At 72.0% G+C, this 56,713-nt stretch carries 49 protein-coding genes (2 of these 49 cut by a window edge); 27 read left to right on the forward strand and 22 right to left on the reverse strand.

Annotated elements, in window-relative coordinates; translation table 11 throughout:
* From ACFQVC_RS22030 to ACFQVC_RS22055, 6 genes are all read right to left on the reverse strand, one after another.
* Window positions 1-744: the 5' portion of a CitMHS family transporter gene (locus ACFQVC_RS22030; RefSeq protein WP_381832810.1), read on the reverse strand. The gene continues 726 nt to the left of window position 1, outside the view; the window shows 744 of its 1,470 coding nt (coding positions 1-744); the start codon lies at window positions 742-744; the stop codon falls past the left edge of the window.
* 120 nt (window positions 745-864) lie between these two features.
* Complete coding sequence (locus tag ACFQVC_RS22035; RefSeq protein WP_381832813.1) at window positions 865-3,150, reverse strand: molybdopterin oxidoreductase family protein; 2,286 nt, start codon at window positions 3,148-3,150, stop codon at window positions 865-867.
* A gap of 145 nt (window positions 3,151-3,295) precedes the next feature.
* Window positions 3,296-3,919, reverse strand: coding sequence for a TetR/AcrR family transcriptional regulator (locus ACFQVC_RS22040; protein ID WP_381833160.1), 624 nt, complete (start codon window positions 3,917-3,919; stop codon window positions 3,296-3,298).
* A 179-nt stretch (window positions 3,920-4,098) separates the two neighbouring features.
* Window positions 4,099-5,403 (reverse strand): hypothetical protein, encoded by a 1,305-nt coding sequence (locus tag ACFQVC_RS22045; RefSeq protein WP_381832816.1) that lies wholly within the window; start codon window positions 5,401-5,403, stop codon window positions 4,099-4,101.
* The gene (locus tag ACFQVC_RS22050; protein WP_381832819.1) at window positions 5,400-6,293 is read right to left on the reverse strand and encodes a cupredoxin domain-containing protein; all 894 of its coding nucleotides are present in this window, start codon (window positions 6,291-6,293) and stop codon (window positions 5,400-5,402) included. The genes ACFQVC_RS22045 and ACFQVC_RS22050 overlap by 4 nt, the downstream gene beginning before the upstream one ends.
* On the reverse strand, window positions 6,290-8,359 hold the full coding sequence (locus tag ACFQVC_RS22055; protein WP_381832822.1) for a right-handed parallel beta-helix repeat-containing protein: 2,070 nt from the start codon (window positions 8,357-8,359) through the stop codon (window positions 6,290-6,292). The genes ACFQVC_RS22050 and ACFQVC_RS22055 overlap by 4 nt, the downstream gene beginning before the upstream one ends.
* Window positions 8,360-8,843: 484 nt before the next feature.
* Here ACFQVC_RS22055 and hmgA point away from each other — a divergent pair, with 484 nt between their 5' ends.
* The 3 genes from hmgA to ACFQVC_RS22070 all read left to right on the forward strand — a co-directional run bounded on the left by hmgA (window position 8,844) and on the right by ACFQVC_RS22070 (window position 12,273).
* Window positions 8,844-10,172 (forward strand): homogentisate 1,2-dioxygenase, encoded by a 1,329-nt coding sequence (gene hmgA, locus ACFQVC_RS22060; protein WP_381832825.1) that lies wholly within the window; start codon window positions 8,844-8,846, stop codon window positions 10,170-10,172.
* A 139-nt stretch (window positions 10,173-10,311) separates the two neighbouring features.
* Window positions 10,312-11,061 (forward strand): GntR family transcriptional regulator, encoded by a 750-nt coding sequence (locus tag ACFQVC_RS22065; RefSeq protein WP_381832828.1) that lies wholly within the window; start codon window positions 10,312-10,314, stop codon window positions 11,059-11,061.
* Window positions 11,062-11,073: 12 nt separating this feature from the next.
* The gene (locus tag ACFQVC_RS22070; protein ID WP_381833163.1) at window positions 11,074-12,273 is read left to right on the forward strand and encodes a type ISP restriction/modification enzyme; all 1,200 of its coding nucleotides are present in this window, start codon (window positions 11,074-11,076) and stop codon (window positions 12,271-12,273) included.
* 4 nt (window positions 12,274-12,277) lie between these two features.
* On the opposite strand, the gene ACFQVC_RS22075 is transcribed toward ACFQVC_RS22070, so the two are convergent.
* Together ACFQVC_RS22075 and ACFQVC_RS22080 are read right to left on the reverse strand one after the other, a co-directional pair.
* Window positions 12,278-13,105: an ABC transporter permease gene (locus ACFQVC_RS22075; protein WP_381832831.1), complete on the reverse strand. Its 828-nt coding sequence runs from the start codon at window positions 13,103-13,105 to the stop codon at window positions 12,278-12,280.
* A 37-nt stretch (window positions 13,106-13,142) separates the two neighbouring features.
* Window positions 13,143-13,850, reverse strand: coding sequence for a TetR/AcrR family transcriptional regulator (locus tag ACFQVC_RS22080; protein ID WP_381832835.1), 708 nt, complete (start codon window positions 13,848-13,850; stop codon window positions 13,143-13,145).
* A gap of 64 nt (window positions 13,851-13,914) precedes the next feature.
* On the opposite strand from ACFQVC_RS22080, the gene ACFQVC_RS22085 reads away from it, so the two are divergent.
* Complete coding sequence (locus tag ACFQVC_RS22085; protein ID WP_381832838.1) at window positions 13,915-14,856, forward strand: ATP-binding cassette domain-containing protein; 942 nt, start codon at window positions 13,915-13,917, stop codon at window positions 14,854-14,856.
* Complete coding sequence (locus ACFQVC_RS22090; RefSeq protein ID WP_381832840.1) at window positions 14,853-15,635, forward strand: ABC transporter permease; 783 nt, start codon at window positions 14,853-14,855, stop codon at window positions 15,633-15,635. Before ACFQVC_RS22085 ends, ACFQVC_RS22090 begins: the two co-directional genes overlap by 4 nt.
* Before the next feature lie 37 nt (window positions 15,636-15,672).
* Here ACFQVC_RS22090 and ACFQVC_RS22095 read toward each other — a convergent pair whose 3' ends face one another.
* The gene (locus tag ACFQVC_RS22095; protein WP_381832843.1) at window positions 15,673-17,421 is read right to left on the reverse strand and encodes an amidohydrolase; all 1,749 of its coding nucleotides are present in this window, start codon (window positions 17,419-17,421) and stop codon (window positions 15,673-15,675) included.
* Window positions 17,422-17,568: 147 nt separating this feature from the next.
* On the opposite strand from ACFQVC_RS22095, the gene ACFQVC_RS22100 reads away from it, so the two are divergent.
* On the forward strand, window positions 17,569-18,792 hold the full coding sequence (locus tag ACFQVC_RS22100) for a CaiB/BaiF CoA transferase family protein (protein WP_381832846.1): 1,224 nt from the start codon (window positions 17,569-17,571) through the stop codon (window positions 18,790-18,792).
* An 87-nt stretch (window positions 18,793-18,879) separates the two neighbouring features.
* Here ACFQVC_RS22100 and ACFQVC_RS22105 read toward each other — a convergent pair whose 3' ends face one another.
* The 3 genes from ACFQVC_RS22105 to ACFQVC_RS22115 all read right to left on the reverse strand — a co-directional run bounded on the left by ACFQVC_RS22105 (window position 18,880) and on the right by ACFQVC_RS22115 (window position 20,721).
* The gene (locus ACFQVC_RS22105; RefSeq protein WP_381832849.1) at window positions 18,880-19,149 is read right to left on the reverse strand and encodes a hypothetical protein; all 270 of its coding nucleotides are present in this window, start codon (window positions 19,147-19,149) and stop codon (window positions 18,880-18,882) included.
* Window positions 19,150-19,264: 115 nt separating this feature from the next.
* Window positions 19,265-20,179, reverse strand: a complete 915-nt coding sequence (locus ACFQVC_RS22110; protein WP_381832852.1) for an anti-sigma factor — start codon at window positions 20,177-20,179, stop codon at window positions 19,265-19,267.
* Window positions 20,176-20,721, reverse strand: coding sequence for a sigma-70 family RNA polymerase sigma factor (locus ACFQVC_RS22115; protein ID WP_381832855.1), 546 nt, complete (start codon window positions 20,719-20,721; stop codon window positions 20,176-20,178). The genes ACFQVC_RS22110 and ACFQVC_RS22115 overlap by 4 nt, the downstream gene beginning before the upstream one ends.
* Window positions 20,722-20,947: 226 nt before the next feature.
* On the opposite strand from ACFQVC_RS22115, the gene ACFQVC_RS22120 reads away from it, so the two are divergent.
* The 5 genes from ACFQVC_RS22120 to ACFQVC_RS22140 all read left to right on the forward strand — a co-directional run bounded on the left by ACFQVC_RS22120 (window position 20,948) and on the right by ACFQVC_RS22140 (window position 27,424).
* The gene (locus ACFQVC_RS22120) at window positions 20,948-22,474 is read left to right on the forward strand and encodes a DUF4331 domain-containing protein (RefSeq protein ID WP_381832858.1); all 1,527 of its coding nucleotides are present in this window, start codon (window positions 20,948-20,950) and stop codon (window positions 22,472-22,474) included.
* 34 nt (window positions 22,475-22,508) lie between these two features.
* Entirely contained in the window at window positions 22,509-22,694 is a 186-nt protein-coding gene (locus ACFQVC_RS22125; RefSeq protein ID WP_381832861.1) for a hypothetical protein, read from the forward strand.
* Window positions 22,691-24,031, forward strand: coding sequence for a tetratricopeptide repeat protein (locus tag ACFQVC_RS22130; RefSeq protein WP_381832864.1), 1,341 nt, complete (start codon window positions 22,691-22,693; stop codon window positions 24,029-24,031). The genes ACFQVC_RS22125 and ACFQVC_RS22130 overlap by 4 nt, the downstream gene beginning before the upstream one ends.
* An 80-nt stretch (window positions 24,032-24,111) precedes the next feature.
* Complete coding sequence (locus ACFQVC_RS22135; protein WP_381832867.1) at window positions 24,112-25,596, forward strand: nickel transporter; 1,485 nt, start codon at window positions 24,112-24,114, stop codon at window positions 25,594-25,596.
* A gap of 31 nt (window positions 25,597-25,627) precedes the next feature.
* Window positions 25,628-27,424, forward strand: a complete 1,797-nt coding sequence (locus ACFQVC_RS22140) for a serine/threonine-protein kinase (protein WP_381832870.1) — start codon at window positions 25,628-25,630, stop codon at window positions 27,422-27,424.
* On the opposite strand, the gene ACFQVC_RS22145 is transcribed toward ACFQVC_RS22140, so the two are convergent.
* Complete coding sequence (locus ACFQVC_RS22145) at window positions 27,408-28,217, reverse strand: SGNH/GDSL hydrolase family protein (RefSeq protein ID WP_381832873.1); 810 nt, start codon at window positions 28,215-28,217, stop codon at window positions 27,408-27,410. The two genes, ACFQVC_RS22140 and ACFQVC_RS22145, sit on opposite strands and share 17 nt — an antisense overlap.
* A 387-nt stretch (window positions 28,218-28,604) precedes the next feature.
* Here ACFQVC_RS22145 and ACFQVC_RS22150 point away from each other — a divergent pair, with 387 nt between their 5' ends.
* The 6 genes from ACFQVC_RS22150 (at window position 28,605) to ACFQVC_RS22175 (ending at window position 37,108) form a co-directional block, all read left to right on the forward strand.
* Window positions 28,605-28,967, forward strand: a complete 363-nt coding sequence (locus tag ACFQVC_RS22150; RefSeq protein WP_381832876.1) for a hypothetical protein — start codon at window positions 28,605-28,607, stop codon at window positions 28,965-28,967.
* Window position 28,968: 1 nt separating this feature from the next.
* Window positions 28,969-30,063 carry a GNAT family N-acetyltransferase gene (locus ACFQVC_RS22155; protein WP_381832879.1) on the forward strand — a complete coding sequence of 365 codons (1,095 nt, stop codon included), beginning with the start codon at window positions 28,969-28,971 and terminating at the stop codon, window positions 30,061-30,063.
* 428 nt (window positions 30,064-30,491) lie between these two features.
* A complete protein-coding gene (locus ACFQVC_RS22160; RefSeq protein WP_381832882.1) occupies window positions 30,492-31,319 on the forward strand; it encodes a glycosyltransferase family 2 protein in 828 nt (275 codons plus the stop codon).
* Window positions 31,316-32,395, forward strand: coding sequence for a glycosyltransferase family 2 protein (locus tag ACFQVC_RS22165; protein ID WP_381832885.1), 1,080 nt, complete (start codon window positions 31,316-31,318; stop codon window positions 32,393-32,395). Before ACFQVC_RS22160 ends, ACFQVC_RS22165 begins: the two co-directional genes overlap by 4 nt.
* A gap of 20 nt (window positions 32,396-32,415) precedes the next feature.
* On the forward strand, window positions 32,416-33,189 hold the full coding sequence (locus ACFQVC_RS22170; RefSeq protein ID WP_381833167.1) for a polysaccharide deacetylase family protein: 774 nt from the start codon (window positions 32,416-32,418) through the stop codon (window positions 33,187-33,189).
* Complete coding sequence (locus ACFQVC_RS22175; protein ID WP_381832888.1) at window positions 33,182-37,108, forward strand: lipopolysaccharide biosynthesis protein; 3,927 nt, start codon at window positions 33,182-33,184, stop codon at window positions 37,106-37,108. The genes ACFQVC_RS22170 and ACFQVC_RS22175 overlap by 8 nt, the downstream gene beginning before the upstream one ends.
* A 24-nt stretch (window positions 37,109-37,132) precedes the next feature.
* Here the strand turns inward: ACFQVC_RS22175 and ACFQVC_RS22180 are convergent, their stop codons facing one another.
* Window positions 37,133-38,548 carry a GH39 family glycosyl hydrolase gene (locus tag ACFQVC_RS22180; protein WP_381832891.1) on the reverse strand — a complete coding sequence of 472 codons (1,416 nt, stop codon included), beginning with the start codon at window positions 38,546-38,548 and terminating at the stop codon, window positions 37,133-37,135.
* A gap of 231 nt (window positions 38,549-38,779) precedes the next feature.
* Between ACFQVC_RS22180 and ACFQVC_RS22185 the strand changes: the two genes are divergently transcribed.
* Window positions 38,780-39,889 (forward strand): DUF5925 domain-containing protein, encoded by a 1,110-nt coding sequence (locus ACFQVC_RS22185; RefSeq protein ID WP_381832894.1) that lies wholly within the window; start codon window positions 38,780-38,782, stop codon window positions 39,887-39,889.
* 79 nt (window positions 39,890-39,968) lie between these two features.
* Here the strand turns inward: ACFQVC_RS22185 and ACFQVC_RS22190 are convergent, their stop codons facing one another.
* Window positions 39,969-40,343 carry a GntR family transcriptional regulator gene (locus ACFQVC_RS22190; RefSeq protein WP_381832897.1) on the reverse strand — a complete coding sequence of 125 codons (375 nt, stop codon included), beginning with the start codon at window positions 40,341-40,343 and terminating at the stop codon, window positions 39,969-39,971.
* A 72-nt stretch (window positions 40,344-40,415) separates the two neighbouring features.
* Here ACFQVC_RS22190 and ACFQVC_RS22195 point away from each other — a divergent pair, with 72 nt between their 5' ends.
* Both ACFQVC_RS22195 and ACFQVC_RS22200 read left to right on the forward strand, forming a co-directional pair.
* Window positions 40,416-41,342 carry a GNAT family N-acetyltransferase gene (locus tag ACFQVC_RS22195; RefSeq protein ID WP_381832900.1) on the forward strand — a complete coding sequence of 309 codons (927 nt, stop codon included), beginning with the start codon at window positions 40,416-40,418 and terminating at the stop codon, window positions 41,340-41,342.
* Window positions 41,317-41,835 (forward strand): ribonuclease FAU-1 family protein, encoded by a 519-nt coding sequence (locus ACFQVC_RS22200; RefSeq protein WP_381832903.1) that lies wholly within the window; start codon window positions 41,317-41,319, stop codon window positions 41,833-41,835. The genes ACFQVC_RS22195 and ACFQVC_RS22200 overlap by 26 nt, the downstream gene beginning before the upstream one ends.
* A 9-nt stretch (window positions 41,836-41,844) precedes the next feature.
* On the opposite strand, the gene ACFQVC_RS22205 is transcribed toward ACFQVC_RS22200, so the two are convergent.
* The gene (locus ACFQVC_RS22205; RefSeq protein WP_381832906.1) at window positions 41,845-43,332 is read right to left on the reverse strand and encodes a trifunctional class I SAM-dependent methyltransferase/NUDIX hydrolase/VOC family protein; all 1,488 of its coding nucleotides are present in this window, start codon (window positions 43,330-43,332) and stop codon (window positions 41,845-41,847) included.
* 118 nt (window positions 43,333-43,450) lie between these two features.
* On the opposite strand from ACFQVC_RS22205, the gene ACFQVC_RS22210 reads away from it, so the two are divergent.
* From ACFQVC_RS22210 to ACFQVC_RS22220, 3 genes are all read left to right on the forward strand, one after another.
* Window positions 43,451-44,134 carry a pyridoxamine 5'-phosphate oxidase family protein gene (locus ACFQVC_RS22210; RefSeq protein ID WP_381832909.1) on the forward strand — a complete coding sequence of 228 codons (684 nt, stop codon included), beginning with the start codon at window positions 43,451-43,453 and terminating at the stop codon, window positions 44,132-44,134.
* Window positions 44,135-44,211: 77 nt separating this feature from the next.
* Window positions 44,212-44,559, forward strand: coding sequence for a winged helix-turn-helix transcriptional regulator (locus tag ACFQVC_RS22215; protein ID WP_381832912.1), 348 nt, complete (start codon window positions 44,212-44,214; stop codon window positions 44,557-44,559).
* A gap of 128 nt (window positions 44,560-44,687) precedes the next feature.
* Window positions 44,688-44,822: a hypothetical protein gene (locus ACFQVC_RS22220; RefSeq protein WP_381832915.1), complete on the forward strand. Its 135-nt coding sequence runs from the start codon at window positions 44,688-44,690 to the stop codon at window positions 44,820-44,822.
* Between the two features lie 2 nt (window positions 44,823-44,824).
* Here the strand turns inward: ACFQVC_RS22220 and ACFQVC_RS22225 are convergent, their stop codons facing one another.
* Genes ACFQVC_RS22225 through ACFQVC_RS22240 form a run of 4 tightly spaced genes read right to left on the reverse strand, consistent with a single transcriptional unit; the run spans window position 44,825 to window position 48,318 of the window.
* Complete coding sequence (locus ACFQVC_RS22225; protein ID WP_381832918.1) at window positions 44,825-45,292, reverse strand: GNAT family N-acetyltransferase; 468 nt, start codon at window positions 45,290-45,292, stop codon at window positions 44,825-44,827.
* Window positions 45,289-46,794, reverse strand: coding sequence for a tripartite tricarboxylate transporter permease (locus ACFQVC_RS22230; protein ID WP_381832921.1), 1,506 nt, complete (start codon window positions 46,792-46,794; stop codon window positions 45,289-45,291). Before ACFQVC_RS22230 ends, ACFQVC_RS22225 begins: the two co-directional genes overlap by 4 nt.
* A gap of 1 nt (window position 46,795) precedes the next feature.
* Window positions 46,796-47,338 carry a tripartite tricarboxylate transporter TctB family protein gene (locus ACFQVC_RS22235; RefSeq protein WP_381832924.1) on the reverse strand — a complete coding sequence of 181 codons (543 nt, stop codon included), beginning with the start codon at window positions 47,336-47,338 and terminating at the stop codon, window positions 46,796-46,798.
* On the reverse strand, window positions 47,335-48,318 hold the full coding sequence (locus tag ACFQVC_RS22240; protein ID WP_381833170.1) for a Bug family tripartite tricarboxylate transporter substrate binding protein: 984 nt from the start codon (window positions 48,316-48,318) through the stop codon (window positions 47,335-47,337). Before ACFQVC_RS22240 ends, ACFQVC_RS22235 begins: the two co-directional genes overlap by 4 nt.
* Before the next feature lie 150 nt (window positions 48,319-48,468).
* On the opposite strand from ACFQVC_RS22240, the gene ACFQVC_RS22245 reads away from it, so the two are divergent.
* The 3 genes from ACFQVC_RS22245 (at window position 48,469) to ACFQVC_RS22255 (ending at window position 51,066) form a co-directional block, all read left to right on the forward strand.
* Window positions 48,469-49,155, forward strand: coding sequence for a response regulator (locus ACFQVC_RS22245; RefSeq protein WP_381832927.1), 687 nt, complete (start codon window positions 48,469-48,471; stop codon window positions 49,153-49,155).
* A gap of 272 nt (window positions 49,156-49,427) precedes the next feature.
* Complete coding sequence (locus tag ACFQVC_RS22250; RefSeq protein WP_381832930.1) at window positions 49,428-50,441, forward strand: lytic polysaccharide monooxygenase auxiliary activity family 9 protein; 1,014 nt, start codon at window positions 49,428-49,430, stop codon at window positions 50,439-50,441.
* 175 nt (window positions 50,442-50,616) lie between these two features.
* Entirely contained in the window at window positions 50,617-51,066 is a 450-nt protein-coding gene (locus tag ACFQVC_RS22255; RefSeq protein WP_381832933.1) for an SRPBCC family protein, read from the forward strand.
* 60 nt (window positions 51,067-51,126) lie between these two features.
* On the opposite strand, the gene ACFQVC_RS22260 is transcribed toward ACFQVC_RS22255, so the two are convergent.
* Window positions 51,127-52,098, reverse strand: a complete 972-nt coding sequence (locus ACFQVC_RS22260; protein ID WP_381832936.1) for a DNA polymerase Y family protein — start codon at window positions 52,096-52,098, stop codon at window positions 51,127-51,129.
* Window positions 52,095-55,589 (reverse strand): DNA polymerase III subunit alpha, encoded by a 3,495-nt coding sequence (locus ACFQVC_RS22265; RefSeq protein WP_381832939.1) that lies wholly within the window; start codon window positions 55,587-55,589, stop codon window positions 52,095-52,097. The genes ACFQVC_RS22260 and ACFQVC_RS22265 overlap by 4 nt, the downstream gene beginning before the upstream one ends.
* Before the next feature lie 176 nt (window positions 55,590-55,765).
* Between ACFQVC_RS22265 and ACFQVC_RS22270 the strand changes: the two genes are divergently transcribed.
* Window positions 55,766-56,713, forward strand: partial view of a DUF3533 domain-containing protein gene (locus ACFQVC_RS22270; RefSeq protein WP_381832942.1) — the 5' portion only. Its footprint extends 153 nt past the window's final position; 948 of the gene's 1,101 nt are visible here — the first part of the coding sequence; the start codon lies at window positions 55,766-55,768; its stop codon lies beyond the right edge, outside the window.

Below are 56,713 nucleotides of genomic sequence, written 5' to 3' on the forward strand. Positions count from 1 at the left end.
CTTGTCCGTACGACCGCCGCCGCCCTTGCGGCCCTTGCGGCCGTCCTTGGTGCCGCCCTTGCCGCCGCCCGCGCCGACGAGGACGGTCTCGGACTCCGGCTCCTTGTCGAGCACGTCGTCGAGGGTGAGCACGCCGAGGCGCTTGCGCTCACGGACGCCGAGGACGTACGCGAGGAAGAAGACGGCGAGCAGACCCACGGCGAGTGCGGGGATCATCGGCACGAAGATGTCGCTGGCGTCCAGCTTGAGCGCGGTCGCGGCGCGGGCGGTCGGACCGCCCCAAGGCAGCGTGTTCATCACGCCGTTGGCGGTGGCGGCGACACCCGTCATGACGACCAGGCTCATCTTGAGGCGCTTGTAGAGCGGGTACATCGCCGAGACGGTGATCATGAAGGTGGTCGAGCCGTCGCCGTCGAGCGAGACGATCGCGGCGAGCACGGCGGTGCCGACGACGATCCGCATCGGGTCGGCCTTGCAGAACCGCAGGATGCCTCGGACGATCGGATCGAAGAGACCGACGTCGATCATCACGCCGAAGTAGACGATCGCGAACATCAGCATCGCCGCGGTGGGCGCGAGATCGGTGACACCTTCGAGGACGTAGTCCCCGAGCTTCGCTCCTTGTCCGACGAAGACGCAGAAGAGCGCGGGGATCAGCACCAGTGCCGCTATCGGCGACATCTTCTTCATCATGATCAGGACCAGGAAGGTCGCAATCATGGCGAAGCCAAGGATGGTCAGCATTTGGGTACCTAACGTTCGCCCTTGAACTCCCACCAGGGCCGGCGGTTCGCAAGACGTTAGGTCGGGTCAGTCAGCGTTAACAAGATGTTGACACGCGAGCAATAAGCGCAAAACTCCAGGTCACAGGGTTGCATCAGGGGTTTCGCGCGCTGCGGCGACGACCGGCGCCAGGAGCACGGGAACGGCGTTGAGTACGGCGGTGCCCGAGAGCGGGTCCAGGAGCGTGCCGTCGAGGAGCTGGTTGGTGTTCACGCCCGGGGTGGCCGCGGCGACCGAGAGGCGGGTGCCGGGACGGTCGTGGCCCCAGCCGTGCGGCAGGCTCACCACACCGCCGCGCATGGTGTCGGTGACCTCCGCGGGGGCCTCGATCTCTCCCCCGGCGCCCTTGATGCGTACGGCCGCGCCGTCGGTGATGCCGAGCCGCCCGGCGTCCTCGGGGTGGATCTGCAGGGTGCAGCGGTTGGAGCCGCGGTTGAGGGCGGGCACGTTGTGCAGCCAGCTGTTGTTGGAGCGCAGATGGCGGCGGCCCACCAGGACGAACCCGTCGACGTCGCGGTCGAGCGCGCCGCGCAGCCGGTCCAGATCGCCGGCGACCGGAGCGGGAAGCAGCTCGATCCGGCCGCTGCGGGTCTTGAGCAGCTGCGGAATCCGGGGCTCCAGCGGACCCAGGTCGATGCCGTGCGGGTGTGCGAGCAGCCGGTCCAGGGTGAGGCCTTCGGGGTCGGTGCCGAATCCGTCGCCATAGGGGCCGAGACGCAGCATCATGTCGAGCCGCCGCTCGGCACCGGTGTCGCCGGTGAGCCGCCCGGCGAGGTCCTTGGGGTCACGTCCGTGCACGCGCGCGTGCGGATCGGCGACGGCCTTGCCGAGGGAGCGCCCGATGACCATGTCGTCCACGGTCTCCGGGGGCAGGCCGTGCATGCCGGAGACGGCGAGGACCAGCCGGGCGAGGATCTCGCTCTCGTCCATCCGGCCCGCCTCCAGGGGGACGGCGGAGCGGGTGTAGCGGACCTGGTTGCGGATGGCCAGGGCGTTGAACGCGAAGTCGTAGTGCGCGCTCTGGGAGGGCGGCGGCGGAGGCAGCACCACGTGCGCGTGCCGCGAGGTCTCATTGAGGTACGGGTCGACGCCGACCATGAAGTCCAGGCTCGCGAGGGCCCGGTCGAGGCGATCGCCGTCCGGCGCGGAGAGCACCGGGTTGGCAGCGACGGCGATCACCGCGCGGATCCGGCCCTCGCCCGGGGTGTCGATCTCCTCGGCGAGCGCGGCGGTCGGCAGCTCGCTCTTGGCCTCCGGATGGCCGCTGACCCGGCTCTTCCAGCGGCCGAGCGCGAAGCCCTTGCCGGGGGCCGCGGGTCGCGGGGCACGGTCGGTGGCGGAGAGCGGGAAGAGGGCGCCGCCCGGCCGGTCGAGGTTGCCGGTCAGGACGTTCAGGACGTCGACGAGCCAGCAGGCGAGGGTGCCGAACTCGACGGCGCTGGCGCCGATACGGCCGTAGACGGCTGCGGTGGGTGCGGCGGCGAGCTCCCTGGCGAGGGTCCGGATTTCGGCGGCCGGGATGTCGCAGGCCCGCTCGACCGCGTCGGGCCCAAACCCGGCCACCGCGTCCCGCACTTCGGCCACGCCCTCGACGTACGGTTCGAGGCCGCCGAGAGAAACCAGGCGCTCCTCGAAGAGGACATGCACGAGCGCGGCGAGCAGCAGGGCGTCGGTACCGGGGCGGATCGCAAGATGGCGGTCGGCGAGCTGCGCGGTGCGGGTGCGGCGCGGGTCGACGACGGTGAGGGTGCCGCCGCGCTTGCGCAGCGCCTTGAGCCGGCCGGGGAAGTCGGGGGCGGTGCACAGACTGCCGTTGGACTCCAGGGGGTTGGCGCCGAGGAGCAGCAGGTGGTCGGTGCGGTCGAGGTCGGGCACGGGGATGGCGAGGGGGTCGCCGAAGAGCAGCCCGCTGGAGACATGCTTGGGCATCTGGTCGAGGGTGCTCGCGGTGAAGAGGTTCCGGGAGCCGAGCGTGCTCATCAGCACCGGCGGATAGAGGGCGCCCGCCATGGTGTGGACGTTGGGGTTGCCGAGCACCATCCCGACGGCGTCCGGTCCGTGCTCCTCGACCAGGGGGCGCAGGCCCGCGGCGACCGCGTCGAACGCCTCGTCCCAGCTTGCCTGCCGGAGCTCGCCGTCCTTGCGTACGAGCGGGCGCGTCAGCCGGTCCGGATCGGCGTCGAGCTCGCCGAACGCGGCGCCCTTGGGGCAGATGAAGCCGCGGCTGAAGACATCGTCCCGGTCGCCGCGCGCGCCGGTGACGCGCGTGCCCTCGATGGTGAGGGTGAGACCGCAGGTGGCTTCGCAGAGAGGGCAGACCCGCTGAGCGGTGCGGAAGTGGTGCGCGGAACGGGAGTTACTGGACACGGGCCCTCCCTGGGGCGGCGGCAGCAGTGACGCGCAGGCGGGGCTGAGCATACCGACCGGTACGCATGGAGGGGAGACAGTGGCGGCACCGACTTGCCTGCCGGTGGCCTCTCCGCGGTTGGCGGCGCACACCCCGCGACCGGCCTCAGTCGAAGGTGCGGGCCAGATACGCGTGCAGCAGTTCCCGGGTCTCGGCGACAAGGTCCGGGTCGCCCGACGGGTCGCTGCGGAAGGCCAGTTGGAGCAGGGCGTCCGCGGCTTCCACGCTGACCTGCAGGGAGCGGCGCAGACGGTCGTCGAGGGGCCGGCCGAGGTGCCCGGAGAGAAGCGCGCCGAGCCGGTCGGCGACCAGGTGGTTGGCGTCCGCGTCCTGCGCCGGTACCCCGAAGTCGACCAGGGCGAAGCCGGGCACGGTGCGCTTCATGGCGAGGTACTCGTCGAGGGCGGCGTCCACGGCGGCCCGCCAGTCGTCCTGCGGGACTTCGGCGATCCGCACCGTGATCCGCTGGGCGTACCGGTCGAGGTTGCGCTGCGCGAGCGCGTCGGCCATGGCGCGCTTGTTGGTGAAGAAACGGTAGACGGATCCGATGGGCACGCCCGCACGGTCGGCGACGGCGCGGGTGCTCAGGCCCTCGTAGCCCGCCTCGTCGAGGAGCGCGGCGCACGCGTCGAGTATCCGGGTGAGGCGCTCGGCGCTGCGCCGCTGCACGGGCTCGCGACGCAGGTTGCTCTTGCTCGGCTGGGAGTGGGGTCGGGACACGGGCTCCATCATGCCTTCGCCTCTCGGCAGGGGTCGTGGGCACGGTGTACGGATGTACGGACGTACGGGTGACGGGTGGGCGGCGGTCACCGGGGCACGGAGTCTGCGGGGCATGAGGGCTCCGGGTCACGGCGCCTCGGTCACCGGGCCGCGAGGCCACCGGGCCACGAGGCCACCGGGCCACGAGGTCACGCGAGCAGCAGGCTCAGGCCTCCGATCGTGTACGTGATCATCAGCGCGAGCAGCGGGAGTTGGCCCGCCACGGCCCGTGCGGGCGGGAAGAGGCGCACCGAGCGGTCGTGCGCCGCGACGACGCCCAGGACATGGCCGGTGACGATGGCGAGGACCTGCAGCACCGCGAGCCCGCCCGGACTCAGCGGTGACAGCGGCGCGGGGGGATTGTCAGTGCCGGCTGCCACCATGACTGTGCGTGGCCCTTCCGTCACGAAGAGGGTGAAGTAGTGGGCGATGAGATAGCCGACGGCGATCGGCACGAGTGAGTGCGCGAAAGCGGTGAGGGGGTGCGGGAGCCGGCCGGAGACGGCGCGTGCGGCGAAGGCGCACAGGCCGTAGACGGCGGCGACAAGCGCGGTGACGCCGAGGAGCCCGAGGGTGCCGGTGGCGGTCCGGCCGAGCGATGAGGTCTGGAGGGTGTCGATCCAGGACGGGGCGTCGGAGAGACCGTCGTAGGCGGTGGATCCGAGCATGACGGACACGGTGGCGACGAGACCGGGGGCGGGCTCGGTCGCGTCGAGACCGTGGAAGGGGTTGCGCAGGACGAGCCGCCCGTCCCTGCGGCGGCCCAGGGGGGCGAGAGCGCCGATGAGCCGGGAGTAGACCTCGAAGGCGTCGCCCCGTGTGAACCACCGCTCGCCGAAGCGGGCGGCGGCGGTGAGGTGCACGGCGGCGTAGCCGATGAGGAAGCACAGGAGGGTGGTGGACGACGCGGGCTCTGGGGCGGCCAGTTCGAGCCAGGTGAAGACGAGCAGTCCCGCCGCCGCGGGCCACAGGCCGAGACGCGGTGGCACCGGACGACCCGCGCCGGGGTCACGGCGGGCGGCGCGGCAGGCCAGAAGGTGCACGGTGCGCAGCGGGTTGAGCCGTGGCCACACCGGTCCGAGCAGCAGAGAGGAGGGGACGAGACCGACCCAGAAGAGTACGTGGACGGTGCCGGGGGCCGGATTGCGCTCCGGATCGTCGGGGCCGAGGAGGAGGTGCAGGAGGACGAACAGAGCGGCGGCCAGGCCGAGTCCGCGAAGGACCAGGCGGGTGACGCGGGCGTCGGCGGCGCGCTGGACGGCGAGCGGCAGCGCCGCCCCTGAGCGGTCGCCGCGGAAGCGGGAGACGGACCAGAGCAGCCCGAGCGCGAGGAAGGAGACGAAGAGCGCGGCGAAGGCACCGGCGAAGGCGTAGAAGGGGGAGATCGGCAGATCGTGCTGGGAGCCGATGCCGTGGGCGAGTTGGCGTATCCGTCCCGGGGAGTGGGCCGTCACCGCACCACCAGCTGGGTCAGGACGAGGCCCGAGCCATGGGTCTCGACCTCGAAGAGTCCGGTGCGGTCCGCGGTGAAGGTGAGCGTGCCCGGCTCTCCCGCGCGTAGCGCCGCCTCCTTGTCGTAGCCGTGGACGTGCAGGGTGTCGGTGCGGTCGCTGGTGACCTTCAGGCGGACGCGGTCGCCCTGGTCCAACTCCACGCGTCCGGGCGGGGGTTGGACCCTGCCGTCGGTGACGGTCACGGTGACGGTGCGGTCGACGGCACCGCCCTGCTCCGGGTCCGCCCGCCCCGCACCCGAGCCGGAGTCCGTACCCGAGCCGGAGCCCTCACCCGAGCCTGAGCCCGCGTCCGAACCGGAGCCCGCCCCCGCAGCCGCCCCTGATTCCGCTCCCGAGTCCGTGAGGTCGGCCGTGGACTCCACCGCCTTGCCGTCGACCGCCCAGACGGTGTGGTCGTCGGCGTGGAGCCGGGCCGTGAGGCGGTGGGTGCCGCGGGGGACCAGATTCCCGGGGAGGTGGTACCAAGTGCCGTACAGCCGGGCGATCTTGTGGCCGTCCAGATAGAGATACGCGTGGCCGCTGCCGGGCAGGGCCGCTCCGCCCACGCTGTCGGGGGTGAAGCGGAAGTTCCGTACGGCCAGGCGGACGTTCCAGCCGTCCTCGGCGTCGGGGCGCAGGCTCAACCCGACGTCCGGGGCGCCCTGTTCGTCGACCTGCCGGTAGCGGTGGCCGCTCTCGTCCTTGCGCTTGAGCAGTTCGCCGACCGGGCCGTCGGCCTGCTCGTGGCCGGTGCCCGGCTTGTGGTGGGTGGTGGGGCGGTCGGTGCAGCCGGTGGCGGTGGCGAGCAGCGCGAGCAGGACGACGGCCGCCGCCGGGATGCCGCGCCTCACGCGGGTGTCCCCTCGGCGGCGTCCACCGGGGGTTCTGGCGCACGCCCCGACTGCGACGGCTCCCGGCCTGCCCGAGCGCCCCGGCGGGCCGAGGCCGTCACCGCCCACACCACCCAGACCAGGCCGAGCAGTGCGCGCAGCCAGGCCGGGCCGAGCGGGATCCAGGGGATCATGACGACCGCCTTGTCGAAGGCGTCGAGCAGCGTGAGGGCGCCGAGGGCGACCGTCACCCAGGCAAGCCCTGGACGAGCGTGCCGCAGGGCCAGACCGATGACCACCCACCAGTAGGCGAGCAGCACCAGAGCGAGGGCCGGGACATAGGAGGAGGCGAGGCCCGTGGTCGCGCCCGCCACATCGAGGCCCAGGCCGACGAGCCCCACGGCCGAGGCCACCGTGGCCCACCGGTCGCGGCGGAGCCGGCGCCACCACAGGCCCGCCCCCGCCAGGGCGAGCACGGCGGCGACGGCGAGGGCGATCTGCACCTCGACACGTTCGGCACCTTGGGCGCCGTACCAGTCGCAGCCGGCCGGAAGGCGTCGTGCGCGCACGTCGTAGTCGGCACAGACCAGCAGATGGGCGAGTTTGGCGGGCTCCCCCACCAGGCGGTCCGAGCCGCCGGAGACCTCGCCGCGCCGCTCTCCGCAGGACGGCAGGGCGCGCGGCGAGGACGGTCCGGTGTCCGGCTGCCAGCAGTTGGCCTCGCCCTGGCCGTCCCACCACACGTCGGTGGCGTTGGGGCGGGCGCGGCCCTGCTTGTCCTCGCCGAGGCGGTTGCCCGCGTACCGGTTGTGGTGGGAGGTGTCGGCCTGCTTCGACCAGGCGGACTCGCCGCGGATGAAGGCCGGGACGGCGCTCAGGAAGAAGGCGGCGCGGTCATGGCCGTAGATCCGGTTGTTCTCGTAGATGTTCCAGTTCCCGCCCGCGGTGATGATCCCGGTGCCGGGCGGCATGGAGATCTGCGGGCAGACGACACCGCGCTCGTAGCCGCGCTCGATGGGCGGCTTGGCGCAGGTGCCGTCGGCGACATGGCGGTAGTAGTCCTGGTTGTTGTCATGGATGTCGTTGCCCTCGAACTTGGCGTGGTTCTGCGGCAGTCCGGGGTGGCCGGGGAAGGCGGAGTCCATGGAGGCGCCGCCCATGTTGTGGTCGAACTCGTTGTCGTGGACCCATACGGAGTCGCCGGCGGTGCCGGAGTAGCCCACCATGTTGTGGTGGCTGCGGCAGCCGGTGATCTCGATGGAGTAGCGCGGGACTTCATAGCCACGGCCGTTGTTGATGTCGGAGGCGCTGCCCGGGTAGATGCCGGAGTCCCCGTTGCCGTAGGACTCGCAGTTCTTGTAGAGCCCGTGGTCGCTGGCGAAGGTGAGGAAGCCGTACTCGTCGTTCCAGCGGGTCAGGACGTCGTCGATGACGAAGCCGTCGCCCGCGAGGACATAGAGCGAGTTGAACGTGGTGCGCTGGGCGGTGAAGTTCTTGAAGTAGATGCCGTCGCTGCCGTCCGCGCGGAGCGCGTTGAGCTTGCCGTACCCGGCGTCGAAGATCACGTCGGTGCGGGTGGCGCCCGTGCCCTCGATCTGCAGATTCTTCTTGCCGATGATCGCGACCAGGTTCTGGTTGTGCGGGCAGCGCTTCTGCTGGGCGTACGACAGGATCTGGTAACCGAGCGCGGAATCGGGCGCCTTGAGCCGGGCGCAGGCCCCGGTGGGCTTGGGCCGCGAGGGCTCCTCCTCGTAGCGGCCCGGCAGGACCGCGATGGTCATGCCGGGCCGGTCGACGGCGTCGACGGCCTGCTGCAGATGGCGGTGACCCTGGTCGAGGCAGCGGTCGAAGAGCTTCAGGTTCCGCTTGCGCAGGGGTTCGGGGAACCCCGATATCCGGCGCTCGAACGCGTCCCGGTCGCTCTTGCAGACCAGCAGATCCGGCTCGCCCTCGCGGTACTCGGGCACGCTGCCCGAGCCATCGGGGAAGGAGACCGGGCGCTCCTCATGGGCCAGGGCCGGGGAGGCGGGGACGAGCACGGCGGCGAACAGCGCGAGCACGGCAAGGAACCTGCGGGTCCATGACATGCGCGTGAGAGTAGAGCATTGTTCACTTTCTGGTAGCCCCCGTGCACGAGAAATCCTCGGCGGCTACGGCTACGGCTACGGCTGCGGCTACCGGTCCCGACAATCCCGGCCCCGGCCCTGACCCAGGCCCCGGCTCCACCCGCGGCCCAGGCTCCGGCCCGAATCTCGCGCCGGATTCGCCCAGTTGATCTCCCGCGCGCTCGCCCAGGGGGTCCGCGGAGCCGTCCGCCGCCGTTCCCGGCACGTAGAGGCCCCCGACACAGAACGGGTCGACAAGTGCATAGATGAAGGGATCATTCATAGGTCGATCGTGCATATGCCCGCGCCATTCGCGCGAGCGGGATTGGGCAGTTCGGAGGCACGGGCGCCCACCGAACGAGACGCACCGCGACCGGACCTGGCAGCCGTGCCGTTGACGGACCACCGCCGGAATCCTACGGTTATCCATAGGATTCCAGGATTCCTTCGGCAGCGGGGAGCGCACATGAGCGGCACCGAGCAGGCGCGCAAGACGGCGGAGGGGCTCGACTACCTCTCCGGCTTCGGCAACGAGCACAGCAGCGAGGCCGTCCCCGGCGCCCTTCCGCACGGCCGCAACTCACCTCAGCGCGCCCCGCTCGGTCTCTACGCCGAGCAGTTGAGCGGCAGCGCCTTCACCGAGCCGCGCGCCCACAACCGCCGCTCCTGGCTGTACCGGATCCGCCCGTCCGCCGCGCACCCGGCGTTCACGCGCACGGACAACGGCGCGATCCGCACGGCCCCCTTCACCGACGCGGTGCCCGACCCCAACCGGCTGCGCTGGAACCCGCTGCCGCAGCCGGCCCCCGGCACCGATTTCCTCGCCGGCCTGTGGACCCTCGGCGGCAACGGCGACGCGGCCCAGCGCACCGGTATGGCCGTGCACCTCTACCACGCCAACTCCTCGATGGAACGGCGGGTGTTCAGCGACGCCGACGGTGAGCTCCTGGTCGTGCCCGAGCTCGGCGCCCTGCTGATCCGTACCGAACTCGGCCTCCTGCACGCCGCGCCGGGCGAGGTGGCGCTGATCCCGCGCGGGGTGCGCTTCCGTGTGGAACTGCTCGACGAGAGCGCCCGCGGCTATGTCTGCGAGAACTACGGCGCGCCCTTCCAGCTCCCCGACCTGGGCCCGATCGGCGCCAACGGCCTGGCGAACGCACGGGACTTCCGCGCCCCCGTCGCGGCGTACGAGGACATCGATGGGCCCGGGGGCGAGGTGGAGGTGGTCAACAAGTTCTGCGGCAACCTCTGGACCGCGACCTACGACCACTCTCCGCTCGACGTCGTGGCCTGGCACGGCAATCACGTCCCGTACGTCTACGACCTGCGCCGCTTCAATGTCCTCGGCTCGATCTCGTACGACCACCCGGACCCGTCGATCTTCACGGTGCTGACCTCCCCCTCCGACACCCCGGGTCTCGCGGGCGTGGACTTCGTGGTGTTCGCGCCGCGCTGGCTGGTGGGCGAGGACACATTCCGGCCGCCGTACTTCCACCGCAACGTGATGAGCGAGTACATGGGCCTGATCGAGGGGGCCTACGACGCGAAGGCCGAGGGCTTCGTACCGGGCGGCGGCTCGCTGCACAACATGATGTCGGCGCACGGCCCGGACCGGGAGACCTTCGAGCGCGCGAGCGCCGCCGAGCTGAAGCCGCAGAAGATCGACGACGGGCTTGCGTTTATGTTCGAGACACGCTGGCCGGTCGCGCTCGCTCCCCAGGCGGCGGAGGCCGACCACCTGCAGACGCGCTATGACGATGTATGGCAGGGTCTCCAGCGTCATTTCCGGTCGTAGACCGGTCCGTCGTGTCCGGTCGCAGACCGATCGTTCGTGTCCGGTCGACGGCCGATCGGACACTTCCGGTCGTCAGACGGAGCAGAACCATTCGTCAGCATTCGTCAGACGGAGCAGATCCATACGGAGCGGAGCAGCCGTGACCGCCTTTGCCCCGGACTCGATCGTCCTGAACCGCAAGCTGCCGCTGTGGTACCAGGTGTCGCAGTCGCTGCGCGCCTCGATACTGGGCCGCTCGCCGGACGCACCGCTGCGCCTCCCCACCGAGGAGCAGCTCGCCCTGCACTACGGCGTGAGCGTGCTGACCATGCGGCAGGCGCTCAAGGAACTCGAGGACGAGGGGCTGATCAGCCGGCACCGCAGACGGGGCACCTTCATCGAGCCGAGCGCCGAACGGGGCGCGCCCGTGCGGCTGCTCGGCTCGGTGGACGCGATCGTGGCGCAGCAGTCCGGGATGCGCGCCGAGCTCCTCGACCACGGCAGCTCCCCGGTGCCCGCGGACATCTCCGAATTCTTCCCCGACTGCGCGGAAGTGGCGACGTACCACCGGCTGCGCAGCGACGAGAAGACCGGTGAGCCGACCAACCACGCGCGCAATTACGTCCGTCCGGATGTCGCCGCCCTGGTCGAGCCCGCCGATCTGGAGCGCTGGCCGATGACGAAGGTGCTGCGGGACGTGGTCCGGGTGCGGATCAGCCGTATCACGGACACCGTGGAGGCGCGGCTCGCGGACCCGGAGACGGCGGCGCTGCTCCAAGTGCCCCTGCTCAGCCCGATCCTGCACTACACCGGCGTCACCTATGACGAGGACGGCCGGGTTCTCGACGTCGCCCGGATCCACTACCGCGGCGACCGCTTCTCGTTCACGGTCACCCTGGACGCACATTGAGCACACCGTACGATTCTCTGCGTGACGTACGAGGATGCGCCGCTGCTCGATGACCTGCTGCCGTGGTCGGTCGCGCCGCTGCGGCTCGGCCGCTCCTGGCCCATGGCACCGGACGCGGCGTCCCTGAAGGCACGGTGGGCGGCGTTCGTGCGGTCCGAGGGCGCCGAGCGCGAGGCGTTGCTGCGGCCCAGCAGGTCGCGGACGCTGACCAGTTCCGTCGCCGCGCTGCCCGGCCAGTCGGGCGGTACGGGACGTCTGGCTGCCGAGTCGGGTCCGTGCCCGGAGCCGGTGCGGGTGCTGCACGGGCCGTTCGACGAGCAGTGGCTGATTCCCGACCACCGGCTGATCGACTCGGCCCGCCCCGAACTGTGGCGGGTGGCCGGTCCGCAGCAGCTCTTCCTGGTCGAGCCGGGCCATGTCCCGGATGCGAGCGGCCCCGCTCTGGTCGCCACCGCGCTCCTTCCCGACGGCCGCTCCCCCGCCGGGCGCCCCGGCCGGATCCGCCCGCTCTACCGCCGCCCCGGCGGCGAGGAGCCGAACACCGCCCCCGGCCTGCTCGAACTGCTCGGCCGGCGCTTCGGCCAGGACGTCACGGCCGAGGCGCTGCTCACCTGGACCCTCGCCGCCGCCCGGCGCACCGCAGCGGGCTGCCGGGTGCCGCTGCCCGCGGACCCCGACATCTGGGCGCACGGCGTGGAGCTCGGGCATCGCATTCTGTGGCTGCATCTGCGGACCGGCGAGCGCCCCAAGCTGCCCGGCGGGCGCCGCCCTTACGTCCGTGCGGCGCTCCCGGCCCGCCCCGGCGAGCTGCTCTACGACCGCGAGGAGGAGGCCCTGCACCTGGGTGACGGGCTGATCTCCCCGGTGCCGCCGGCGGCGTGGGACTTCCATGTGAGCGGAGTCCGGGTCCTGGAGCTGTGGTTCGAGCGGCGCTCGGGCGCCGGGCAGGCCGAGGGCCTGGACGCGCTCCGGCCCTCGTCCTGGCCCCAGGCGTGGACGTCGGAGCTGCTTGAGCTGATCACGGTACTGGCGCTGCTCGCCGAAGTGCGCCCGCGCCAGGAGGAGTTGGCGCAGGCGGCGGCCGCAGGCCCGGTCACCGCCGGGGAGCTGCGCTCGGCCGGGGTGCTTCCGGTACCGGCCGCCGCGCGTCGCCCCGCGTCGGTCCTCGACCACCACGAAGAGGGCCCCGGCGGTCAGTTCGCCCTGCTCTGAGCCGTCAGTTCGGGGCGCTCCCGGCCTCACCGTCCGCCGCGTCCCTGTGCAGCCGCCCTCGTGCGACGAGTTCGAGGACCACGGCGACCGCCACCGCCTGTACCGCCATCAGCGCGACCAGGACGAACAGCTGGACCGCGCCCGCCTGCACGGGCGAGGCGCCGCCGAGGAGCATTCCGACGAAGGCGCCCGGCAGGGTGACCAGGCCGACCGTGCGGGTCTGGTCGAGGCCCGGGAGCAGGGCGTCGGACGCGGCGGGGCGCGCGATCAGGAGGCGGGCGTCGGGGTCGGTCAGGCCGAGCGCCATGGCGGCCTCCACCTCGCCCTTGCGGGTGTGCAGTTCGTCGAGGGCGCGGCGCCCGGCCAGTACGGTCACGGTGAGCGCACCGCCGATGAGGATTCCGGTGACCGGGATCAGGGCGATGCCCTTGAGCGGTACGAGCCCGGTGAGCAGCAGTGCGACCACCACGGGCGCGACGCCGGCGCCGATCGGCAGGGCCGCCCACCACCAGGTGCCGTTGGCGGTGATCCGGCGCCCCGCGGTGCGGGCCGCGACGGCGTACATGAGGACCAGAAAGCCGAGCAGCAGAGGTACGAAGCGCACCACCCAGCCGATCAGCAGGGAGACGGCGGCCAGTTGGGCCGTGGCCCGGACCCCGGCGACGGCGATCTCCCGTGCGCGGCCGCGGCCCTCGTCGGGCGTGAGACGGGCCACGGCGGCGACCGTCGCGGCGACGACGAGCAGCACGGCGAGCACCGCGCCCAGGGTGAGGTTGACGGGGAGCAGGGCGGCAGCGGAGGACACGGTGGCCGTGGCGGCGTACGCGAGCACGCGGCAACCCTAGCCAGCCGCCCGTGGGCCGCGTCCGCTACCCGAACCCGCCGAGGATCCGCTCGATGGCCCGCTCGAAGGCCTCCTCCGCATCCGGCGGCGGAGGCCCCTCGGTGAACAGGGCGGCCAGGTGCGGATACTCACCGCCCGCGAGCCGGCGCCTCAAGTACGCGCCCCGCACCGCCTGTTCCTGCTCCTCGGTCCACGGCAGGGAGCGGCTGCGCTCGGCCATGGCCAGCTCATTGGCGACGGACATCATCGCCGTGCCGTTGACCATCGCGATCAGCTCCATCTTGGTGCCGCCGGGCGCGTCGAGGCTCTCCAGGCAGCCCAGGCAGTGCTCCAGGAAGCGCAGGGCGTTGGGGCTCGATCCGTAGACCGAGGACATGACGCGGGTGAGCCAGGCGTGGCGGTGCAGGAGGGCGCGGGCCTGGCGGGCGATGCCGCGCATATCGGCGCGCCAGTCGCCGCTGGGCGGCGCGGTCAGGTCGTACTCGCCGCTGACCTCGTCGACCATCAGCTCGTACAGGTCTTCCTTGCGCGGCACGTAGTTGTAGAGCGACATCGTGCCGCAGCCGAGCTCGCCCGCGACGCGGCGCATGGAGACCGCGTCGAGACCGTCGGCGTCGGCGATCCGCACGGCAGCCGCCGCGATGTCACCCCTGGTGTACGCGGGTTTCGGGCCGCGTCCCGTGCGCTCGGGGCGCGCCCAGATCACTTCGGGTTCGGCCGCTCGGCCCGCCATTGATCATCACCTCGCCACCATCCTAGTTACGTACAGCGTACGTAGTGCTGGTACGGTGTGCCGTATGACTTCTACGTACGCTGTACTTAGTGAGGGTCTGGAGAAGCGCTTCGGCGAGGTCCACGCCCTGCGCGGCCTCGATCTCGCGGTTCCGGAGGGCTCGGTGTGCGGTCTGCTCGGGCCGAACGGAGCGGGCAAGACGACCGCGGTCCGGGTGCTGACGACGCTGCTCGCGCCGGACGCGGGCAGTGCGCGCGTGGCCGGGCACGACCTGGTGCGCGAGGCCGGCGAGGTCCGCCGCCATATCGGCGTCACCGGGCAGTACGCCTCCGTCGACGGGGATCTGACCGGCGCCGAGAATCTGCGCCTGTTCGCGAGGATCCTGCGCGCGCCGCGCACCCGGGCCGCCGAACTCCTGGACCGCTTCGACCTGGTGGCCGCCGCCGACCGACCGGCACGTACCTACTCGGGCGGGATGCGGCGCCGCCTCGACCTCGCCGCGAGCCTGATCACCCGGCCCCGCGTGCTGTTCCTGGACGAGCCGACCACCGGGCTCGACCCGCACAGCCGCAATGAGATCTGGGCCGCGGTGAGGGAGCTGACCCACGAGGGGACGACCGTCGTGCTGACCACCCAGTACCTCGAAGAGGCCGATCAGCTGGCCGACGACATCGTCCTGATCGACGAGGGCCGGGCCGCGCACCGCGGTACGCCCGCCGAGCTCAAGGCCGCGATCGGCAGCTACGCGCAGGCGGTCGTCACCGATGCCTCCGCCCTGCCCGCCGCGGCCGCGGTCCTCGACCGCCTCACCGGCGCGGAGCCGGTGCTCGACCCGGAAAGCCGTACGGCCGCCGCCGTCTGCCTCGACCCGACGATCACGCTGCCGCGCCTGGTGCGTGAACTCGACGCGGCGGGCGTGCCGTTGGCCGACGTGACGCTTCGCCCGCCCACTCTCGACGAGGTGTTCCTGCGCCTCACCGCACGCAAGGAGACGATTTCCGCATGAGCGCCCTCGCCCACGACACCTCCGCCGTGTTCGGCCGGCATCTGCTGCGCATCCGGCACGCGCCCGCCATCACCGTCATGACACAGACGATGCCGATCGTCTTCCTGCTGTTCTTCGGGTACGTCTTCGGCTCCGCGGTCGCCATGCCGGGCACCGACTACCGCGCCTTCCTGGTGCCCGGTCTCCTGGTCGCGACCGCCGCGGGCGGCCTGATGAACGGGATGTTCGCCTCCGCCCAGGACTCCCACCGCGGCGTCATGGACCGCTTCCGCACCCTGCCGATGAGCCGGGCCGCGGTACCCGTGGGACAGGCCATGGCGGATCTCCTCGTCTCGGCCGTCGGGATGGTGCCGCTGCTGCTCGTGGGGCTCGCCATGGGCTGGCGGATCGAGGGCTCCGCGCTTCAGGCGCTCGGCGCCTTCGGACTGTTGCTGCTGTTCCGGTTCGCCGCTACCTGGGTCGGGATCCTGCTCGGCCTCGCCTCGCAGAGCGAGGAGGCAGCCGGACAGCTGGGCAGCGCCACCTTCATGCTGCCGCTGCTGTCCAACGCGTACATCCCCACCGGCAATCTGCCGTCCTGGCTGCGCACGGTCGCCGAATGGAATCCGATCAGCGCGGTGACGACCGCGGTGCGCGACCTGTTCGGCAACGCGCCCGTACCCGAGGGCGCGGCCTGGCCGGTCGCGCATCCGCTGGCGGGATCACTCGCCTGGTGCGCGGTCCTGATCGCGGTGTTCGCACCACTCGCCGTCCGACGGTACGCGGCCGCCGGCCGGTAGGCACAGTCCGGCCGTCGGTGGACACAGCCCCCGACGGCTACTTCTGCGGGGCCAGTTCGGGTCCGAGCGAGGCGAACTTCTCCTGCGAGACCACCCGCTTCGGGGGCCAGGTGATGTTCTCCGGCGGCCACTTCTGGCCGGTCTTCTTCAGGAACCAGGCGGGCGGCTCGTACATCGGCGGCTCATAGCCGGCCGGCAGCGCCGTCTTCCATTCCACTCCCTTCGTACGCTCCGTGAACTCGTCCTTGACCGCCTTCAGCCGCTCGGGCCGGGTCACGAGGTCGAGGGCCGTGGCGGCCAGATAGCGGGCCGCGGCGAGTACCGCCGCCTGTCCGGGCGCCGCCGCCGCGCAGGCCGCCGTGGACCAGGTGTGCATCTTGGTGCCGATGGGTGCGAGGGCCGCGCCCATCGACACGGTCGGTACGTTCCAGCTGATGTCGGCGACATCGGTGGAGCCGCCGCCCATGAACACCGGGTTGGGCGGGGTGAGTTCACCGATCGTGTCGTGCATGCCCTTGGCGGGCAGGCCGAGGGACTCCTGCAGCTCCTTGGCCAGCTTGTGGGCGTCGTCGGTGAATTCGGGCGGACCGATCTGCCGCATGTTCTCGTGCAGGAGCTCGGCGAAGGCCTTGGCGGGCAGCTGGTTCCAGCAGGCGGCCGTGACGCGGTGGCTCACCTTGGTCTGCGAGGCCTTCGCCGCGGCTTCGGCGACGGCGATCACCTTGTCGAGCAGGACCTGGACGCGGGCGGGGCTGCCTTCGCGTACGTAGTAGGAGATCTCGGCGATCTCCGGGGTGACGTTGGGGATGTCGCCGCCGTTGTTGATCACCCAGTGCAGACGGCCGCTCGGCGCCAGGTTCTCCTCGCGCAGGAACTCCGACATGGTCGCCATCATCACGGCGGCGTCCAGGGCCGACTTGTTGCCGAGCGGGGTGCCGCCGTGACCCGCGACGCCGAGGAATGTGAAGGTGACGGCCGTCATCGCGGTGGTGGTGCCCCAGCCGGTGGCGTTGGCCGTGGAGGGGTGCCAGTCGAGGAACGCGTCAAGACCGTCGTACACCCCCTTGGACACGGCATACGTCTTGCCGATCAAGGTCTCCTCGGCCGTGGAGCCGAAGAACTTCACGGTCACGGGCAGCTGGTGCTTCTTCGCCGCCTGCGCCACGGCGGCCGCGGCGGCGGCCGCGGCCGTGCCGAGCGCACTGTGCCCGCAGCCGTGGCCCGGCCCGTAGCCCGGCGCGAACGGATCGTGCACATACTCCTGCGGGTCGTGATGGCCCACGCCCTTCTTCTGGGACAGTCCGGGCAGCGCGTCGTACTCACCGCTGAAGCCGATCGCGGGACCGCCCGAGCCCTGGGTGTACGTGGCGGTGAACGCGGTGGGGAAGCCCGCGGTGCCGAACTCGACGCGGAATCCGGCCCGTTCGAGGAACTCCGCCTGCGCGAGCGAGGACTTCCACTCGCGCAGGGACAGCTCGGCGTTCTCCCATATCTCGGCGTTCAGGCCGGTCACCCGGGTGGAGTTCGCGCCGATCCAGGCGAGCGCGGTCTTCTTCGCGGGGCTGTCGTCGGCCAGGCCTTCGGGTGCCTTGTACGCACCGTCTGCACCGTCCGCCGCCGTCTCGTCGGCGGCGGCCGCCATCGCGGGATCGGTCTCGGCGGTCATGGCGGCCGCGGTCACTCCGGCGGCACCGAGCAGCTGCATCACACGTCTGCGGCTCAGCGAGGGGTGGCCGCCTGCGGCGGATCCATGCTCGTGCTCATGCTGATCGTGCAGGTCACACACGCGGGCCTCCGGGGGTGAGGGCGGGTGGCGAAGATGGGTGTAACAGGCAAGCGACAACGGGAACGATCAGCACCCTGGACCCCACAAGTTGCTTCGTCAACATCCGGGGATGACAAAGGCGTTACACGGGGTTCAGGATCTTGAAGCATGCAGATACGTCCGCGGTCCCCGCAGCCGCTCCCGCAGCCGCACCCCCTCGACGGCATCACGGTCGTCGCCGTCGAGCAGGCGGTGTCGGCGCCCTTCGCGACCCGTCAGCTCGCCGACCTCGGCGCCCGTGTCATCAAGGTCGAGCGCCCCGACGGCGGCGACTTCGCGCGCGGCTACGACATCGCGGCGCGCGGTCTCGCCTCGCACTTCGTATGGGCCAACCGCGGCAAGGAGTCCCTGGCGGTCGACCTCAAGGATCCACGGGGTCTCGCTGCGGTACGCGCGCTCATCGCCGACGCCGATGTGTTCGTGCAGAACCTGGCGCAGGGCGCGGCGGCCCGTCTCGGCCTGGACGCGGCGACCCTGTGCGCCGCGCATCCCCGGCTCGTGGCGGTGGACATCTCGGGCTACGGGGCGGGCGGCCCGTACGCGGACAAGCGGGCCTACGACATGCTCGTACAGTGCGAGGCGGGTCTCGTCTCGGTGACCGGCACCCCCGGGCAGCCGGTCAAGGCCGGGATCCCGGCGGCCGATATCGCGGCCGCGATGTACGCCTTCTCCGGGGTACTCGCCGCGCTGCTCCGGCGTTCGACGACCGGGCTCGGCGGCCCGGTGGAGATCTCCATGCTGGAGTCGCTCGCCGAGTGGATGGGGCACCCTCTGCACCACGCGATGCACGGGGGCGAGCCGCCGGCGCGCACCGGTCTCGCGCACGCCGTGATCGCGCCCTACGACGCGTACGCGACGGCCGACGGAGCGCGGGTGCTGCTCTCGGTGCAGAACGACCGGGAATGGCGGCGCCTCGCCGAACTGGTGCTGCGCCGCCCCGAGTTGGCCCTCGATCCGGCGTACGCGACCAACGCGGCACGCACGGCGCACCGGGCGGCGACGGACGAACTGGTGGCGAAGGCGCTCGCGGAACTCGACGCGGACACGGCGGTCGAACGCCTTGAGGAGGCGGGCATCGCGTGCGCGCGGCTACGGGATCTCACGGAGGTCGCGGCCCATCCGCAGCTGGCGGCCAGGGAGCGATGGCGCGAGGTGGGTTCACCGGTGGGGCCGCTGCGGGCCCTGCTGCCGCCGGTGACACTGCCGGGCGGGGTGGAGCCGGTGATGGGGGATGTGCCTGCGCTCGGCGAGCACACCGGGGCGCTGCTGCGTGCCGTGGGGATGTCGGACGCCGAGATCGCAGCGATGCGCCGGGACGGTGTTCTCGCCTGAGCGCGGGCGGTGGTCGGATATGTGGCCCGCGGCTGCGGGCCCACACTGTCCTGCTTCTTCGCTTGTCCTGCTCGTGCCCGCGGCGGCTCAGCGGCCGCCGAAGAGCGAGCGGGTCAGCCGCCTCAGCGGCGCGAAGAGCGAGACCTTCCGCACACGAGCACCACGGCTCGTACGCTCGTGCGCCACGTCACGTGTCGTGAGCTCACGCATCAGCGTCGTCGCCTCCGCCGCCTCGCGCTGCGGGACGGCGGGACCGCCCAGCACCGACAGATGGCGGTCGAGACGAGAGCTGGTCGCGCTGCTCCCGCAGGTGATCGCAGGGACACGCGCCCTGCTGCGCACTGTTATCTGTTCCATGTCACTCCCCACCCGTACGAGGGCACCCGGCCCGGGCAGGTTAACCCTATCGCCCCTCAACGACACTCGTGTATCCCGGTCGCAGGATTCACCTCCCTCTTAAGGAGGTTGACCATTACTCTCCGAATACGCCTGATTCCAGGGCGACTTGGACAAGTGGTGCGGTAGTGGGCCGTGGTGACCCACCGTCGGGTTCCTCGGTGACCGCGAGCCCGGTGGACCGGGCGTCGAGACCCCGGGCCAGGAGCGGCCGTTCGCCGTCGAGAAGGCCCAGGGAACGGGCCCTCCCGTGGCCGGTCTGCCACAGCTGGTGCACCTTCCCGCGCGGCGGCCCGGCGACACCTGTGACGATCACCACTGCGCGGTCGAGCGCGGGTGAGGCGAGCACGGAGACGGCGGCGCCCCCGCGGCCCCTGCCGCTGCCGGCGTGGGCGTCGGGCGCGGCCAGGACCCGGGCGATCCCCTGGGCCTGGGCGCGGTCGTCGGCGAGACGGGACCGCGCCTGCTGCAGCTGGACGCCGAGGAGCACGGCGGCCAGCAGCGCGAGGGCGGCGGCGGACGCGGTGAGGAAGGCCACGGCGGCCGCGGGTGACCGTCCGCGCGGGCGCCTCGGCGCCGGGGCGTCCGGGGCGTCTGGGGTGTCCGGGGCGTCCGGGGCGTCCGGGGCGGACTCCTGCTGGATGGCCCGTACGGGCAGTGCGTCCTGCCGGGTGGTCCTTACGGCCGGTGCGGACTCCTGCCGGATGGTCCGTGCGGCCGGTGCGGACTCCTGCCGGATGCTCCGTGCAGCTCGTACGGGCTCCTGTTCCGTGGTCCGTGCGGCCGCGAGCACCCGCGCGCGCAGCCCGGCCGGTGCGGTGGCGGCGGCCGCGCAGGCCAGGCGTACCGTTCCCGCCTGCAGCGTGCGCAGTTCGGCTGCACAGGGCGCGCAGCGGCCCAGATGCCGGTCGAAGCGGCGCAGTTCGCGCGGCTCCAGGGCGTACAGGGCGTAGGGCACCGCCAGGGCGTGCACGTCACGGCGCAGGTTCACGCGGTTCCTCCGTCGAGGCAGTGCCGCAGCCGCAGGAGTCCGTCGCGCATCCGGGTCTTGACCGTGCCCAGGGGCAGCGAAAGGTGTCCGGCCACTTCGCGGTACGTGTAGCCGTCGTAGTAGGCGAGCGTCACGGACTGGCGCTGCAGGGCGGTGAGGCGGTCCAGGCAGCGGCGCACCCACTCGCGCTCCAGGCCCGCTTCCACCTCTTCGGCGACCTCGTCGAAGGCGGGGGTCACGGCGCGCCGGGCGGCCCGCTGCTCCCGCTCCCCCGCGGCGCGGGCCGCCCGCACCCGGTCGACGGCCCTGCGGTGGGCGAGGGTCAGGATCCAGGCGAAGGCGCCGCCGCGCGCGGGGTCGAAGCGGGCGGCGCAGCGCCACAGTTCGAGCAGTACCTCCTGGGTGACCTCCTCCGACTGCGCCGGATCGCGCAGCACTCTGCGGACAAGCCCGTAGACCGGGCCCGATACCCGTTCGTACAGCTCCTCGAATGCCCGGTGGTCCCCACGGGCCACCAGCGGCAACAGCTCTTCCGGCTCCACCGCCCCCCCCCCTTTCGTCCTCGGGCATTCGGAGCGCGGTCCGGGGCGGATGGCCGCCGGAGCGGCCCGTGCGCGAGCAAGGAGCGGGCAAGAGCGCGCCGCGGGACACGGCGCGGGACGGGCCAATCCGCCCGGCCGTGGTCCCCGAATGGCCTGCATCGGCGCTGCCGACGAAGGACGCCGCGACGACGGACGCCGCGGCGCACGCAGACGAAGGACGGATGCGATGAAAGCAATCGCCAGAAGCGGGCCCGGACGAAGGAGTCTGGCCGCGCTGGTCTGTGGCGCACTTGCCGCCGGGGGACTCGCAGCCGCCGGGGCGGCCGCGCTGCAGCCGGGCACGGCCGCCGCGTCGAGCCACCGGGAGGCCCCGCTGATCTCCGGGCAGCCGGAGTACGACAACACGGACGTGTACGCGTTCGTCAGCCCCGACAAGCCCGACACCACGACCCTTGTCGCCAACTGGGTCCCCTTCGAGGAGCCGGCGGGAGGCCCGACCTTCTACCCCTTCCCCAAGGACGCGCAGTACGACGTGCACATCGACAGCGACGGGGACGCCCAGGGAGATCTGATCTACCGCTGGACCTTCGACACGAAGGTGAAGAACGGCAACACGTTCCTCTACAACACGGACCAGGTCACCTCGCTCGACGACCCGGACCTCAACGTGACGCAGTCGTACGACATCGACGTGCTGAAGCTCAACAAGCAGAAGGTCGTCTCCACGGCGAAGATCGCGAACGATCTGCCGATCGCGCCCTCGAACGTCGGCAAGGCGTCCATGCCCAACTACCAGAAGCTGCGCGACCAGGCGGTCCGCAAGACGGCCGACGGCTCGACCTCTTACGTGGGCCAGGCCGACGACCCGTTCTTCCTCGACCTGCGGGTCTTCGACCTCCTTTACGGCGGCGACCTGTCGGAGGTCGGACGGGACACCCTCAGGGGCTACAACGTGAACACCGTCGCCCTGCAGGTGCCGACCGCCAAGCTGGTGCAGTCCAAGGACCAGCCTGTGGTGGCCGTGTGGTCCACGACGCAGCGCAAGAACGCCGCCGGCAAGTGGACACAGGTCTCCCGCCTCGGTGCACCGCTGGTCAACGAGGTCGTCGTCCCGATCAAGGACAAGGACAAGTTCAACGCGTCCTCGCCCTGGGACGACGCGCAGTTCGCGAAGTACGTGCAGAAGCCCGAACTTCCCAGGCTGATAGAGAAGTTCTACAAGATCAAGGCACCCAAGGAACCGCGTGACGACCTGGTTTCGGTGTTCCTGACCGGTGTGAAGGGCCTCAACCAGCCGCCGAACGTGCGGCCCGCGGAGGCACTGCGCCTGAACACGGCGATCAAGCCCGCCGCAGCCCCGAAGCGGCTCGGCGTGATCGACGGTGACAACGCCGGTTACCCCAACGGCAGGCGCCTCGCCGATGACGTCGTGGATATCTCGCTGCAGGTCGTGGAGGGCGAACTCGTGGGCGCCAAGAACGACTTGGGTGACGCGGTCGACGTCAACGACAAGGCGTTCGGCAGCACGTTCCCGTATGTCGCCCTGCCCACCGCGGGCTCCCGCGGACCGGTCGCGGGCAAGGGGGACGACCCGGGTGTGGCCCGCAGTCAGCTGACCGGCGGCGCGGCGGTCACGCGGCCCGCTGACGACGACACCGTCGTCCTGATCGCCTCGGCGGCGTCCGGAGCGGCGGGCGTGCTGCTCATCGGCTCCGGCCTCCTGTGGTGGCGGACGCGGCGGTCCACCGGGTGACCGCCCGGCGGCCCTGAAAACCGGCGTGGCCCGCGTGGGTGCTGTTCCCCCTCGCGCGGGCCACGCCTTCCAGCGGTGCGGACGACGTCGTGGCGGCAACGCCGACGACGCCGACGAGGACCACAAGGCCGACGAGGCCGACGAGGCCGACGAGGCCGACGAGGCCGACAAGGACCACAAGGGGGCGGACGTGAACTGGGGGCTGAGGTGCGGGACATGAGTGGGCGCTCGCGGCGGTACGGACGGGTGCGGGCGGCGGGGGCGGCGCTCGTCCTGGCGGGGGTGCTGAGCGTGGGCGGGGCCGTCATCGGCGGCGCCACGGGGGCGCCGGAGCCGGTGCGCACGGCGCCGCCCGCTGCCGATCCGGCACGGCTCGGGGCCGCGGACCTGGATCGCGCGGTCAGCGCCCTGCAGGACCATCTGCGCTCCCAGCCAAGGGACTTCACCTCGTGGGCGAACCTCGGCACGGCCTATGTGGAGCAGGCCCGCACGGACGGCGCCCCCTCCCGGTACCCGCAGGCCGAGCGGGCGCTCTCCCGCTCGCTCGGCCTGCGTCCCGGCAACGACGCGGCCCTCGCGGCACGCGCGGGACTCGCCGCCGCGCGGCACGACTTCACGGGGGCGCTGCGCGACGCACGGGCGGCGCTCACGGCGAACCCGTACAACGAACGCGCCCTGGCCCTGCGGATAGACGCGCTCGTCGAGCTGGGCCGCTACACGCAGGCCGAGCGGGCCGCCGCCGAGGCCGACGCGCGGCGCCCCGGCATCCCCGTCTTCACTCGGTACGCGTATGTCCTGGAGCTGCGCGGCGACACGAAGGGCGCCCGTGAGGTCCTCAACCGGGGCCTCGCGTCGGCGAGTTCGCCTCCCGACCGGGCCTACGTGGCGACGGCGCTCGGCCGCCTTTCCTGGCAGCGGGGTGCCTATGAGCGCGCCCTCGGCCACTACGCGACGGCACTGCGGGCGGCACCGTCGTATCTGCCCGCCCTGGAGGGCCGGGCGGCGGCACGGGCGGGCACGGGCGACACGGCCGCCGCCATCGGGGACTTGGAGCGGGTCGTACGCCGGGCTCCGCTGCCAGGGCCGCTGGTGGCCCTCGGCGAGCTGTACGAGGCGAAGGGCCGCGAAGCCGCCGCCCGGCGCCAGTACGCGCTGGTCGGCGCCTGGACCTCGCTCGCCCGCGCGAGCGGCGTCAACACCGACCTGGACACGGCGCTCGCGGCCGCGGACCACGGCGACCGGCGCGCGGCGCTCACGGCCGCCCGCGACGAGTGGCGCCGCCGGCACACGGTCCACACGGCCGACGCCCTCGCCTGGGCGCTGCATGTGAACGGCCGGGACGCGGAAGCACTCGCCCCCGCCCGCCGCGCCACGGCCCACGGCCTGCGCGACGCGACCCTCCTCTACCACCGCGGCGTCATCGAGCAGGAGACCGGCCACAAGTCCGCCGCCCAACGTCTGCTGTCGGCGGCCCTCGACCTCAACCCCCGCTTCTCGCCGCTGGGTTCACGGGACGCGCGGGAGCGCCTCACGGCGCTGCGGGGTGAGGGGTCATGAGGCGGGTCGTCATGCGGGGCGTCAGGCGGATCTGGAGACGGGGCGTGGGGCGGGGCGTAGGGCGGGACATGAGGCGGGACATGAGGGCGGTCACGAGCGGTACGCGAAGGGCGCGCCGCGCCGGGCCGTATGCGGCGGTGCTCCTGGGCGCGCTGCTCGCCCTGCTCCTGCTGCCCGCGCCGGCCGCGAGCGCGCACCCCCTGGGGAACTTCACCGTCAGCCGCTACGACGGGATCGTGGTCGCCCCGGGGCGGCTGCGGGTCGACCACGTGGAGGACCTGGCGGAGATCCCGGCGACACAGGCCGCCCCTGACATCAAGCGCATGGGCAGGGACAGTTGGGCCAGGGAGCGGTGCCTGACCGCGGCCCGCGGGACAAGGGTCCTGGCCGACCGGCGCCCCGTACGCCTCACGGTGGACACCGGTCTCGCGCGGGTACGGCCGGGCCAGGCGGGCCTGACGACGCTCAGGGTGGAGTGCCGGCTCGGCGCGGCCGTACCCCGTGGCGCCGAGGCCGTCACCTTCCGCGGGAGCGGAGAGCCGGGCGGCTGGCGGGAGATCACCGCCCGCGGCGACCGGATGACCCTCAAGGCGTCCACGGTGCCGCGCGACTCCGTGTCCGCGCGTCTGACCCGCTATCCGCAGCGGCTGCTCGCCTCGCCGCCCGACCGCCGCGACGCCGCCTTCCGCGTCGCTCCCGGCGGGCCCGCGCTCACCGACGACCGGCGCCCCGCGGCTCCTGCCGGTGTCCTGCCGCGCGGCGCCGACCGCTGGACACAGGCCCTCACCGCGCTCGTCGCGCGGCACGACCTCACCCCCGGTGTCGCCGCGCTCGCCCTCGGCACGGCCGTCCTGCTCGGCGCCCTGCACGCGCTGGCGCCCGGCCACGGCAAGACCCTCATGGCGGCCACCGCGGCGGCGGGCGGCCGCAGTTCGCTGCGGGACGTGCTCGCCCTGGGCGCGTCCGTGACCGTCACCCACACCCTCGGCGTGTTCGCGCTCGGCGCCCTGGTGACCGCGGGCTCGGCGGCGGCGCCGTCGGTCGTGGCCTGGCTCGGGCTCGCCAGTGGCACCCTGGTGACGGCGGCGGGACTCACGCTGCTGCGCAGGGCGTGGCGGCGGCGCGGGGGCGGGGGCGCGCACGGTCACGGGCACGACCATGAACACGGGCACGGCCACGAACACGGTCACGGTCACGGGCACCCTCGCCCCCACACCCACACCCGCCCCCCGAGCCTGCGCGGCATGGTCCTGCTCGGGTTCGCCGGGGGCCTGGTGCCGAGTCCCTCGGCGGTCGTGGTCCTGGTGGGCGCCGCCGCTCTGGGCCAGGCGTGGTTCGGTTTCCTGCTGGTCCTCGGCTACGGCGCGGGCCTCGCCCTGACGCTGACCCTGGCGGGTCTGGCCGTGGTGCGGGTCGGCGGGCGGGCGGCCCGTGCCCTGGCCGCCCGCAGGAAAACGCGGGCGGTACGGCTCGTGCAGCGGGCCACTCCCTTCGGCACGGCCTGTGTGGTGGTCGCGCTCGGTTGCGGATTGGTGCTCAAGGGGGCCGCAAATGCGCTGAGTTGAGGTAGTTTTCTGAGGAATGGCTCGGCTGCGGATGGGGGGTTCGCCCGTGAGCGAAGAGCCGGGCAGTGAGGGCCGGGAGCGAGTCATCGGAGGCCGCTACCGCCTTCTGTCCGCACTGGGCGAGGGCGGCATGGGCACGGTCTGGCGTGCCCGAGACGAGGTGCTGCACCGCGAGGTGGCCGTCAAGGAGGTGCGCGCGCCGGCCGGGCTGCCCGCGAGCGACGTCGAGCGGCTCTACACCCGTCTGGAGCGGGAGGCATGGGCCGCGGCCCGCGTCTCGCACCGCAATGTGGTGACGGTCTACGACGTGGCGACCGAGAGCGGCCGCCCCTGGATCGTCATGGAGCTGGTCCGCGGCCTGACCCTGTCCGACGTCCTGGAGGCGGAGGGGCCCCTGCCGCCCCAGCGGGCCGCCAGGATCGCCGCCGACGTCCTGACCGCCCTGCGCAGCGCGCACGGCGCGGGCGTGCTGCACCGTGACGTGAAGCCCGGAAACGTCCTGCTTTCCAACGACGGCCGGGTGGTCCTGACGGACTTCGGCATCGCCATGGTCGAGGGCAGTTCGGCGCTCACGATGACCGGCGAGGTCGTCGGCTCGCCCGAATTCCTGGCCCCGGAGCGGGCGTTGGGCCGCACCCCGGGCCCGGAGTCCGATCTGTGGTCCCTCGGCGTGCTCCTGTACGCGGCGGTCGAGGGATACACGCCGTTCCGGCAGGACACCCCGCTGTCCACGCTGCGCGCGGTCGTCGACGAGGAACTGCCGCCGCCGCGCCGAGCGGGCCCTCTCACTCCCGTCATCGAGGGGCTCCTGCGCAAGGACCCGGCCGAGCGGCTCTCGGCGGCCGACGCGGAGCACGATCTACGACTCGTGGGCGCGGGCGGCACCCCGCGCAGCGGCCAGGCGTTCGCCGCCGCGCCCTACACGCCGACGGTCACCGCCGGGCCGCACACTCCCCCGACGCCGACCCCGACCCAGTCCGCGACACCGGCACCGGCCGCCTTCATGGCGGCCGGCCCCGCGGAGGGCGCGACCACCACCACGTCACCGGCACCACGGCAGCGCCGCGCCGCCATGGCGCTGATCGCCGGTCTGGCCGCGGTCGCGCTCGCCATCGCAGGTATCACGTACGCCCTCGTCAACCGCGACAACGGCGGCGGAGGTTCCAACGGCGGTGGCAGCAGCGGCGGTTCGGGCGGCTCAGGCAACGGCGGCAATGCGAGCAACGGCACGGGCGGCGGAAGCGGCGACGCTTCGAGTCCGGGCGGCGACGGCGGCGGAAGCGGTGACGGCGGCACGGACAGCGGCGGCAACGACGGAGGAGGAGGGGACGGCGGAGGCGACGGCGGGGGCGACAACGGCGGCGGCAACGGCGGGACGAACCATCCGCCGCAGTCCGTGAAGGTCACCCTCAGCGCGATCCGCGGCAGTTACTCGGGGACGTGCCCGCCGCCCGCGGCCGAGGCACCCGCCTTCACGGCGACCTTCACGCTCGGCCGCACCCCGGTCACCGTCGAATACCGCTGGGTGACCGGGAGCGGGGATTCCTCCGACCCCGGCTGGAAGTCCTTCTCACTGCCCGCGGGCGGCCAGAAGACCCGGCAGGTCAACCATGTCGAGACGGGGTACGAAGCGGGCGGCCAGCTGCACAACAGCGTCCGCGTCGAGGTGCGCAAGCCGCTCGCGGCACAGTCCAACTCGGTGGCCTACTCGGTGACATGCGAGGAGGAGCCGCCGACGGACGGGGGCTCCTACTCGCCGAACCTCACTCAGCGATCCGCGGTCGTCCGCGCGCAGCGGACCACGGTGACACTCACACGGCGCCGCTGAAGGTGGGCAGATAGCCACCCGACTGGCCGGAGGCCGTGGGGTGGTAGGACTCGCCGATATTGCCCCAGTTGACACTGTGCAGCCAGGAGGCGCCCGAGCAGATCTCGTGCCCGGTGAAGGCCGGGGTCACATCGGCGAAGGTGAACCCGTGGTCGGCGGCGCGCTTCGCGGTGGCCGCGTTGAGGTGGTCGGCGGCGCCGTTTATGGCCGACCTCTCGTTCTCGGTGAGCCCGGCCGCGCAGCTGCCGCCGAGCTTGTAGAAGCGGGGATAGCCGAGCACCACCACATGAGCGCTCGACGCCTTGGTGCGGATCGCCGAGTACGTCGAGTCGAGCTTGCCGGGGAGCGTGGTGTCGACGTAGCTCTTGGCCTGGTTGACGCGGTTGATGCAGGTGCTCTCGGACTGCAGCACACAGGTCGTCATGACATCGGCGAAGCCGGCGTCATTGCCGCCGACGGAGATCGAGACCAGCGTGGTCGCCGAAGTGAGCGGTCCGAGCTGGGAGTTGACGACATCACCCGTACGGGCGCCGGAGCAGGCGGTGAACGAGAATGAGGAGGGTGAGTGGGCGTTCGCCCACAGAACGGGGTAGGCGCGGGTGCTGCGCTTGCAGTTGCCGCTTCCGCTGTCGTAGTTGCCGGCGCCGACGCCGGAGGAATAGGAGTCACCGAGGGCCACATAGCTCTCGGCTGCCGCCTCTTCGGCGGCGAGTGCGGGGCCGGCCCCGGTGAGGGCGAAGCCGCCGGCGAGGAGTAGAGACGACACATAGGCCGTGATTCGGGACAGTCTCATGGAACCTCCCTTAGCAGGATCTCTGCCTCACCTGTGGTAGCACGCACCACAGGTGACCAGGTGTGAACATGCCAAGAAACTTCGGCATGAACACCTTCACGCGAGTCGGGATTGACCAGCCGTCAAGCAGGAACACGAGCAACTCCTGTCCTGTGACCGGTAGGTGACCCAGCGTTGAAAACCCTGCCCCGTGGGCGCCTTCGGCATCTTGACGCGCCGTCTCCGCCTGCGCGACATTGAAGCCCGGCATCCGGCGCTTCGGGGGGCGAAGGCCGGCATCCGGTGCGTCGGGGGGCAAAGTCGCCAATGCAGCCCATCAGTGACAACCCATCAGCAGGGGACAGAGCGTGGCCGGGAGGCACGCGAAGGACCCCCGGCACTGAGTACATGCCCGTTTTCGCGGGTGCGGCCGTCGCCGTCGGCGCGGTCGGTCTCTTCCTCGGGCTCATCGATCTCGACTCCCCGCTGCGCGCGCCGTTCGTGCTCTTCTTCCTGATCACCGCGCCCGCGGCCGCCACCGCAACCGCCTTGCGGAGGATGGAACCGTGGGGCCGTGCGGTGGCGTCGTGTGCAGCAGCGGCCGCAATCGACCTGCTGGTCGCCCAGACGATGCTCGCCCTGCACATGTGGTCGATCCGCGGCGGTATCGCGGCAGTTGCCGCGATCAGCCTCCTCATAGCTCTACTCGCACTGGTCCGGCGCCCGCCCCATGGGCGACCGGCGCAGGACCTCAGGAGAAGGGCCTCCTGAAGTGGACATCAGCGTGTACCGCCCCGGCGAACTCACGAGCTCCGACCGGGCGGCGTGGACGGCGATGCAGTCCAAGGCCCATCTGCACGGCGCGCCAGGGCTCGCCAACCCGTTCCTGGCACCCGAGTTCACCGACGCGGTGGGCCGCTGCCGGCGCGGGGTGCGGATCGCGGTGGTCCGCGAGGACGGCGAGCCCGCGGCGTTCTTCCCGTTCCAGCGCACGGCGGCGGGCGTGGGCCGCGCCGTGGGCCTCGGCCTCTCGGACTGCCAGGGCATGGTGCACCGCCCCGGCTTCACCTGGGACGCGCTCGACGTGCTGCGGGCCGCCGGTCTCGCCGTGTGGGAGTTCGACCATCTCACCGAAGGACAGCGCCCCTTCGAGCGCTGGGCGACCGGCTCCTTCCCGTCGCCGGTGATCGATGTGGACGAGGGATACGCCGTCTATCTCGACCACCTCCGAAGACGCTCGCCCAAATTCACCCGGCAGACCCTCGCCAAGGAACGCCGCCTCGTCCGCAACGTCGGCGCCCTGCGCTACGTACACGACGAACGCGACCCCGCGCTGCTCCGCACCCTGATGGCCTGGAAGTCCGCGCAGTACCGGAGAACCGGCCGCGGCGACCGCTTCGCGCACGCCTGGATCGTCGCCCTCGTCGAGCGGCTCTTCCACACCCGCACCGACTCGTTCGCCGGACTGCTCTCCGTTCTCTACGCGGACGGCGCACCGGTCGCCGCGCACTTCGGACTGCGCTCCGAGCGGGTGCACACCTGCTGGTTCCCCGCCTACGACCCGGCCTTCGCGAAGTACTCCCCCGGCCTCCTGATGCATCTGCACATGGCCGAGGGCGCCGCCGCCGACGGGGTCGCCTATATCGATCTGGGGCGCGGCAAGAAGGAGTACAAGGACTCCCTCAAGACACGTGAACTCGGCGTGTCCGAAGGGTGGGTGACACGCCGTCACCCCGTGGCGTACGGGCACCGGGCGCGCCGCGCCCCGCTCCGCGCGCTGCGCAACACCGTGCTGGCCCGACCCGAGCTCTTCGAGCCAGCCGATCGTCTGCTCAAACGGATCGGAAAAGTCCGCTCCGGCGGCTGATCACGGTGGAAAAAGAGGAGCGCATGACAAAGAAGTCGCTCCGCCCGCATCGGTGGAAGTAAGGCCAAAACGCAGAAATGTGGGGGCTCGTTCCAGGCCTTGCCATAGGAACCCAATCATCAATACCGTCGTACATCCACCCGCATCGGCCCATCATGCACACGGCTCCAGGGGAGGGCTCAAGAGCCACGGTGGTACCGGCGCGGGGCGCGGTAGGGGGGTGCCGTGCTCGGGGCCGCAACTGTCCCGAGTCGCGTGCCGCGCGGCCAGCTTTGCCAGCTCATCCGGCCCGCACGGAGACGCACGGAGATCGCCTCCGTGCGGTCACAGCCAGACCGTGCTGCCGGGTGAGAACCCCCCTTTCGAACCGGAAACTCATCCGGGCCGCCCGGGGGCGGGCGGTCCACCGGCGAGAGGGAAGCAGACTCGTGAGCTCTTTTGTGCGCCCGGCCGCACCGGGCGAAGAACCGTTAACGGAGCCGCACCAGAGGGGGAAGTACCGTCCGGTCTCCACTCACCTGGCGATAGCGCCGCCGGTGAGTGTCGTGATCCCCGCCATGAACGAGGCGGAGAACCTGCCGTATGTCTTCAAGACGCTGCCCGACTGGATCCACGAAGTGGTCCTGGTGGACGGCAACTCCACCGACGACACGGTCGCGGTGGCCCGTGAGCTGTGGCCGGACGTCAAGGTCGTCGAGCAGCGTGGCAAGGGCAAGGGGGATGCCCTGATCACCGGCTTCGAGGCCTGCACGGGCGACATCATCGTGATGGTCGACGCGGACGGCTCCGCGGACGGCCACGAGATCGTCAGCTATGTCTCCGCCCTGGTCTCGGGCGCCGACTTCGCCAAGGGCTCGCGCTTCGCCAACGGCGGCGGCACCGACGACATGACGCCCATCCGCAAGCTCGGCAACCATGTCCTGTGCTCGGTGGTGAACGCCAAGTTCGGCGCCCGCTACACCGATCTCTGCTACGGGTACAACGCCTTCTGGCGGCACTGCCTGGACAAGATCGACCTGGACTGCACGGGCTTCGAGGTGGAGACCCTGATGAACATCCGGGTCGTCAAGGCGGGCCTGAGAGTCCAGGAGATACCGAGCCACGAGTATCTGCGCATCCACGGGGCCAGCAATCTGCGTGCCGTGCGTGACGGCTTCCGGGTGCTCAAGGTGATCCTCAAGGAGCGCTCCAACCGCCGCTCGCAGCGCCGCGCGAACCTCGTGGCGCTCAACACGCGCCGAGGAGAGCTCTCTTGACGGACCGGCACGCAACGGGGGATGTCTCCGTCGTCATCTGCGTCTACACCGAGGACCGCTGGGAGGACATCCTCGCGGCGGTCTCCTCGGTGCGGGCCCAGTCCCTGCCGGCGCGCGAGACGCTGCTCGTGGTCGACCACAACCAGGCGCTCCTGGAGCGCCTGGTCCGTGAGTTCAAGGAGGCGCGGGAGGTGCGGGTGCTCGCGAACGCGGGCCCCCGCGGCCTGTCCGCGGGCCGCAACACCGGTATCGCCGCCTCGTACGGCGAGATCATCGCGTTCCTCGACGACGACGCGGTGGCCGAACGCGACTGGCTGCTGCACTTCGCCGCGGGCTACCGCGATCCGCGGGTCATGGCGGTCGGCGGCCGCACCCTGCCCATCTGGGCCTCGGGGCGCCGGCCCGGCTGGTTCCCCGAGGAGTTCGACTGGGTCGTCGGGTGCACGTACAAGGGGCTGCCGCGGGGCCGGGTGCGGGTGCGCAACGTGCTCGGCGGCAACGCGTCGTTCCGGCGCAGCGCCTTCGACACGGCGGGCGGCTTCGCCACCGGCATCGGCCGTGACGGCGACAAGCGGCCCCTGGGCGGCGAGGAGACCGAGCTGTGCATCCGGCTGACCCGGGCCAGACCGGACGCCGTGCTCCTGATCGACGACCGCGCGGTGATCCACCACCGGGTGCCCGCCGTGCGCGAACACTTCCGCTACTTCCGCAGCCGTACGTACGCGGAGGGCCTGTCGAAGGCGCTCGTGGCCCGAAGTGTCGGCGCCGACAAGGGACTTGAGTCGGAACGCCGCTACACGACACGGGTACTGCCCGCGGGTGCCGTCCGCGGACTGCGCGACGCACTGCTCGGCCGGCCCGGTGGTGCGGGCCGCGCGGGCGCGATCGTGACCGGCGTGCTCAGTGCGGCGGGTGGGTACGTTCTGGGCACCGTCAGGGCACGGCGCGCCGGACTGTCCTTCGCCGTCGCCGAGGTGCCGCGCCCACAGGCGGGCGCCTCGGGCGCCGGACCAGGCAGCCCTTCCGGCTCCAACTCGCCGACGGCGAGCGGTACTTCACGCGGAGGTGAACCGTGAGCGAGCCGGTCCCCATCCTCATGTACCACGCCGTCGCACACGCCCCCGCGCCCGCGGCGCACGGCCTGTCCGTGGCACCGGGCGCCTTCGCCGAGCAGATGGAGGTGCTCGACGAGCAGGGGTTCACACCGGTGACGACGGCCCAGCTCGGCGCGGCCTGGCGGGGCGGGCCCGCGCTGCCCCCCAAGCCGGTCCTCATCACCTTCGACGACGGCTACGAGGGCGTGCACGGCCACGCGCTGCCCGTGCTCGCCAAGCACGGCTTCACGGCCACCGTGTTCGTCACCACGGGCTGGCTGCGCGGCCCCTACGACACCGGGGGCGCCCTCGACACGATGCTGGACTGGCCCCAGGTGCGGGACCTCGCGGCGGCCGGACTCGAGATCGGCGCGCACAGCCACACCCACCCGCAGCTCGACCAGCTCCCCGAGGACGACCTGTGGCGGGAGCTGCTCAGGCCGAGGGAGATCGTGGAGGCCGAGCTCGGTACCCGCCCGGCCTCCCTGGCCTTCCCCTACGGCTACTCGGACCGCGCCGTGCGCAGCACGGTCCGCGGCGCGGGCTACGCCCAGTCGCTCGCGGTCGGCAACACGCTCGCACGGCGCCCCCAGGGCCCGTATGCGCTCAGGAGGCTGACGGTGAGCCGCAGCACCACGGCCCAGGAGTTCGCGGCGATCGTCGAGGGCCGGCTCATCTTCCGCACCTTCGCCAGGGATCGCACGCTCACCAAGGGGTACGCGGTCGTCCGCAGAACCCGACAGGTCCGCCGGAAGGCAGCCCGCCACCGTGTCTGACACGACCACCGCCCAGGCCGACACCGGAGCGAACCGGACGGCCGCAGCGACCGGGGCCGAGGACCGGCCCGGCCGTGGACTGCGGCTGCCCGGAAGCGTCGGCGGCGGCAGCCCGCTGTTCCGCAACGCCTATGCGCTGATGCTGAACACCGGTATCTCCGCCGTGCTCGGCCTGGGCTTCTGGCTGGCCGCCGCCCGCTACTACTCCGAGTCCGCCGTCGGCCAGGGCTCCGCGGCCATCGCCGCGATGAAGCTCCTCGCGGGCCTGGCCGCGCTGACCCTGATGGGGGCGCTCGCCCGCTTCATCCCTGTCGCCGGACGCACCACCGGACGGCTCATCTTCCGTACGTACGCGGGCAGTTCACTGGTCGTCGCGCTCGCGGCCGGGATCTTCCTGCTCACGCTCGACCTGTGGGGCCCCTCGTACAAATTCCTGCACGGGCCCGTGCACGGCATCGGGTTCATCCTCGCGGTGGTCGCCTGGTCGCTGCTCACGCTGCAGGACGGCGTCCTGACCGGGCTGCGCAGCGCCCTGTGGGTGCCGGTCGGAAACACCGTGTTCTCCGCGGTCAAACTCGTCCTGCTCGTCGCCTTCGCCGCCGCCATCCCGACCGCGGGCGTCTTCGTCTCCTGGGTCGCGGCCATCGCGGTGTCCGTACTGCCCCTGGGCTGGCTGGTGTTCCGGCGCCTGGTGCCACGGCATGTGAAAGCCACCGAGGAGAAGGCGGAGCCGCCGACGGCACGCCAGATCGGGCGGTTCCTCGCCGGGGACTACACCGGCTCGCTGTTCTCGCTCGCCGTGGTCTACGCGGTGCCGGTGATCGTCGCCGCGCAGGTGAGCTCCGCCGACAACGCGTACTTCTACATCACCACCACCATCGGCGGCACCGTCAATCTGCTCGCCATCAACATGGGCGCGTCCCTGACCGTGGAGGGCTCGCACGACCCGGGGCAGCTGGCCGCCAACTGCCGTGCTGCGCTGCGCCGGATGGCCCGGATCATGCTGCCGGTGTGCGCGCTGCTGTTCTTCGGGGCGCCCTACATCCTGGGCGTCTTCGGGCAGGGGTACGCGGACGCGGCGACGCCGCTGCTCCGCTGGTTCGCGATCGGCGCGCTGCTGCGCGTGGTCATCGAGACGTACTTCGCGGTGCTCAGGGCACAGAGCCGCACCTCGCCGCTCGCCTATTTGCAGGGCGCGCTGTGTGTGCTCGTCCTCGGTCTGACGCTGATCCTGCTGCCCCGTATGGGACTTACCGGCGCCGGTGTCGCCGAGGTCTCCAGCCTCACGGTGATCGCGGCCATCGCCGGGGTCAAGCTGTACGGCATCGTACGGACCGCGCCCACGGCCCCGCGGCGCCCGGCCGTGGCACCGGACGGCGACCTCGCGGACCTGGGCACGCCCGCCGACGGCACACAGGTCCTGGGCGCGAAGTCCGCGGGCACCAAGGGCCTCGGCACCAAGGTCCTGGGGGCGCGGGACCTGGGACAGCGGCCCACGTGGGCCCTGCGGGCCGCGCTCGACTCGGACACCCTGCAACTGGGCATACAGCTCGACTTCGACCATGTGGAGCGCCGGCCCGATGTGCGGCCGCGCCTCGGCACTCCCCCGCACGGCACGCCCGCCGCTTCGTCCGTCCCTCCCTTCGCCGCTTCCTCCAGTTCTCCCTCAGCCTCTCCCTCCGGTGCTTCATCCGCCTCTCCCCCCGGTTCTTCCGGGCCGGGCGAGGACGTGGCGGACCACCGGCCGACCTGGGCGATGAAGGCACCACTCATGCCAGCGCCCCGGCCCTCCTCGACTCCCGTACCGGAACCGTCGCAGGAGGCGAGCGCGAAACCGGCGAGCGCGCCCGCACCGCCGGAGCCCGCACCCGCACCCGTACCGGAATCGGCGGACCCCGCGACAACGCCCGTACACCGCCGCCCCTACGCCGTGATGCTGCTCCTCGCCGTCGCGCTCGGGCTGTTCTGGATTCCGGTGCTCGGCCTGGGCGAGGCCGATCTGGACGGCATGGGCGGACTCGGCCTGATCTCCGCCCTGTCCCCCGTGACCCTCGCCGGCGCCGCACTTCTCGTGGTGGCCTTCGCCGTGCTCCTGCGGCACGAACGCCCGCACCGCGCACTGCTCGCGGTCGTCCTGCTCGCCACCCTCTTCTCGCTGCACGCGCTGCCCGCGGTGATCGAGGCGGAGCCGCGGTTCGCCACGGCCTGGCAGCACCTCGGCTTCATGGAGTACATCGACCGGACCGGTTCGGCGGTGCCCGACCTGGACGCGCGCTGGAGCTGGCCGGGGTTCTTCGCGGCGGCCACCTTCGTGGCCGAGGCCTGCGGTGTCTCGGACATGTCCGGAGTGATCCGCTGGTGGCCGGTGGCCATGCAACTCCTCTATCTGGCCCCGATGGTGCTGCTCACCCGCTCCCTGCGGGCGAGCTGGCGGGCCAAGTGGACCGGCCTGTGGATCTTTGTGCTCAGCGGCTGGGTGGGCCAGGACTACTTCTCGCCGCAGGGCTTCACGTATCTGCTCTACCTCGCCTTCGCGGCGATCCTGCTCGTCTGGTTCCGGGCCCCGCGCATGCTGGCGGCCAAGCGCCGCCCCGGTGAGGCGGAGGTGCTGCCCAGCACCCGGGCCCAGCGCGCGACGCTGCTGCTCGTCCTGGTCGCCCTGTTCGCGGCGACGGTCCCGGCCCACCAGCTCACCCCGTTCGTCATGCTCGGCGTGCTCGCCGCCCTCGTCCTGTTCGGGCGCAGCGAACTGCGCGGCCTGCCCATCCTGTTCGCGGTCCTGGTCGCCGTATGGGTGGGCTTCCTCGCCGAGCCGTACTGGTCGGGGCACTTCGACGAGCTGTTCGGCGGCATCGGAGGCGTCGGCGGCAATGTCACGTCATCCGTCTCCGGCCGTATCGAGGGCGGCAGTTCGACCCATCAACTCGTGCTCTACGCGCGCGTGGCGCTGGCCGGCTCGGTCCTTGCCCTGGCCTGCTGGGGCTGGTGGCGCCGCCGCACCCACAAGTACGCGGAGCGCTCGCTCCTCGTCCTCACCTTTGTGCCGTTCCTCGGCTTCGGAATGCAGTCGTACGGCGGCGAAATGGCGCTGCGGGTCTTCATGTTCGCGCTGCCGGGCGCGGCCCTGCTCGCGGGCCTCGCGCTGTTCCCGCGCGCCGGGGTCACCGCCGGGGAACGCGAGAAGGAACGCCGCAGCCCGGCCCCGCTGGCGGCGCTGCTCGTCGGTCTGCTCCTGGCGGGCGGCTTCCTGATCGCCCGCTGGGGCAACGAGACCTTCGAGCGGACCAGGCCGGGCGAGGTCGCGGCGATGGAGTACGTCTACGACCAGGCCGACCCGACGGTACGGCTGCTCTGGATGAGCAACGACACCCTCGACAACGTCACGCCCGCGCTGCCCTGGGGCAAACAGGACATGGAGAAGGTCAGTTACGTCCCCACGCTCGCGCCCACCGACCCCGTCCTGGTCTCCGGTCTGGTGAAGGCGCTCAAGGACGAGGGCCCGGGCTCCCTGCTCCTGGTCAACAAGAGCCAGTCCGTGTATCTGCACCTGGACGCGGGCTATCCCCGCGACTGGGACGCCCGCCTGATCCGCAATCTGGACGAGACGCCCGCGCTGAAGAAGGTCTACGCGAACAAGGACGCCTCGCTCTACACCCTGAGCAAGCAGCCGGACGGGGCGGTGCCGAAGGCCGATCCGGGGCCGATCGGGCCCCAGGTGACCTGGACGCCGTGGTCGGTGGTGGGTGCACTGGCCGCGCTTGCCACGATCACGCTCCTGGCCGGACGCGAGGTGGTCAGGGTGGCGGTCCGCCCGGGGGTGCGCCAACTCCAGTGGCTCCAGTCGAGCTTCTGGTTCTCCTTGCCCCTGCTGGCGGTGCTCTTCGCGTCCTTGGTGCAGCGCTTCATCACGATGGCGTGATCGAGGGGCGGGTCGGGGGAACCGTCACCGCTTCAGCCAGCGGACCTCGTACCCGTCCATCTCGAACCGCTTCCCGTCCACTTTCGCGGAGATCCCCCGCGACAGCGTGTTCACCACCAGGACGGCGTCCTCGTCCGCGAGCACGCGAACGTTCGGGACATCGTCCTCGGCGACGGACACCTTCTCGTAGCGGGTGCCCGGCGGGAACTCCTTGCTGAACCGCGACACCAGGCCCAGCATGGGCAACCGCGTGCCCCCGTCCGCCAGTTCCGTGGAGCGCCACAGACAGCCCGCGCACTCGGCGGTCTTGTTCTGCGGGTTCCAGTAGAAGCCGGTGGTCGCCCCGCCACGAGCCATGGCGATCATGCCGGCGGCCTGCACGGCGACGCGCTGCGGCTCCGGCCAGCCGTCCCGGTCGTCGTCGTCATCGCCGGGCTCCACGTAGTACTCGGCCCACCACAGCGGCAGATCGCCGCTCTCCCGGCGCACCCAGCGGCTGACGGCGGTGAGCTTCTCGGTGGCCGCGAAGGCGTCGGGCAGCAGCGCGTCGTCGACGGTGTAGCTGGAGCCGTCGACGACCACGAAGTCCGCGCCCGCCTTGTGTTCGTTCCAGTACCGGAACGCGTCGAGGACCCGCTGGTCCGCGCTGCCCCAGGCGCCCTTGAGGTCCCGCGCCGCGTTCTCGTCCTGGCGTGGGTCGAGGCTGTCCATGACCAGATAGGGGCCCCCGACCAGGATGTCCTCGTTCACCTTCTTGAGCTCTTTGTGGACGAGGTTGTAGAGCTCGGTGTAACCCTCGTGGTCCCAGCGGGCCTTCGCGGAGTTCCAGAAGCCCTTGAACTCGTTCCAGACGATGAAGTGGCGTACGTCCGGATAGCGCTTGGCCACGGTGGCGGCCAGCTTCGCGAAGTCGTCGTAGTGCTCGCGCGCCGGCGCGGTCTCCAGGGCGGACTGGCTCCAGTCGGTGTTGTCGACCCCGGCTTCGCCGCCCTTCATCCAGTCCGGCGCGCAGCACAGGGTGATCACCGGGGTGCCGCCGGTGGCGCGGACGAAGTCGACACGGCGGTCCATGGCCTCGAAGTCGTAGAAGCCCGGCTTGGGTTCGGGATTGTCGGCGCCCCAGCCCATGATGTGCTGGAGCTGCGGCAGCCGCTGCCCCGAGAGGAGCTTGCGGGCGCGCGCGACCGCCGCGTCCTCCCCTTCGTCCGCGCTGTTCGCCGTGTGCGTGAAGCCCCAGCCGAGCTCGGGCCGGGGGGCGCCGGACGGCATGCGCGGGGTGCCGTGCACCTTGTCGCCGGCGCGCGTGGTGCCGTCGGTGGAGCCCGGGTCGTCGGGCAGGGTGCTGAGCGTCAGCACCAGGGCCAGGACGGCGAGACCCACACCGAGCAGGGCGATGAGCCGCCACCGCCCTGCCCCCGATTTCCACCCATGACGTCCCATCAAGGGCAAGAGTAACGAAGGGAGTTGGCGGAATGGCAGACTCCGCTGAGACGGCTCCATAACGGTGCGCGGGCTGCGGCGCCCGCCGTTCGAGCCCTCGCCGGCGCCCCGACGACGCCCCTGACATCGGGCTGCCGCCGGACTGCCGCCGGGGCCCGCGGACGGCGCGGACCTGGCCCGTACCACGGAAATGCGGTGCACGACGGGCGTTCGTGCCGGATCATGGACGCCATGCCAGCTGACCCTCACGGCACCCTGCCGATCCGGCTCAATGTCGATGACAGCGACTCACCGTCCGACGTCGTCGACGCGCTGTTCCTCGGCCGCTTCGCCACCGGCGAGCAGCCGTTCGCGCACAGTTCGTCGCTCGACCGCGTCAAGTCCGGTTTCACTCTGCTGCCGCCGGGCGCCACCGTGCTGCGCGTGGCCCGCGACGACGACCGCAGCGCGACCCTCGCCGAGGGCGACGGCTGGACCCTGCTGATCTCCCGCTGGAACCGGGGTGCGGATGTGACGGTCACCGCGGTGACCGCGGAGCTCGCCGAGGACATCGTGAAGCTGTCCACGGACGGCGCGGCCGACGAGCCCGAGCCGCAGCCGGAGAACGTGACGATGGGCTTCTGGTACGTGTCGCCGCGCCGCGGCCCGCACCGCACCACCCGGCAGATCTCCGCGGGCACTTGGGACGAGGTGCGCGGCAACTACACGGCGCCGGTCGCCGACGCGATGGACAGCCTGATGAAGACCACCCCCGAGGACATCGCGGGCCGGCTGCTCCTGCTGCACGGTCCGCCCGGCACCGGCAAGACCTCGGCCCTGCGCACCCTCGCCCGGTCCTGGCGCGACTGGTGCCAGGTGGACTGCGTGCTCGACCCGGAGCGGCTGTTCACCGACGTCGGCTATCTGATGGACATCGCGATCGGCGAGGACGACGGCTCGGCCAAGGGCCGCTGGCGGCTGCTGCTCCTCGAGGACTGTGACGAACTGATCCGCGGCGAGGCCAAGCACACGGCGGGCCAGGCCCTGTCCCGGCTGCTCAACCTCACCGACGGCCTGCTCGGCCAGGGGCGGAACGTTCTTGTGGGGGTCACCACCAACGAGGACCTGGAGCGGCTGCACCCCGCCGTGGTCCGCCCCGGCCGCTGTCTGGCCCGGATCGAGGTCGGGAGTCTGACCCGCACGGAGTCCATCAACTGGCTGGGCCCCGACTTCCCCGCGCACGAGGAGGCCGTGGGCCGCGACGGCGCGACGCTCGCCGAGCTGTTCGCCCTGCGCCGCGGCACGAGCCCGACGTCGGTGCCCGATCAGCGGGCCGGGGCGGATGAGGGGCTGTATCTGTAGCCGAGCCGGGCCGGGAACCGTGACGGTCTCCGGACCGACGCGGGCCCCGCAGCAAGAGAGGGGCCCGTCCGCACATCCCTCAGCTGTACGCCGCCCGCAACGCGTCCTGGACCGCGGCGAGGGCCGCGGCCCGGTCGAGGCCGAGGCGTTTGGCCTGGGTCGCGTACTCCGCCGCCGCGTCCGCCGCACGGCGGGCGGCCGCGTCACCGGCGGCGGCCACGAACGTGCCGTTGCGGCCCCGGGTCTCGATCACCCCGTCGGCCTCCAGGGCCCGGTACGCCTTGGCCACGGTGTTCGCCGCGAGGCCGAGGGACTCCGCGAGCCCCCGCACCGTCGGCAGCTTGTAGCCGACGGGCAGCGCGCCCGACCTGGCCTGCTCGGAGATCTGGGCGCGCACCTGCTCGTACGGCGCGCCGGAATCGCTGTCCTGCTCCACGTGAATCTTCAGGGTCACGGCGCCGATTCTTCCGTACGGCCACAAAATTCGAAGGCGCGGGCACACCCCGCGCACGTACGGTCCGACACCATGACTGTGCTCGTAAGAGAATTCCGCCCCGAGGACGCCGAGTCGACCGCGGAGGTACTGCGTGCGGCCATCCCCTTTCTGGTGACGACGCCGGAGGAGATCGCCTGGTCGACGGCGCACGCCAACCCGGCCGCCCGGTACCGGCTCCTGGTCGCCGAGGCGGACGGCCGGATCGTCGCCCGCGGCCAGGTCGGCCTCGCGCACGAGAGCACCACCCCCGGCCAGGCGTACGCGAACGTGTACGTCCATCCGGACCACCGCGGGCGCGGCGCGGGCTCCCTGGTGCTGCGCACCGCCGAGGAGCATCTGGCCGTCGCGGGCGCGCGGACGGTCTACTCGTGGGTGCTCGACGAGCCCGCGAACCGTGCCTTCGCCGAGCGCCGCGGCTACCGCCCGAGCCGCTCCGCGCACTTTCTGCGCCTCGACCTGGCGCACGGCACGCTGCCCGAGCCGCCCGAGCCGCCCGCCGGTGTCGAACTGCGCACGGCGGCCGATTTCGCGGCCGACCCGCGGCCGCTGTTCGAGCTCGACGCGGAGGTCACGGCGGACGAGCCGAGCGATGTGGGCGCCGAACTCGACGACTACGAGGACTGGCTGACCTCGACGTGGGGCCATCCGGGCCAGAACCGTGAACTCACCGTGGTCGCCGTGGTGGACGGGGTCCCGGCGGCGTTCACCGCGGTCCGCACGGACGGGCGCGGCCGTTACACCTCGGGCATGACCGGGGTGCGCCGCGCGTACCGGGGCCGCGGTCTGGCGAAGCTCGTCAAGGCGCACTCGCTGCACCGGGCGCGCGCCGCGGGCTGCACGGAGGCCTTCACGGGCAACGACGCCGGCAACGAGCCGATGCTGGCGGTCAACAAGTGGTTCGGCTACGACATCTGCGCGACGGAGGTACGGCATGTCCGCGAACTGGCCCTCGGCTGAGGCCGCCGGGCCCACGGTCGACGTGGTGCTGCGCAAGGCGGGCCGTACGAAGATCCGCTACCCCGCCTCGCTGCTGCACGACGACGGCACCCACATCGTGGTGCGCGCCCCCTGGGCGGGCGACGGAGTACGGGACTTCGGCTTCGTACGCTTCGAGCCGGGCGATGTGTTCACCGAGCACTACTGGCGGGACCGCTGGTACTCGGTGAAGGAAGTCCGCACGGGCGAGGGCGCCTTGAAGGGCTGGTACTGCGACATGGCCCGCCCGGCCTCCCGCACCGGCGCCGGTGCCGAGCTGGTCTCGGAGGATCTGGACCTGGACCTCTGGGTCTCGGCCGACGGCGCGTCCGTCCTGCGCCTGGACGAGGACGAGTTCGCCGAGAGCGGTCTCGCCGACCGTGACCCCGAGGCCGCCTCCGCCGCCTCGCGGGCCCTTGACGACCTCGAACTCCTCGCCAGGACCGAGGGGTTGGCCCCCTTGCTTGCGGACTGACCGGCCGCCTCAGTCCGCCACCAGCTCCACCTCGAACCCGGAAGCGTCCTCCAGGTAGGCGGCGTAGTGCCCCGCGCCGCCCGCGTACGGATGGCGCTCCGGGAAGAGGAGCCGCCAGCCGTGCTCGGGCGCCCGCCGCACCAGGGTGTCGAGCGCGGCCCGGTCCCGCAGCTGGAAGGCGATGTGGTTGAGCCCCGGCCGGGTGCGGTCGTGGCGGTCCCCTGTCAGGTCCGCGGACTGCTCGAGCACCACATAGGTGTCGCCCCGGCGCCAGCTCCTGCCCCGCTCCCAGCGCTGGTACGGGGTGTGGCCGAGCTCGCCGAGCAGCCAGCCCCAGGAGGCCTCGCCCGATTCCAGGTCGGCCGTCCACAGTTCGATGTGGTGCACCCCGCCGTGCCCGGAGCCGTGGCCGCCGCTCACGGGCAGCGGCACGCCCCGCGGTGTGCCGTCATACGCGACGGAGTCCCCGTCCTCATGCCAGTGGATGAGAAAGCGCTCCCCCGCGCGGTAGGCGTCGAGACCCGCTCTGCAGTACGCGACCATGTCGTCCGGCAGGGCGGACAGGGGGTACCAGCCGATGCCGGAGCACTTGTCGGGCTCGCGGTTGACCGGCTCGCCGCCCGCGCCGTCCGGCACCTCGAAGAACCAGCCGATACGGGGCGCGCCGCCAGGCCCGCGGTGCTGCATGACCAGGGCGACGCGCAGCTGGTCCGGGGTGAGGACGAGACCCACCTCTTCGTACGCCTCGCGGATCATCGCCGCGCGGACGTCCTCGCCGTCCTCGGTGTGGCCGGACGGCGCGTGCAGCAGCCCGTCCGCGTACCCGGTGCCGGCCCGCCGGGCGAGCAGCACGTCGGCTCCGCGCCGCACGATCAGATGGACGTCGACGACCTCCGTGTGGCGCGGCCGCCCGGCGACGACGGCCACCACCGCATAGCGCTCGTCGGCGACTTCACGTCCCCACAGGCGCGCGTCGGACGACAGCCGCTCCACGTGCACCCGCGCGGCCGTCGGCGCGAGAGCCGTGGTGAGGCGCTCCGCCGGGATGCCGGCCGGGCTCTGCTCGCCCCACACGCCCTCGACCAGGACGAGCCGCCCGCCGGGGCGCAGCAGCGAGGACCAGCGCCGCAGCACCGCCTCCGGGTCGGGCAGCGCCCACAGCACGTGGCGGGCGAGGACGACATCGAACTTCCGCTCCCCGACCGGAGGTTGAACGGCGTCCCCCGCCAGAACCCGCGCCCCGGTCCCGGTGAGCTTCTCCCGCGCGAGCTGCACCATGCGCGGCGAACGGTCGACGCCGGTGACCCGGTGGCCCTGCCCGGCGGCGAGCAGGGCCAGGCTGCCGGTGCCGCAGCCGAGGTCGAGGACATCGGCGGGCGCCGCGGGCAGCCAGCCCCGCAGACGCTCCGCCCAGGCCGCGCGCACCGCCGGGTCGCGCAGCCCGTGGTCGGGCTCGTCGTCGAAGCTGTCGGCTGCGTCGTCCCAGTCGATCATCATGAGCCCGATGGTCCCAGCCACCTCTGACAACAACGGATTTCGTCGCACAGGAAGCGTGCAGTGACGAATACGAAAGGTTATCTGGTTCTCGACAGTCGACATCAGTAGAGTCCCCGCCATGAATGCGCACCCCCGGCTCCCCGCGACCCGCCCCCGGCTCCCCGTGACCGACCGCACCCGCCACCGCCGTCTGCGCGAGCAGGGCAGCCTCGACCGGGCGGACCTCGACGCCGTTCTCGCCGCCGGGTTCCTCTGCCACCTCGGGGTCACGGTGGACGGCACGGTGATGGTCGTGCCCACGGTGTACGGCTGCGACGGCGACACCCTCTATTTGCACGGGTCCGTGGCGAGCCGCAGCCTGGCGGCGGATCCGGACGCCACGGTGTGCGTGACCGTCACCCATGTCGACGGCCTGGTCCTGGCGCGCTCGGTCTTCGAGCACGGCGTCAACTACCGCAGCGCGATGGTCTACGGCGTGCCCCGCGCGGTGACGGACTCCGAGGAGAAGCTCGCCGGCCTGCGCTGTCTGACCGAGCAGTGCACACCGGGCCAGTGGGACTACGCCCGCCGCCCGAGCCGCAAGGAACTGGCCGCCACAAGGCTGCTCGCCCTCTCCCTCGACGAGGCCTCGGTCAAGCTGCGCTCGGGCCCGCCGGAGGACGGCGAGGGCCCGGACGCCGAGCTCGGCCTGTGGGCGGGAGTCCTTCCGCTGCACAGCAGTTGGGGCACGCCGGAGCCGGACCCCGCCCTTACCGAGGACATCGCCGTACCTCCGCACATCGCGCGGTACGCCGCGCGCTAACGTTTCTGATTCCGAAGCGCGTTTCCGATTCCGAAGCGCCGGAGCACGGGCGCAGAACACGGAACAGGCTGGAGAACATGCCGACTCCCCGCCCCGGCGGGCCCGTACGCGGCTCCGCCACCGGACGCCCTCTGATGGCCGCGCTCGATCTGTTCGGCCGCCGGTGGAATCTGCGCATCCTCTGGGAGCTGCACCTGGACGGCCCGCTGGGCTTCCGCCCTCTGCGGCAGGCGTGCGACGGCATGTCGTCGAGCGTCCTGCACCAGCGTCTCGCCGAGCTCCAGGAAAGCCTTCTCGTCGAGCGCGGCCCCGGCACCGACTACCGCCTCACCCCTCTCGGCAGGGAAGCCTGCGCGGCGCTCTCCGGCCTTACGCACTGGTCGGAGCGGTGGGCGGCGGAACTCAAGCCTCGAACCAGGCCGTGATGAGAGTCACAACAGAGCGTGACGGGTACCACTGACAGAGCGGCGCCGATGAGTCAGGCTCCTTGTCCGGGTCTAGCTCTACGGATACGTGGAACACAGACCGGACCGCTTCGCCCTAGGAGGCCGCCATGCGCCGCCAGACCCTGCAGAAGCCGCTCGCCAAGCCCGTGCGCCGCCGTGAGCGGGAGCGGCGCGAAGAAGTCGCGCAGCCCCGCCCCGAGATCCGCAAGGACATCCACAGGACCTGGTGGCCCGACGGCTGAGCTCAGCTCTCCGCGGGTTCCGTCAGCGGCTTCCGGTAGTGGATGCGGTCGTACGCACCCTCCTTGCGCCGCTCCACGACCTCGTAGCCGTAGTGCGCGTAGATCTTCTGGTTCTCCCACATCAGCGCATTGGTGAGGAGCCGCACTTCGGGCAGGCCGAGTTCATGGGCCCGTCGTTCCACGAAGTGGAGCAGGACGCGGCCCACCCCGCGCCCGTGGGCGTCGGGGTGGACCGCGATGGATTCGAGGTAGAGATGGTCCTCGTGCGGGACCAGGACCACCAGACCGGTGACCGGGTCACCGGTGACGAACACCCGCCCCGCCGCCACGTCTTCGGCGTGGTCCCGGTCCATGGGCGCAGGACGCAGTCCGATGCGCTCGATGTAGCGGTGGTACGCCGCGTCGGTCACCGCGCGCACGGCGGGCACGTCGTCGGTGGTGGCGGGCCGGATGCCGTCGGCTGTCGTCATGCGTCCACGGTACGGTCCGAACGTCCGCGCCTGATCAGCTTCTTGAGGAGCGGCCAGGCGAGCAGCAGCACGACCACGGCGTACACCGTCACCGAGAAGGGCGTGTCGACCAGGCCGGTGACGCTGCCGTCGCTGATCTGCAGGGCACGGCGCAGCTGCTGTTCGGCGGCCGGGCCGAGGATGACGCCGATGACGGCGGGCAGCACCGGCAGGCCGTAGCGCCGCATTCCGAAGCCGATCAGGCCGATGACGAGCAGGATCACCAGGTCGAGGGCCTCACCGCCGACCGCGTACGCGCCGACCGCCGCGAAGAACAGGATGCCCGCGTAGAGATAGGGCCGCGGGATCCTGAGCAGCTTCGCCCACAGCGGGGCGAGCGGCAGGTTCAGGGCGAGCAGCAGCACCATGCCGACGAACAGCGAGGCGATCAGGCCCCACACCAGCTCGGGTTCCCGCTCGAAGAGCAGCGGTCCCGGCTGGATGCCGTACTGCTGGAAGGCGGCGAGCATCACGGCCGCGACGGCCGTGGTGGGCAGGCCGAGGGTGAGCATGGAGACCAGGGTTCCGGCGGCCGACGCGGAGGCCGCGGACTCCGGTCCCGCGACGCCCTCGATGGCGCCCTTGCCGAACTCGTCCTTGTGCTTGGAAAGGCGCTTCTCAGTGACGTACGAGAGGAAGGTGGGGATCTCCGCGCCGCCGGCCGGGATCGCGCCGAACGGGAAGCCGATCACGGGCCCGCGCAGCCAGGACTTCCAGGAGCGCCTGACGTCCCCGCGGCCGAGCCAGGGGCGGCCGACCGGGATGGCCTCGCCGCTGGAGCGGCGCAGATGGGCGGCGACCCACAGGGCCTCGCCGATCGCGAAGAGACCCACGGCGACGATCACGACATCCACTCCGTCGGCGAGCTGGAGCGTGCCGAAGGTGAGGCGCTGCTGGCCGGTCATCTGGTCCAGGCCGATCAGGCCGATGGTGAGACCGATGAGCAGCGACGCGAGACCGCGGATACGGGACGAGCCGAGCACCGAGGTGACCGCGATGAAGGCAAGCACCATGATCGCGAAGTAGTCGGGTGCACCGATGTCGACGGCGAGTTCGGCGATCTTCGGGGCGAGCGCGACCAGCAGGATCGTGCCGACCATGCCGCCCGCGAAGTGGCCGATGGCGGCGGCCGCGAGCGCCTGTGCGCCGCGCCCCGCCTTGGCCATCGGGTTGCCTTCCATGGCGGCCACCACGGCGGCGCTCTCGCCGGGGGTGTTGAGCAGGATCGAGGTGGTCGAGCCGCCGAACATCGCGCCGTAGTAGATCCCGGCGAACATGATGAACGCGCCGGTCGGATCGAGTCCGTAGGTCACCGGGAGCAGCAGCGCCACGGCCATCGCGGGCCCGATGCCGGGCAGCACGCCGATCGCGGTGCCGAGCAGGACGCCGACGGCGGCCCAGAGCAGGTTGAGCGGAGTGAGGGCCGTACCGAAGCCGTCCATCAGGGAGTTGAGGGCATCCATGTCACAGCACTCCCATCAGCGGGCCACCGGGCAGCGGCACCCCGAGCAGGTTGTTGAAGAGGACGTACGTGAGCAGCGAGAGCACCGCGGCGATCAGTGGATCGCGGTCGAGGCGGCGGCTGCCGAGCGCGAAGGCGGCGCCCCAGAAGAGCAGCGCCCCGGCGACCGGGAAGCCGAGCGGGTCGATCAGGACGGCGGTGGCGAGGAAGACCCCGGCGAGCAGCAGGACGGTGCGCCAGTCGGCGGGTTCGGACAGATCGATGTCCTCGCCGGCCTCGGCCTCGCCGCGGCCGCCGCGCAGGACGTCGACGGCGAGCAGTACGGCGATGACGAGCAGGCCGATACCGACCACGACCGGCACGGTCTTGGGGCCGATGGGCCCGCGCTGGGCGATGTCGACGTCCATGGTGAGGGCGTCGGTGAGGACGAGCGTCCCGAGCGCCAACAGCAGGACGCAGACGCCGAGTTCGGAGTGCTCCTTCAGCCAGGACCTGCGCGGCGCGGGCTCCGGCTGCGCCTCGGGGGTTTTGGTCGCGGTCGTCACAGCCCCAGCTCCTTCAGTACGGACACCACGCGCTTGTCCTGTGCGGCGAGGAAGTCACCGAACTCGGCACCGGTGGTGAAGGCGTCCTCCCAGCCGTTCTTCTTCAGCGACTTCTGCCACTCGTCGGAGGCGTGCAGCTTCTCCACCAGGCCGGTGAGCTTGTCGCGTTCGGCCTCGGAGAGTCCGGGCGGGGCGACGATGCCGCGCCAGTTGGTGAAGTTCACGTCGTAGCCGGACTCCTTGAGGGTCGGCCCGTCCAGGCCCTTGACCCGCTTCGGCCCGGTCACGGCGAGCAGCCGCAGCTCGCCCGACTTGATCTGGTCGAGGTATTCGCCGACGCCCGAGACGCCGAAGGCGACCTTGTTGCCGAGGATCGAGGCGAGCAGTTCGCCGCCGCCGTCGAACGGCACGTAGTTGACCTTCTTCGGTTCGATCCCGGCCGCCCGCGCCATCAGCATCGGCGCGATGTGGTCGGGTCCGCCGGGCGAGGAGCCGCCGCCGACGGGCATCTTGCCCGGGTTCTTCTTCCAGGCGTCGACCAGGTCCCCGATGGTCTGGTACGGCGAGTCCTTGGCGACCACCACGACGTCCTGCTCCTCGGTGAGGCGGGCGATCGGGGTGGTGTCGGCGAGGGTCTTCGGGGAGTGGTTGGAGCGGGCGGCTCCGACGACGCCGAGGCCCATGGACATGGCGAGCTTGCCGTTGCCGTGCTCGCCGACGAGCCGGGTCAGACCCACGGTGCCGCCCGCGCCCGGCAGGTTGAACACCTCGATGTTGTGGGTGAGTCCGGCGTCCTCGGCGTCCTTGGCGGCCGTACGTGCCGTGATGTCGTAGCCGCCGCCGGGGGTGTTGGGAACCATGAAGCGCAGGCCCGGGATCTGTGTGCCGGTGTCGGCGCCGCTGCCCGAGGTGAGCAGCGGCGGCCCGGCGAGCACGAGCAGCGCGGCCCCGAGCAGGGCGAGGGGTGTGCGCAGACGCACGGGTGCCACCACCTGTCGGTACGTGAATGGGTAAGGGTGCCGTTAAGGCTTGTGAAGTGGCCCACATGTTGCCCGCGCGTTAACAAGCTGTCTCCCTTCCGCAAGCAACGGACGTTGTGGTCGTTGTGTTCGCGCACTTAGCCTGCGGCGATGACGAAGGTGCTGGTCGTGGACGACGACTTCATGGTGGCGAAGCTGCACGGCCGCTATGTGTCCGCGATGGACGGATTCACGGTGGTCGGGGTCGCGTACAGCGGAGCCGAGGCCCTGCGCGCGGCGGAGCAACTGCGCCCGGACCTCGTCCTCCTTGATGTGTATTTGCCCGACATGGACGGCATCAGCGTGCTGCGTGAGCTGCGGGCGGCGGAGGAGCGCGATCCGCGGCGGCCGCCCGTGGACGCCCTGTTCATCACCGCCGCCAGGGACGCGGACGTCATCCGCTCGGCGCTCCGCGCGGGCGCCCTGCACTACTTGATCAAGCCCTTCAACCAGGCCGCGCTGCAGGAGCAGTTGACGCATGTGGCCGCCCTGCGCGCCCGCCTCGACGATCTGGACGAGGCCCGGCAGGAGGACGTCGACCAGATCTTCGGCACCCGCCCGCCGGGCTCGCGCGAGCTGCCGAAGGGACTCGCGACCCACACCGCGGACCTGGTGGAGCGCGTCCTTCGCGAGCACCGCGACGGGCTCTCCGCCACGGAGTGCGCCCGCGCGGGCTCCCTGTCCCGGGTCAGCGCCCGCCGCTATCTGGAGTTCTTCGCGGATACGGGACGGGTCGAGGTGACGCTCAAGTACGGCGGTACGGGACGGCCGGAGCGGCGCTACCGCTGGCTGGGGTGAGCGTGCGGACGCGGCGGTGAGCGTGCGGACGCGACGCGGAACCGGACTTTCCGGACCTGCTCTTAATCGCCTCTGAGCGCTTCCTTAAACGAGGCATAAGGATCTCCATAACCCGGTCCCAGCAGGCGATTTCACGGATTTCAGGGGCTAGCTTTCTGATCGCCGGGGCGGATTCGGACCTACGGCGCCGCGCTTTCGGGGGGCGGCACCGCCGGTCCGTATCCGCCTCGTATCCCCCAAGCTGTGACCCGTTTTCGAGGAGATCGATCCCCATGACTGCTCGCCGCAAGGCCGCGTCCATCGCCGCCATCGGTATCGCCCCGCTCGCGCTGACCGCCCTGGCCGCCTCCCCGGCCGCCGCGCACGGCTCCATGACGGACCCGGTGAGCCGTGTCTCGGCCTGCTTCCAGGAGGGCCCCGAGTCCCCGAAGTCGGCGGCGTGCAAGGCGGCCGTCCAGGCCAGCGGCGCGCAGGCCTTCTACGACTGGAACGGCGTGAACATCGCCAACGCCGCGGGCAAGCACAAGGAGATCATCCCCGACGGCAAGCTCTGCAGCGCCGGCAACGACAAGTACAAGGGCCTCGACCTGCCGCGCGCCGACTGGCCGTCCACCAAGCTCTCCGCGGGCAACCACACCTTCCGCTACGCCGGTACCGCCCCGCACAAGGGATCCTTCCAGCTGTACATCACCAAGGAGGGCTACGACCCGTCGAAGCCGCTGAAGTGGTCGGACCTGGAGGAGAAGCCCTTCGTGGACGTCAAGGACCCGAAGATGGAGGGCGGCGACTATGTCTTCGAGGGCAAGATCCCCGCTCGTGAGGGCCGGCACCTGATCTACTCGACCTGGCAGCGCTCGGACTCCCCCGAGGCCTTCTACACCTGCTCCGACGTGGTGTTCGGCAAGGACAACGCCGGTTCGTCCGACGCCGCCGCGCCGGCCCCCGAGGCCTCCGCCCCGTCCCAGGAGCAGATCGACTCGGGCGCCGACAAGTCCACGCTCGAGCACCACGGCCACGGCGACCAGGACGCCAAGACCGGCGCCGAGTCCGCCGCCCCCGCCGGTGAGCACGGCGACCACACCGGGACCGACGCCAACGCCCCCGAGGTCAACGGCGGTGCCGAGAAGCCCGCGGCGGCGGCCGGTGAGAACCTCGCCGAGACCGGCGGCGACTCCACCACCCCGTACATCGCGATCGGTGGCGCCGCCGCCCTGGCCATCGGTGCCGCGGCCCTCTTCGGCTCGGTCCGCCGCCGCGCCGTCACGGGTGGCCGCCACGGCCGCTGAGCCCGTCGGGCTCCGGCACCCAGACTCCGGCACCCAGACTCCGGGGCTCCAGGGACATGAGCCCCGGATGCCGGTCCGGCCGCGCCGCCGCTCCCCCTTCCTTCACCTCAGGGGGGGACGGCGGCGCCGCCGTGTCCGGGCAGGACGGCCGGCGCCACGGCCCTACGCTGACCGGGTGCCCGAGTTCCGTATCGACCGCCGCTGCCCGCTCACCCCGCAGCAGGCCTGGCGGCGCGTCACCGACTGGCCGCGCCACGCCGCCCAGGTCCCGCTGACCGGAACGACGGTCCTCACCCCGCCGCCCACCCGCACCGGCACCCGCTTCGTGGCCCGCACCGGCATCGGCCGCCTCGCCTTCGACGACCCGATGGAAGTCACCGAGTGGCGGCCCCCGACGGCCGAGGATCCGCACGGCCGCTGCCACCTGCTGAAAACCGGCACGTTCCTCACCGGCTGGGCCGAGATCGAGGTCCGCCCGCACGGAAGCGGCACGCACGTGGTGTGGCGCGAGGACCTGCGAGTAACCCGGCTCCCCCGACTCTTCGACCCGTTGACGGCACGGGCGGGACGGGCGGTCTTCGGCTTGGCGCTACGAAGGCTCTTGAGCAGCCCGTCCGGCGTTTGAGGACGAGCCCGCAGGGCGATGCGGCGCCACTGAACGGCGGTGCCGATAGCCGCGTAAGAGCTACGCGGCCAGCGCACCCCGTCCCACAGCCTTCGTCCCGAACCGTGCCCGAGCCCGGTCCGCCGCCTCCTCCAGGCGCCGGGCCTTCTCGTCCGCGGGGTCGAACATCAGCTGACGGGAGGCAAGTTCAGCGGGGCCGAGACCTTCCGCGCGCAGCGCGAGAGCACGGACACGGGCGCGCTGCAGCCCGAGCGCCTCGTACATGCGGTAAGCGGCCGCGGTGAGGGAAGCCGAGTGCGCGGTGGGCTCGCCCAGGCTGCGGGAGCGCACGGTCGTGGAACGGTCGGCGTAGCGCACCGTCAGCGTCAGGGACCGGCACACCTGGCTCTCGCCGCGCATCCTGGCCCCCAGTTCCTCGGTGAGCGACAGCAGCGCACGCCGGTGCCGGGACGGGTCCAACTCGTCGCGGGGGAAGGTCCGTTCGGCGGCAAGGGAGCGGGCGGCCGCATTGCGTACGACGGGCGTACGGTCGATACCGAGGGCCTTCTCGCGCACCTCGCGCCCCGCCTTCGCCCCGAGAATCCGCTGCAGCGTGCCGAGCGGCGCGGCGGCGGTCCTGCCGATGGTGTCGAGGCCGTAGGCGCACAGGGTGCGGGCCGTGGCGCGGCCGACACCTTCGAGGGCGACGACCGGCTTGCGGTCGAGGAACTCCCGTACGCCGTCGGCCGACCGGGGCACCACCCGGGTCGCCCCCGGCCCCGCCTCCTGGGCCGCCATCCGGGCCAGCATCGGGTTCGGGCCCGCCCCGATCACACAGTCCACGCCGTGGAAGGCGAGCGCACGCACCCGTACGAGCGCGGCGAGCTCACCGGCGTCCCGGCCGAAGTACCGCAGGGCGCCGCGCACATCGGCGAGCACCGCGTCGGGCGGCGCGGCCTCGACGACCGGGGTCAACTCCCCTACCAGCGAGACGAGTTCGGGCAGCAGCGCATCACCGTCGGCCACCTCACGGAAACGTACACAGAGAATCATCCCGCGCTCCCCGGACTCCGGTGCCACAACTTCCTTCCGCCCGCGGGCCCTTCGCCGGGTGGCTTGAGGTCGGCCCACGGGTGCATCTCGTAGCCGGTGGGCATCCGGATCCGGCGCCCGCCGTCCGGGCCCGCCTCATCCGCGGCCACCCCACCCGGACCCGCCTCATCCGGGCCTGCCTCACCCGGGCCCGCTTCCCGCGCGGCCACAGGCGGCTGCGCGAGCCGCTCCCCCACAGCCTCGAGCCCGCCCTCGCCGCGCAGCTCCACCAGTTCCTGCAGATTCCACGCCGCCGCGCCCACCACGGACAGGCTCCGCGGCCCGCGCCGCTGCACCACGCCGCGGACGAGCAGCAGCCAGGAGTGGAAGACGGTGTGCGCGCACCGCTCGTGGCTGTCGTCGAAGAAGGCCAGGTCGACCAGGCCCGTGCCGTCGTCGAGCGTGGTGAAGATGACCCGGCGCCCGGAGCGGATGGGCGGGGTCTGGGTGGCCGCCTTGGCGCCCGCGACCAGGACGGTCTGGCCGTGCTCGGCCATCCGCAGCCGCTTGGCGGAGGTCACGCCGAGTTCGCGCAGGAACTCATGGTGGTCGCCCATGAGATGGCGGGACGCGTCCATGCCGAGGACACCGAGTTCGGCACTGAGCCGCTCGGTCTCGCCCAGGTCGGGCAGGCCGACCGGGGCGGTTCTGCGCCCGCCGGCGAGCGGAAGCTGGTCGCCGTAGGAGCCGCGCGCGCCACGGTGCAGTTCGGCGAGATGCAGCAGCAGATCGCGCCGGTTGCCGCCGAACGCGTCCAACGCCCCTACCTGGGCGAGCCGTTCGGCCACCGGCTTGCCCGGCCTCGCCCGCTCCCAGAAGTCGAGCAGCGAGGAGTACGGCCGGCCGTCCTGGATCCGCGTGGCCTCGGCCTCACTGATCCCGTGCACGTCCGACAGGGCGAGCCGCAGCCCCCACGTACCGGAACCGCCTTCCGAACCGGACACCAGTTCGATCCGATGAGCGACCGCGGACCGGTTCACATCGAGCGGAAGCACCGGCACCCCGCGCCGTCTGGCGTCCGCGAGCAGCAGCCGCTTCGGGTACATCCCGGGGTCGTGGGTGAGCAGACCGGCGTAGAAGGCGGCCGGGTGGTGCGCCTTGAGCCACGCGGACTGATAGGTCGGCACGGCGAAGGCCACGGCGTGCGCCTTGCAGAAGCCGTACGAGCCGAAGGCCTCGATGATCTCCCAAGTGCGCTGGATCGTCTCGGCGTTGTACCCCTTGGCCGCCGCGTGCTGCGCGAACCACACCCGGATCCGGCCCTGCGACTCCGGGTCGGACAGACCGCGCCGCGCCCGGTCGGCCTCGCCCCGGCCGCAGCCGGTCATGATGTCGATCATCTCGATGATCTGCTCGTGGAAGACGACCACGCCGTAGGTCTCGCGCAGCGGCCCCTCCAGGTCCGGGTGCGGATAGGTGACCGGCTTGCGGCCGTGTCTGGCCTCGATGAACGGCCGCACCATGTCGGCCGCGACCGGCCCGGGACGGAACAGCGAGATATCCACCACGAGGTCGTGGAAGGTCGCGGGCTGAAGCCGTCCGACCAGGTCGCGCTGGCCCGGCGACTCGATCTGGAAGCACCCCAGCGTCTCGGCGGTACGGATGAGCCGGTACGTCGCCGCGTCACCCGGCGGCACGGCGTCGAGGTCGACCCGCTCCCCCGTGGCCCGCTCGATCTCGCCCACGGCGTGCGCCATCGCGGACTGCATCCGCACCCCGAGCACATCGAGCTTGAGAAGGCCGAGCTCCTCCACGTCCTCCTTGTCGAACTGGGACATGGGAAAGCCCTCGCCGCTGGTCGGCATCACGGGCGTACGGGCGAGCAGCGAGGCGTCCGAGAGCAGCACCCCGCACGGGTGCATGGCGACTCCGCGCGGCAGTGCGTCGAGCCCTTCGACCAGCTCCCAGAGCCGTCCGTACTTCTCCTTCTCCCGTGCCACGTCGCGCAGTTCGGGCAGTTCCTCCATGGCCGCGCGCGCGTCCCTGGCCCGGATGTGCGGGAAGGCCTTGGCCAGCCGGTCGATCTCGGCGGGGTCCATGGACAGGGCCGCGCCCACATCCCGGATGGCGTGCCGCACGCGGTAGGTCTCGGGCATGGCGACGGTGGCGACGCGCTCGGTACCGAACCGGCCGATGATCGCGCGGTACACCTCGAGGCGGCGGGCCGACTCCACGTCGATGTCGATATCCGGCAGGACGGAGCGCCGCTTGGACAGAAAGCGCTCCATCAGCAGGTTGTGCTCGACCGGGTCGGCGTGTGCGATACCGAGCAGATGGTTGACCAGGGACCCGGCCCCCGAGCCACGGGCGGCCACACGGATACCCATCTCCCTTACGTCGTCCACGACTTGAGTGACCGTCAGGAAGTAGGAGGCGAACCCGTGGTGGGCGATGACATCCAGCTCGTGGTGCATCCGCTCCCAGTAGTGGCGCCGGCCGCCGTAGCCGAGGCGGAGCATCCCGGCGGTGGCGCGCGAGGCGAGGGCACGCTGCGCGGTGCGCCGCCCGGCGCCGACGAGGTGCGCCTCGGGAAAGTGCACGGAGCCGATACCGAGGTCGTCCTCGGGGTCGACGAGGCAGGCGGCGGCGGTCTCCTGGGTGGTTTCGAGCAGCCGGTACGCGGTATCGCGCCGGTAGCCCGCGGCCGCCACGATCCGCTCCGCCTCGCGCAGCATGCCGTCGGCGCCCTTGAGCCAGCGCTCCCCGCTGTCGAGCCCCTTGGCCGGGTCGATCGGCACCAGGCGCCGGGCCGCGTCCAGGACGTCGGCGACGGGCCCCTGCCCCGGGTCGGCATAGCGGACGGCGTTGCTGAGCACGGGCTTGATCCCCTGCTCGGCGGCGAAGCCCACGGTGCGTGCGGCGAGCCGCAGCGAGCCGGGCCCGGTGCCCTTGAGGCCGTGGTGGACCGCTTCGAGCCGCAGCGCGTCGCCGTAGATCTCCCGCCAGGGGCCGAGCAGTTTCGCGGCCCGGTCGGGACGCCCCGCGGCGAGCGCGCGGCCCACGTCGGACGCGGGCCCGAGCAGCACGGTGAGTCCGTCGCCGTGGTTGTCCGGCCAGTCGAGCAGCGGCCCGTCGGGCGCCGTGTGCGCGGCGGTGACGAGGCGGCAGAGATCGGCCCAGCCCGCGGCGCCGTCCCGGGCGAGGAAGGTGACGCGCGGCGCGGACTCGTCGACGAAGGCACCGCCGCGCACCGGAGCGCGCCGCTTCTCGTGCCCCGATCCGCTCTCCCGCACCTCGGGGGCCACCGCGAGGCCGGCCCCGAACAGCGGCCGCACCCCGGCCTTCTCGCAGGCCTTGGCGAAGCGCACCGCTCCGGCCACGGTGTCCCGGTCGGTGAGCGCGAGGGCGTCCATGCCCCGCTCGGCGGCGCGCTCGGCGAGCCGCTCCGGGTGCGAGGCGCCGTAGCGCAGGGAGAACCCGGAGACGGTGTGCAGATGCGTGAACCCCGGCACACGCACCTCCTGAAAACCGTCGCTCTCGCATCCCCTTCTCCACCATAGACGGTTTCGAACGTGCGTACGACTCCAGGAGCGACAGTAACCTCGCCCCTCCTCCCGAAGCCTGGAGTCCCTCACCCGTTCGGGCCCGCCCTGCTGCGGTGCACCGCAGGGCCACCGAGCGTGGGGGCATGACGAGGACCACACGCGGCGGCGGCCTTGACGGCGATCCGAGTACGGGCTTTCTCAGCGAGGTCAAGGATGCGGTGAGTACCCGCACCGCCCTCCTGGTCATCGGAGTGCTCGCGGTTCAGCTCGCCTTCATCGCGTCGTACATCGGCGCCTTCCACAAACCCAAGCCGCACGAGATCCCGATCGCGGTGACGGCCCCGGCGGCCCAGATCACCGACCAGGCCGTGGAGCAGCTGCGCGCCCTGCCGGGCAAACCGCTCAAGCCACGTGCGGTCAAGGACGAGGCGGAGGCGCTCTCCCAGATCAAGAACCGGGACGTCGACGGCGCCCTGATCGTCGACCCGCGGGCCCCCGGCGACCGGCTCCTGGTCGCCAGCGGCGCGGGCGCCAGCCTCTCCCAGGCCCTGGAGGAGATCCTCGGCGCCACCGAGAAGGCGCAGAAGCGGACTCTGACCGTCACCGACGTGGTCCCCGACGACCCCGGCGACGCCCGTGGTCTGTCCTCGTTCTATCTGGTCGTCGGCTGGTGCGTGGGCGGCTATCTGTGCGCCTCGGCCCTGGCGATCAGCGCGGGCGCCAAACCCGCGAACCCGGCCCGCGCCCTGATCCGGCTGTGCGTGATGCTGCTCTACGCGATCGTGGCGGGCCTGCTCGGGGCGGTGATCGCAGGCCCGGTGCTCGGCGCGCTGCCCGGCAGCGTCATGGCGCTGTGGGGCCTCGGCTCCCTGCTTGTCTTCGCGGTCGGCGCGATCACCCTCGCGTTCCAGGGCATCGCGGGTGTGGTCGGTATCGGCCTGGCGATCCTCCTGGTCGTGGTCCTCGGCAACCCGAGCGCGGGCGGCGCCTATCCGTATCCGCTGCTGCCGGGCTTCTGGCGCGGGATCGGGCCGGTACTGCCGCCGGGCGCGGGCACGTTCGCGGCCCGCTCCATCGCCTACTTCAAGGGC

The sequence above is a fragment of the Streptomyces monticola genome, from assembly GCF_042665355.1.
In the GTDB taxonomy this organism is placed as follows: domain Bacteria; phylum Actinomycetota; class Actinomycetes; order Streptomycetales; family Streptomycetaceae; genus Streptomyces; species Streptomyces monticola.

Excerpts from the sequence above, each read along its gene's own strand:
- ACFQVC_RS22230 (WP_381832921.1), bottom strand. The coding sequence starts at position 46,794 with ATGGATGCCCTCAACTCCCTGATGGACGGCTTCGGTACGGCCCTCACT.
- ACFQVC_RS22080 (WP_381832835.1), bottom strand. The coding sequence starts at position 13,850 with ATGGCGGGCCGAGCGGCCGAACCCGAAGTGATCTGGGCGCGCCCCGAG.
- ACFQVC_RS22040 (WP_381833160.1), bottom strand. The coding sequence starts at position 3,919 with ATGGAGCCCGTGTCCCGACCCCACTCCCAGCCGAGCAAGAGCAACCTG.
- ACFQVC_RS22120 (WP_381832858.1), top strand. The coding sequence starts at position 20,948 with ATGAAAGCAATCGCCAGAAGCGGGCCCGGACGAAGGAGTCTGGCCGCG.
- ACFQVC_RS22215 (WP_381832912.1), top strand. The coding sequence starts at position 44,212 with ATGCCGACTCCCCGCCCCGGCGGGCCCGTACGCGGCTCCGCCACCGGA.
- ACFQVC_RS22140 (WP_381832870.1), top strand. The coding sequence starts at position 25,628 with ATGGGGGGTTCGCCCGTGAGCGAAGAGCCGGGCAGTGAGGGCCGGGAG.
- ACFQVC_RS22150 (WP_381832876.1), top strand. The coding sequence starts at position 28,605 with ATGCCCGTTTTCGCGGGTGCGGCCGTCGCCGTCGGCGCGGTCGGTCTC.
- ACFQVC_RS22260 (WP_381832936.1), bottom strand. The coding sequence starts at position 52,098 with ATGATTCTCTGTGTACGTTTCCGTGAGGTGGCCGACGGTGATGCGCTG.
- ACFQVC_RS22170 (WP_381833167.1), top strand. The coding sequence starts at position 32,416 with ATGTACCACGCCGTCGCACACGCCCCCGCGCCCGCGGCGCACGGCCTG.
- ACFQVC_RS22225 (WP_381832918.1), bottom strand. The coding sequence starts at position 45,292 with ATGACGACAGCCGACGGCATCCGGCCCGCCACCACCGACGACGTGCCC.
- ACFQVC_RS22090 (WP_381832840.1), top strand. The coding sequence starts at position 14,853 with ATGAGCGCCCTCGCCCACGACACCTCCGCCGTGTTCGGCCGGCATCTG.
- ACFQVC_RS22250 (WP_381832930.1), top strand. The coding sequence starts at position 49,428 with ATGACTGCTCGCCGCAAGGCCGCGTCCATCGCCGCCATCGGTATCGCC.
- ACFQVC_RS22195 (WP_381832900.1), top strand. The coding sequence starts at position 40,416 with ATGACTGTGCTCGTAAGAGAATTCCGCCCCGAGGACGCCGAGTCGACC.
- ACFQVC_RS22200 (WP_381832903.1), top strand. The coding sequence starts at position 41,317 with ATGTCCGCGAACTGGCCCTCGGCTGAGGCCGCCGGGCCCACGGTCGAC.
- ACFQVC_RS22135 (WP_381832867.1), top strand. The coding sequence starts at position 24,112 with ATGAGGGCGGTCACGAGCGGTACGCGAAGGGCGCGCCGCGCCGGGCCG.
- ACFQVC_RS22130 (WP_381832864.1), top strand. The coding sequence starts at position 22,691 with ATGAGTGGGCGCTCGCGGCGGTACGGACGGGTGCGGGCGGCGGGGGCG.
- ACFQVC_RS22085 (WP_381832838.1), top strand. The coding sequence starts at position 13,915 with ATGACTTCTACGTACGCTGTACTTAGTGAGGGTCTGGAGAAGCGCTTC.
- ACFQVC_RS22180 (WP_381832891.1), bottom strand. The coding sequence starts at position 38,548 with ATGGGACGTCATGGGTGGAAATCGGGGGCAGGGCGGTGGCGGCTCATC.
- hmgA (WP_381832825.1), top strand. The coding sequence starts at position 8,844 with ATGAGCGGCACCGAGCAGGCGCGCAAGACGGCGGAGGGGCTCGACTAC.
- ACFQVC_RS22205 (WP_381832906.1), bottom strand. The coding sequence starts at position 43,332 with ATGATGATCGACTGGGACGACGCAGCCGACAGCTTCGACGACGAGCCC.
- ACFQVC_RS22210 (WP_381832909.1), top strand. The coding sequence starts at position 43,451 with ATGAATGCGCACCCCCGGCTCCCCGCGACCCGCCCCCGGCTCCCCGTG.
- ACFQVC_RS22220 (WP_381832915.1), top strand. The coding sequence starts at position 44,688 with ATGCGCCGCCAGACCCTGCAGAAGCCGCTCGCCAAGCCCGTGCGCCGC.
- ACFQVC_RS22055 (WP_381832822.1), bottom strand. The coding sequence starts at position 8,359 with ATGTCATGGACCCGCAGGTTCCTTGCCGTGCTCGCGCTGTTCGCCGCC.
- ACFQVC_RS22185 (WP_381832894.1), top strand. The coding sequence starts at position 38,780 with ATGCCAGCTGACCCTCACGGCACCCTGCCGATCCGGCTCAATGTCGAT.
- ACFQVC_RS22100 (WP_381832846.1), top strand. The coding sequence starts at position 17,569 with ATGCAGATACGTCCGCGGTCCCCGCAGCCGCTCCCGCAGCCGCACCCC.
- ACFQVC_RS22145 (WP_381832873.1), bottom strand. The coding sequence starts at position 28,217 with ATGAGACTGTCCCGAATCACGGCCTATGTGTCGTCTCTACTCCTCGCC.
- ACFQVC_RS22105 (WP_381832849.1), bottom strand. The coding sequence starts at position 19,149 with ATGGAACAGATAACAGTGCGCAGCAGGGCGCGTGTCCCTGCGATCACC.
- ACFQVC_RS22245 (WP_381832927.1), top strand. The coding sequence starts at position 48,469 with ATGACGAAGGTGCTGGTCGTGGACGACGACTTCATGGTGGCGAAGCTG.